This window comes from Pseudomonas sp. NyZ201, assembly GCF_049860765.1.
Taxonomy (GTDB): Bacteria; Pseudomonadota; Gammaproteobacteria; order Pseudomonadales; family Pseudomonadaceae; genus Aquipseudomonas; species Aquipseudomonas bharatica.
Genome location: NZ_CP187557.1, coordinates 2653874 through 2710351 on the forward strand (window position 1 = coordinate 2653874; position 56478 = coordinate 2710351).

The window sequence follows — 56478 nt, forward strand, 5'->3', positions numbered from 1 at the left end:
CGAGGTGCTGCAAGTAATGAAGGAACTGGCCGAGGAGGGCATGACCATGGTGGTGGTCACCCATGAAATGGGCTTCGCCAAGGAGGTTGCCGACCGCGTGGTGGTGCTCGACCAGGGCGAACTGATCGAACAGGGCCCGCCGGAACAGATCTTCAACCACCCGAGCCACCCGCGTACCCGGGCCTTTCTCAGCCGCGTGCTCTGAGTCTGTGGTCCACCCGTTCCTGAATATGAAGAGAGCCAAGCCATGTTGAAACTGTCTGCCCACGAATATCCCTATCCATCCCAGCGCCAGAGCGTATTCGCCCGGCGTGGGATGGTCGCCGCCTCCCAGCCGCTGGCCGCGCAGGCCGGGATCGAGATCATGCAAAAGGGCGGCAACGCCATCGATGCCGCCATTGCCACGGCGGCGGCGCTGACGGTGGTGGAGCCCACGGGGTGCGGCATTGGCGGGGATGCGTTCGCGCTGGTATGGGTCAAGGGGCAATTGCATGGGCTCAATGGCAACGGGCAGGCGCCGGCAGCGTTGTCGGTGGAGGCAGTCAAGTCTGCCGGGCACTCGGCAATGCCGCTATATGGCTGGACGCCAGTGACGGTACCCGGCTGTCCCTCGGCCTGGGCCGTACTGTCGGAACGCTTCGGCCGGCTGCCCTTCGCCGACCTGCTGCAACCGGCGATCAGCCTGGCGCGGGAGGGCTTTCCGGTCTCGCCGGTGGTGGCGCATCAGTGGGCGATTGCATTGAAGGAGTTCTCGCCGCATCGGGATGGGGTGCTGGAGGCCTGGTTCGATACGTTCCTGATTGATGGGCGGGCGCCCAGGGCGGGGGAGATGTTCTTCAACCCGGCGCAGGCCGAGACCTTGGCAGAGCTGGCCGCGACCCGGTGCGAGAGTTTCTATCGAGGCGCTATTGCCGAGCGGCTGGATGCGCACTCACGGGCTACTGGCGGGTACCTGCGGGCCCGTGATCTGGAAGGGTATCGGGCGCAATGGGTCGATCCGATCTCGATCAACTACCGCGGGGTGGACGTCTGGGAAATCCCGCCTAGCGGGCAAGGGCTGGTGGCCTTGATGGCACTGAAGATCCTCGAAGGCTTCGACTTCGACCACCGCGACAGCCAACTGACCTGGCACCGCCAGCTGGAAGCGATGAAGCTGGCCTACAGCGACGGGCTGCACTACATCACCGACCCCCAGCATATGCGGGTGGCGGTAGCGGACTTGCTCAGTGACCAATACGCGGCGCGGCGCCGGGCGCAGATCGGCGAACAGGCGCAACCGCCGCTGCATGGCGACCCGCTGGCCAGCGGCACGGTGTACCTGGCTGCGGCGGATGGCGAAGGAAATATGGTCTCGTTCATCCAGAGCAACTACCACGGCTTCGGCTCGGGGGTGGTGCTGCCGCACAGCGGCATCGCGCTGCAGAACCGAGGGCAGGAGTTCAGTCTTGATCCGTCGCATGCCAACTGTCTTATCCCGGGGAAAAAGACCTTCCACACGATCATCCCGGGGTTCCTGACCAGGAACGGGGAAGCGCTCGGACCGTTTGGCGTGATGGGTGGGTATATGCAGCCGCAAGGGCATGTGCAGATGGTGATGAATATGGTGGATTTCGGGCTGAATCCGCAGGCGGCACTGGATGCGCCGAGGTGGCAGTGGCTGGGGGGGATGAAGGTTGGGGTCGAGCAGGGGGCTTCGCGGGATTTGATCAACTCGCTGATCAGGCGGGGACATGAGGTGGTGGTGGTTAGTGATTCTACGGAGTATGGGCGGGGGCAGATTATTTTGCGGGATGGGGGGAGTGGGGTGTTGTGGGGTGGGGCGGAGCCGCGGGCGGATTCGGTGGTGGGGGGGTGGTGAATTTTTTGACGAGGTTGTATAGGGTTTGTCTATTTTATAAATCTATAGGTTAAGTTGATTGGCGCAGCTCTTGGCGAATTAAGCACGTTTGGGGTAAGTCCGGTACGATAACTTATCTGCGGCAAGGCTTGAGGCAGGCTTTTGATCAAGCTTGCCCCTGATCCATTCTTTTATCTCCGCAGGGGATGGTTACGGACTTTTGTATGAGGTGACTGAAGGTAGTTTATTGAATCGATAACCGTTATGTGGGTGTTACAAATATCTTGGCATAAAAGCATAAACCACTTCAGTAAGGCGTGCTCGGCTTCGTCTTCAGTGCTGTGATATAGACTGATTGCCTCTCTTGGGTCAGTTACCAGTCCAGTGTTTGAACGGTAGGAAATTATGCCTTTATTTAAGATGCATACGAGGTTTGGCCACTTTGGCCTTTCAAGTGCCTTGAGCGATTCCGCCAGGTTTTTAGTGACTGTTTCAAGGTTTGGACTGTCTAGGCAGAAAATGAAAGTCCATATAGCATCACAGTTGTTGTTCTGTGGAGAAAGTTTTGATTCAAGGCCAAAATGATAACCACTTCTTGCAGTGTTTGTTCCGTTGCCTGTCCTGTCGAGTTCGCGCACTATTTTTAGTTTCGCTATAGCGTCTTCAAGCTCGATTTTGCTCATGTGACTTTTTACTTCGCCTACTGCGACTACTGATTCGCACGGGTATAAATATTTATTTTTTAGTATCTTGAATCTTGGTGCTATAAAGCGATCATAGATGATGATGTCAGCTTGCCTTGACAGTTTTCCATGGATGTCTATTACAAATCCCGAATCAACTCCGAATCGCTGCGGTAAATATTCTCTTAGCAGCTCTTTGACGACTTCTTCGCGGCCGGATCCGCGTTCTCCATTATGGGGGATGCTAGACGCTAGCTCGTCATAATCTATTTTGATTTGCTTTGATAGGGCTGAGAATATGTCCTTGAGGTTAACGGTTTCCATGTGTTTGTCCAGATTTATATTATTGTGAAAAAGCTGAGTTTTTGGGGCTCTTCGTCATCTCTATTATTTTAACTACGAGTCGGCCAGACACTTATTCTGGGTTTAAGAATTGCGGAACGGATAAAAGACAGTTGGCATAGTCAGCGCGCCATCGTCGGGGTAGGGCCACGGCACGCGGCTGTCGAGGTAACGGACGACCTCCCAGTGCGGGAAAAGCTCTTGGATAGCAGGGGCGTCGCTCAGTTGGAGCGGGGTAAGCAGCAGGCGGGCTGTCTTGAGGACGGGCGTGCTTTCCATGACGCAGTTCCTTTACGAGGGCATGACTTGAGCAAACCGTAGTGTCGCAGTGCTGGAGCCATGATGTCGAGAGGCCATATGCTGCTGGTTTTCGCATCGGCGACATTCATTCTTCGACCGGATAGACAGTGACCAATCTTCTTTTCATTTGCAGCCGCAACCAGTGGCGCAGTCCCACCGCTGAGACCATGTGGCGTCGGCGGGCCTGTTTCAGTGCTCGTTCGGCGGGCACCGGTCCGAATGCTCGCAAGTCGGTTGGTCCCGCCGGTAGCCGCTGGGCCGACATCATCTTTGTGATGGAGCGAAAGCACCTGCAACGGTTGCAGGCGGAGTACGCGCGCTTGCTGGAGAACAAGCGGGTCCATGTGCTGGATATTCCGGATGAGTTTCGTTACATGGATCCTGAGTTGGTTCCATGCTGGAGGACACGGTGAGTTCATATCTTTGAGTGATAAAGCAGGAAAGGAGGAGGGGGAAACGGCTCGTGGTTGACGGACCGGTTTACTGCCTGCTTCGTAGGAGCTCTTCGGCGGGGACTCATAGGCGAGGATCGAATTTTCTTCTGATCCAACGCCCGGGAGTCCATTCCACTGGCAGAGCTAGGCAATGCAGGACAGCACACAGAAAGGCAAAGGCTGCAATGATCGGGTAGTTTTCGTGGAAGTCTTGTAAGCAACCATGGAAGAAAGCACACCCATATTCTGCGAGGTTCATATGGAATGCGGCAATGTACAGGTTGTATATGATGAGGACTATCGCGTATCGGGTCTTATAGCCGGCTCCTGAAAATCTCCGCCTCAGCCAGAATGCGACCGCCAAATCCAGTGAGCCTGCCGTAAGATACAATGCCGTTATCATGTTTCTAATGCTCCTCGATTCTGGTGGCGTTACAGGCTTCGTCTTATCCTGAAACGATACCTTGGCTCCCATTCAGTTGGGATCGCGAAGCAATGCAGAAATAGGCATGCCAGAGATACCCAGGCGATAATGGGGTAGCTTTCCTCCAAAGGCGGGAAGCATCTGAAAAACAGCATGCAATCCTTGAGTGCCAGCTCTACGTGGTAAAAAATACAGAAGGCGTTATAAAAAATCACCAGCATGGTTGACCATGTTGAGTAGTTTCTTCCTGAAAATATATGTCTCAGGCAATAGGCGAAGATAAGAACAGAAAGTGCACTGATTACAAATGTTGTCGTGATCATTTCTCAAACTCATCAATAACCTGCTTGGTAGTCCATGAGCTGATACCAAATTCAAGCAGCAGTGCGTGCTTGTTCATGAGTTTGTAGGCGCGGGTATAGTCGGGCCTGATTGTATGAAATAGTTTCCATGCCCCATCCTTCTTTACCAGTCTCGCAAGTCCATAAATTGAAAGCCCAACGTCCACTACGCCGTATGCAATATTTCCCTCTCTCGCACTGCCTCCCGCAGCGATGGCTGTACTTTGGTACGCATTTCGTAGCGGTCCGACAGTATCAGTTCGACGGCGAACAAGATTTGAAAGGTTTTCGTAGGCATTGTTTGCTCCATGAGCAATCATTGGTGCCCCTCCCAGGGCGCAAGCAGTCCCCGCCGTGATGTAGCAAATACCGACTCCCGTCGTCACCATTGATGCACCTGAGATCACGCCACCGACTTCCAGGCTTAATCTGCGAAGGGTCTTGTGTTCTGCCTCAACTTTTCGCAGTCCCTCTTCTGTTCTTATTCTTCCGTTTCTCACGTCTTCAAGAATCTGTCGTACGTAGTAGGCCATGTCTCGATTGAATCTCCCTCGCAGTAGACCATCCTTGATGTGTCGGGAACTGACAATGCAGGCGTATCTCGTCAAGTTGGTCGCGCTCTGGTGAAGCTCCCAGAATTCATTATTCAAGCGGTAGGGCGAAGGACGCGTGCTCATTCTTCCAGCCCCCAAAACGCATAGCCGCTCGTGCTCGCCGTGTGGTGAATCCAAGTGATGCTGTGATAGCGCAACATCACCTGTTCCATCGGCTCGGCATCGCTGTACAGAAGCACGTCGGGGATATCCAGATTGATGGCGACAATTCGGGCGCCTTTGATCGAGAGGGTGAAGTACTTTTGCTGGTTGCCCCCAAAGGTTCGATAGAGATCGATTTCGCAGAAAAGCTCTTCTCGATTAGCAAGAGCTTGGGCCAGCAGGGGCGTGGATTTGTCCAGAGGCTTGTGTATGACGAGGGGGTTGTGGACGGCTTCGGAGATGTTGCTGATGCTGGTCATCGAATGGTTCAACGACCGTATGAGAATCTGGTCGGTGTGACCGACCTGGCATTTGTTTCCGATTGACTCCTGGGTAGAGCAGCCGGCGGAGATCAGGCCCGACTTGGTGCCGGTGATGCTCATGTAGCTGTGACTGGACATGGTTGAACTCCTTGTAGGTTGGAGTTCGCAGCCTAGAAAGCTGAAACGGCAGCGTCTGTGAGACGTTTCCCAAAGAGTTGAGGGAAATTCAGCAAGTTTGCGGGTGGAGTGGAAAAGTAGCTGGGGCGGAGGCGACTGCGCGTGAGGTTGACGGACCGGTCCACAGAGAACACCCCGCGCGCCTGGATGCGCCCTTTCGCGCAGTTGCCATCAAGCAAGAATCTGTAGGGCCGCATGGGCGGCCCGTTAAGCGATGAACCTCTCAGCTTTCGATTTGCGGGCAGGCCACTCCTTGGCGCAACGCCTCGGTCAGTGCCTGACAGATTTCCAGTGATTGCCAGGTAGCCCATGCCTTGTCCGCCAATGGGCGGGAGAGCATTTCGCAGAGTTGGGCGTTGGATTCGAAGGCCGAGGTGATTGCAGCCGAGAGGTGGGCCAGTGCGTCTTCGATGTCGGCATCCGGGCATACGGCGAAGATGTGGGGATGGGCGCCGGCGCAGGTGCCGAAGTGGATGTTGGCGGTTTTACGGCGGGGTGGGGCGGGTGGGTCTGGAACGATCTTTTTCATTTGGGCGTCTCCTAGGCTATAGGGGCCGCCACTTGTATCGCTACCAAACGAATGGGTGGCGGCTGTACACAGGTTGGTAGACCGGTCCTAGGCATCCGGCGCGCACGAAGGCGCCCCATGCACAGCCACCATGACTCAACGCTACGACCATATGAATATGATCATTCGTCTTGAGTGGAGCGCTTGAATACTAGGAACCGGGCTACCAAACCCAATCGCCAAACCACAGCGACCGGCGAAGACTAGGCACGGCGTTCCAGGAGCGCAACGGCTGATAAGGCGGAAAAGTATGCTTGGGAAACTGCCTACATGAAAGTCGGAAGCGGGAGATGTTTTGTAGGAAGGAATGGCAGTTTTAGCTGGATATTTGAGATAGGGCTGTGAGGTGTGTCTTCACCGAGGGATGGAATCGGTCATGGATATTCAGCGGGGTGGCAACTCGGCAGGGGAAAAGCATGCTCTGGGAACCAGTGGCAGAAGATCGAAGCGAGGCGGAGCTGTTGCAGGCGGATGCTGATGGTTCTGTAGTGATTGTTGCGGGGGATTCACTGGCGCAATCGCTGGCAAGCTCTCATAGAACAAGACATAACTTTTTGATTTGCAGGGACCTTGTGGGAGCGGGTTCACCCGCGATTGCTATTGTGAATTCACTACCGCAATCGCGGGTGAACCCGCTCCCACAGGGTACGCGTCGTGCTTTGGAACTGTTCTCTGCGCGACAGCGCGGCCTGAAAGGTTGGGCGGACTCCCACAGGTGGCGTGTCGTGCTTGGGGTTGGTGGCTGGCAGAGGTCGCGGGGCTGTTGGGGAATATGAGGTTGCAGGTGGGCTGAGACACAGGGGTGTATGGTTTGGGACCGCTAACCGGTCCTTCGCGGGCAAGCCTCGCTCCTACCTTGATTTGCAGTGTGCTTATTTGAGGGTGAAGAGCTGGGAGATCAGTTGCAGGGCTTGCTGACCCTTGGCTTCGTACAGTTCGTGGAGAGGGCTCTGGTCTGTGAGCGTGTGCAGTCGGAAATTGTTGTAGAACGCCTGACCCAGCCGCTGCTGATCGAGGCTGCCCGAATGCCAGAGGCGCAGGAATTCCTCGTAAGCTGCTTGTTCGATTTCCATCAGTTCGGCTTTCTTCCCAGAATGATATTTCGGCAGTCCAGTGTCAGTTCGTCCAGATGGGGCGCCAGTGCCTTCGCGCCGAGCAAGTCTAGAGCGTGGGCTGCAGCGTCCCGCAGTGGCTGCCATTCCTCATGGATGAACATGTGCTGGTTTCCACAGTGAAAGGCGGCTTCGGACAGGTCGTTGCTTAGCTGCCAGACCTTTTCCAGCGCCGCTCGCACGTCCATCGGCAGGGCCTTGCCTGCGACCTCCAGCACCTCGTTGACCGGCAGCATCTTCTCCGACCAGGTCTCACAGGCCGGGCAGGAGGGGATCGAGTAGCGTTGCACCTCTGCCGTGGCTGCCAGGAAGTCGAGCGCCGGGATGGCCAGGCACACGGCAAGTATCCGCTTGTATTCGTCTTGCCCGTACCATTCCCAGAGTCTGTCGGGGAAGTCCATTGTCTACTCCGATTGTGATGAGGCACTTCAATTGGAGGGGATTATCCGGGGCTTGTGATGTTCTGGCGAGGGGGGGGGTTCAGCTGTGTTGCTGAGGGCCTCATCGCTGCATGGGTATCTACACATCTTTTCTGAGCAGTGGCGGTGGCGAGGTGCCTGTCAGAGAACCGCGTCATGGCCACCAGATGCATGCCGGTAGATCTTCAGCGCCCTCTAGATCGAGCGCCGCGTGGGCGGCGCTCGATCTCAAGGGCGCCAAAAAAGTCATGACAAGCACCTGTCAGCCCTGATGCGATCTACTGACAGGCCCTCTCACCTCAAAAGATATGTAGATACCCATGCTCATCGCTGGCAAGCCAGCTCCCACAGGGTCCGTGCCGTACTCGGGGCAGTTTTGCCACCAGCAGAAGCCCGCCGTGCTTACTCCCCACGCCGCAACAAGGTATGCGGCGCTACGCCGAAGGCCTTGCGGAACGCGTGGCTGAAATGGGAGAAGTCGGAGAACCCGAACTCCAGCGCGGCCTGGGAAACACTTCTTACCTGGCCGCGTTCGATCGCTGCGCGGCTGGCGTTGAGCCGTTCCTTCCAGATTTCGGCGACCGGGGATTTCTGGTGCCGGGCAAACGCCCGGGTCACCGTGCGCGTCGAGACGTGGTGGGCCACGGCAATCGATTCGATCGACAGTTCCGGTTCGGTCAGGTGCCGCTGGATGTAGTTCATGATCCGCCCGTAAAGGTCCAGCTCTTGGTGGGTGGTCTTGAGGTCCTGCAGCTCCAGGCTGAGCACCAGCAGGTCGATGATGGTGCTGGAGTAGCGCCGGGCGATGCTTTCGTTCTGCAGCAACGCGGCGGAACTGGCGGCCTGGCCGATCATCTGCCGCAGCGGGATCACCCCGGGGCGGGACTCGTCCAGCACCAGGGCGGTGAGGTCGGCGATGCCCGGCAAGCGCTGCGCCAGCAGCGGTCGGGGGATGCGGATCAGGTGGTTTTCGGTACCACCCAGGCTGAAGCGGAACGGTTGGGTTGCGTCGTAAAGAAACACACTGCCGGTCGTCAGGCTGGCCTTGCGCGTGTGTTGTTCGATTTCGCCGTAACCGTCGAGGGTGAAACCCAGCCAGATATCTTCGGCGGGGTCGCCGCGCAGGTGTTGCTCGGAACGCATCCAGTGGTGCAGTGGCGATGACAGGGTGGTGATGTCCAGGGGGCCAATTCCGTTGACCTGTAGCGCACCCTCGAAATTGCTCTGCGACGAGGGTTTGCTGTCTGCCGACAGGCAATGCCGGCAGACCACTTCCCGCCAGTAGTCGAAGCGACGGGCTGGCGAAACGGCGAGGGTGGAATAGTGATTGGTCTCAGCCATGATGGCGCTCACCTTGATGCTACTACTTGAGGAAACGAAGCACTGTTACCGAGGTTCCGACAGGCAATATCCACGCCAGCGCGATTCGCCGGCACGGGCCTTGGCCAACCCGGCCTGCGGCTTGAGTGCAGCGGCGGCGTCCATCGCAAAAGCACCTCTTGCGCCTGCCCATTCCGGGGCATAAAGCCTTTTTCTCCCTGTGCGTTGCACCATCGCGGTTCGTGTCCTGGCAGGTGTTTCAGCGCTGTCTTTACCAACCAAACGGTTGTCCTGACCAACAAAGCGACGCCGTTGTGGCGTGCCTAACGTTCACCTCACGGCATTTCCAGCAACCTGCGCCGATGAGGTGAGCCCATGCGAGTTCAACAACAACAGCGAATGGCCGACGAGTTCAGGTGGCTGCATATGCGCGACCTGGCGCCCGAAGAATTTTTGTCGTGGCTGATCGAGTGGGGAGCGTGCGCGTTGCGTGCCCGTGGTAATGCCGAGCGTGTGTCCGAAGCCAAAATAACAAGGAGCCTGTGATGGAGTCCGCAATCGACAAACACCTCAAGTGCCCGCGCACCTTGTCGCGCCGGGTGCCTGACGATTACCAGCCGCCGTTCCCGATGTGGGTCGGTCGCGCTGACGAGCAGTTGACCCAGGTGGTGATGGCCTATCTGGGTGTGCAGTACCAGGGCGATGGCCAGCGCGAGCGGGCCTTGCAGGCGCTGCGCGAGATCGTCGCCAGCTTCAGCCTGGCCGACGGCCCGCTGACCCACGACCTGACGCACCATGTCGATAGCAGCGGCTACGACAACCTGATGGTGGTGGGCTACTGGAAAGACGCCAGCGCGTATTGCCGCTGGATGCGTTCGGCCGAGGTGGATGGCTGGTGGAATTCGCCGCAACGCTTGCACGATGGCCTGGGTTACTACCGCGAGATCAGTGCGCCGCGGGCCGAGCAGTTCGAGACCTTGTATGCGTTCCAGAACGATCTGCCCGGGGTCGGGGCGGTGATGGACGGCATCAGCGGCGAGATCGAGGAGCACGGTTACTGGGGCTCGATGCGCGACCGCTTCCCGGTGTCGCAAACCGACTGGATGAACCCGGACGGCGAGCTGCGCGTGGTGTCCGGCGATCCGGCCAAGGGCGGGCGGGTGGTGGTGGTCGGCCACGACAATATCGCCTTGATTCGCTCGGGCCAGGACTGGGCGGCGGCTGAACAGGCCGAGCGCTCGCTGTACCTGGACGAGATCCTGCCGACCTTGCAGGACGGCATGGATTTCCTGCGCGATAACGGCCAGGCGCTGGGCTGCTACAGCAACCGCTTCGTGCGCAATATCGATGCGGACGGCAACCTGCTCGACAAGAGCTACAACATCGGCCACTGGCGCTCGGTGGAAAAACTCGAACGCTGGGCGGAATCCCACCCGACCCACCTGCGCATCTTCGTCACCTTCTTCCGCGTGGCCGCGGGGCTGCAGAAGTTGCGGCTCTACCACGAAGTGTCGGTGTCGGATGCGAGCAGCCAGGTGTTCGAATACATCAACTGCCACCCGCACACCGGCATGTTGCGCGACGCCCAAGCAAGCGCCAACTAACCAACGAACTCCACGTTTAGCCCTGCACCTGTCGTTGTTACGGCAGCGGGGCTCTTTTTGCCCGCGTTTTGCCAACAAGAAGGACTTGGTCCATGAAACAGCTCCGTTACCTGATGCTTGCGGCGGCCGCGCCGTGCCTGTCTGCGCAGGCAGTTGAAGTTTCGCCGGGGGATTACGAAGTGCTGCCGGCGGGTAAAACCATCGGTGTGGTCTATTACCAGCACTCCACTACCGACAGTGCCTACGCCCAGGGCCACAAGGTCAGCTCCGACTTCAACCTGACCTCCAATGTCGGCATCCTGCGTTTGCTGCATGTCTATAAATTGACCGACCGGCTGACCATCGAGCCGCAGTTCCTGCTGCCGTTCGGCCATGTTTCCAGCGGCGGTGACGCCTCGGCCCTGGGCAGCGCCAGCGGCATCGGCGACCTCATTCTCACCGCGCCGCTCAAGTACCGCCTCAACGAGGCCAACGACACGGTCGGCGCCACGGTCTACCTGGTCGCACCGACCGGCAACTACGACCGCAAGGACGCGCTGAACCTAGGCGAGAACCGCTGGAAAGTGGATCTTCAGGCCGCGTACATCAAGCACTTCGGAGAGAAGTGGGCGCTCGACCTGGTCGGCGATGCGATCTGGTATGGCGACAACGACGACTTCGGCGCCAACTCGGTACGCCGCGAACAGGAGACGTCCTACGCCGCGCAGCTGATGGGGCGTTACATCATCGACCCGGGTACGTCCCTGGCAGTCGGTCTTGGCCACACCTGGGGCGGGGAAAGCCGGGTAGACGGCACCTCCCAGGACGACCGCGGCAAAACCACCAACTTCCGCCTCACCGCCACCAAGTTCTTTACCGCCCAGGACCAGTTGCAGATGCAACTGGGGCGTGACCTCGCGGTAGAAAACGGCCCGAAGGAAAACTTCCGACTGAACCTCAGGTACGTCCGGGTCTTTTAACCGCCTGCACATTCCCAGCTGAAACGGAGCATTCGAACATGACTGAACAAAACGCTTCCACCGAGCAACAACCTTCGCTGTATACCCGCCTGGGTGGCTACGACGCCATTTACCAGTTCGCCGGCGCGGTATTGCGCAAGACCATGGCCCACCCGGCGATCGGCCATATCTGGGCGCATATGTCCGAGTCGACCTTCCAGAAGGAACACATCAACTTCGTCGATTTCCTCGCGCAACATTGGGGTGGCAGCGCCAAGTACCGCGGCCGGGACATGGTCACCGCACACCGCGGCATGGGGCTGACCGAGGTGCACTGGCAAGCCACGCTGGATTGCCTGGAGGCGTGCTACGACGACTACAACCTGGCGCCGGAGCTGCGCAAGGAGGTCAACGACTTCCTGGTCAAGTTCAAGCCCGCCGTGATCGGCAGCCCGTCCTACCGCGACGTGGTGCTGGCCAACCCGACGATGGACCCGGCCAAGGGCATGAAAAGCGTCGGCGTGGTCTGGCCCGCACGCGGCGATGCGGCCGGGCAGGCCGGGGTGCCCAAGCTGGAGCAGTAAGCCTGCGACCCGGCGCAACGCAGTCCTGCTCAACACAGCGACTGTCCTGCTCAACCAAGTGGGCTCGCCGCGCTGGCGCTAGGTTAGTACCAGGCCCAACCGCGGCGAGCCGCACGAACAGCTAATTGCCGGCCCCTGGCCCGGCACCGGAAAGGAAAAAGGACACCCCATGGCCATCACCCGCCCGACGCTCGAACAACTGCAGGCGCTCGCCAGCCGCCTGCACCTGCAACTGACGCCCGAGCAAGCCAGCGAATACCTGGCGCTCATGCAAGGCAGCCTCGATGCCTACGACCTGGTCGACGAACTGCCGGACTTCACGCCGCTGGTGCGCTACGAGCGCACGGCGGGTTATCGCCCCTCCAGCGTGGAGAACCCGCTGAACGCCTGGTACTACCGCACCGAGGTGATGGGCGCCAGCACCGGCAAACTGCTCGGCAGGACGGTCGCGCTCAAGGACAACATCTCGCTGGCGGGCGTGCCGATGATGAACGGCGCCTCGCCACTGGCCGGTTTCGTGCCGTCGTTCGACGCCACCGTGGTGACGCGTCTGCTCGACGCCGGGGTGACCATCCTCGGCAAGGCCACCTGCGAACACTATTGCCTGTCCGGCGCCAGCCACACCTCGGACCCTGCGCCCGTGCACAACCCGTTGCGCCACGGTTTCAGTACCGGCGGCTCGTCGTCGGGCAGCGCGGCGCTGGTCGCGGCGGGCGAGGTTGACCTGGCGGTGGGTGGCGACCAGGGCGGGTCGGCGCGTATTCCGGCGGCCTGGTGTGGCATCTACGGCATGAAGCCGACCTTCGGGTTGGTGCCCTATACCGGGGTGATGGCGATCGAGGCCACTTTCGACCATGTCGGCCCGATGACCCGCAGCGTGCGCGACAACGCGCTGATGCTCGAAGTGATGGCCGGTACCGACGGACTTGACCCGCGCCAGGGCGCGCCGGAGGTCGATAGCTACAGCGACTACCTTGGCCGCGGTGTCGGCGGGCTGCGTATCGGCATCCTCCAGGAAGGTTTCCAGCTCGCCAACCTGGATCCGCGGGTGGCCGAAACGGTACGCAGCGCCATCGCCCGGCTCGAGGCGTTGGGCGCGGTGGTCGAGGAGGTGTCGGTGCCCGAGCACACGCTGGCGGGCTCGTTGTGGAACCCGATCGGCTGCGAAGGCCTGACCATGCAGATGATGCACGGCAACGGCGCGGGCTTTAACTGGAAGGGCCTGTACGACGTCGGCCTGCTCGACAAACAGGCCGGCTGGCGGACCCAGGCCGACGCCCTGTCGCCTTCGCTCAAGCTGTGCATGCTGGTTGGCCAGTTCGGCCTGGAGCACTACCACGGCCGTTACTACGCCAAGGCCCAGAACCTCGCGCGCTTTGCCCGTGCTGGCTACGACAAGGCACTGCAGCGCTACGACCTGCTGGTGATGCCGACCGTGCCCATCGTCGCCCAGCCGCTGCCGGCGCCGGATTGCTCGATCACCGAGAACGTCTCGCGCGCACTGGAGATGCTCGGCAACACCGCCGCACAGGACATCACCGGCCACCCGGCCATGTCCATCCCCTGTGGCCTGGTCGACGGCCTGCCGGTCGGGCTGATGCTGGTCGGCAAGCACTACGCCGAAGGCACGATCTACCAGGCCGCGGCAGCCTTCGAAAACGCAGTGGACTGGCGCACGCTGTAGGCGCTGCGCCTCTGCAAACAACAACCAGAACAGCAATAACCACCAACAACCGTGTCGAACGAGAGGAGTAATCCCATGACGGCAACCTCAACCCCTGGCGAGCGCGCGCGGGCACTGTTTGCAGTGCTCAAGAACAAGGACCTCATCCCCGAGGGCTACATCGAACAGCTCACCGAACTCATGGAATATGGCTGGAGCCCGGAAAACGGCGCGCGCATCGTCGCCAGGGCCTGGGTCGACCCGCAGTTCCGCGAACTGCTGCTCAAGGACGGTACCGCCGCCTGCGCCCAGTTCGGTTTCACCGGCCCGCAGGGCGAATACATCGTCGCCCTGGAAGACACCCCGCAGGTCAAGAACGTGATCGTCTGCAGCCTGTGCTCTTGCACCAACTGGCCGGTGCTGGGCCTGCCGCCGGAGTGGTACAAGGGCTTCGAGTTCCGTGCGCGGCTGGTCCGGGAGGGGCGTACGGTACTGCGCGAGCTGGGCACCGAGTTGCCCGACGACGTGCTGGTGAAGGTCTGGGACACCAGCGCCGAAAGCCGTTACCTGGTGCTGCCGCAACGGCCCGCGGGCTCTGAGGACATGAGCGAAGAGCAGTTGCGGCAACTGGTCACCAAGGACGTGCTTATCGGTGTCGCCGTGCCCCGGGTTGGCTGAGCCGGTCCACCCACCTCATTCACCTTCGGAGTATTCAATATGGATGGCTTCCACGATCTCGGCGGTTTCCAGGGCTTTGGCAAAGTGCCCCATCGCATCAACAGCCTGAGCTACAAGCAGGTATTCAAGCAGGACTGGGAACACCTGGCCTACAGCCTGATGTTCATCGGCGCCGATCACATGAAGAAGTTCAGCGTCGACGAAATACGTCACGCGGTCGAACGCATCGATGTGCGCCAGCATGTCGGTACCGAGTACTACGAGCGTTATGTGATCGCCACCGCCACGTTGCTGGTCGAGACCGGCGTCATCACCCAGGCCGAACTGGATGAGGCGCTGGGCTCGCACTTCAAGCTGGCCAACCCCGCCCATGCGAAAGGGCGTGCGGCAATCACCGGGCGAGCGCCTTTCGAAGTGGGCGACCGGGTCATCGTGCGTGATGAATACGTGGCCGGGCATGTGCGCATGCCGGGGTATGTGCGCGGCAAGCAAGGCGTGGTGCTGCACCGGACCACCGAACAGTGGCCGTTCCCGGATGCGATCGGGCATGGCGACCAGAGCGCTGCGCACCAACCGACCTACCATGTCGAGTTTCGCGTGCGCGACCTGTGGGGCGATGCCGCAGACGATGGGCTGGTGGTGGTAGACCTGTTCGAAAGCTACCTGGACAAGGTCGAAGGTTCGGGAGCAGCGCGCCCATGAGCAATAGCGCCCAGGCGGGCCGACTGCCGGTGACGGTCCTTTCGGGCTTCCTCGGCGCAGGCAAGACGACCTTGCTCAACCATATCCTGCGCAACCGCCAGGGCCTGAAGGTGGCGGTTATCGTCAACGACATGAGCGAGGTCAACATCGATGCCTCCGAGGTGCAGCGCGAGGTTGCGCTGCACCGTGGCGAGGATGAATTGATCGAGATGAGCAACGGCTGTATCTGCTGCACCCTGCGTGCCGACCTGCTCGAGCAGATCAGCGCGTTGGCGCGCCAGCAGCGCTTCGATTACCTGTTGATCGAGTCCACCGGGATTTCCGAGCCGATGCCGGTCGCCGAGACCTTTGCCTTTCTCGACACCAACGGCTTCAGCCTTAGCGAGCTGGCGCGCCTGGATACCCTGGTGACGGTGGTCGATGCCAGCCAGTTCATGGCCTTGCTCGATTCAGCCGAAACCGTCGCCCGTGCCGATGCCACCGGTGACATCCCCAGGCGTCCGCTGGCCGACCTGCTGATCGAGCAGGTCGAGTACGCCAACGTGATCCTGGTCAACAAGTGCGACCTGGTCGATGAGGCCGGCTACCAGGTGCTGCGGGCGATTCTGGCCGGACTTAATCCGGGGGCGCAGATCCTGCCGATGGTCGACGGCAACGTAGCGCTGTCGAGCATCCTTGGCACCGGGCTGTTCGATCTGCCCCGCCTTGCTGCAGCGCCCGGGTGGATGAAGCAGATGGACGCGCACGACACACCGGCTGCCGAGTCGGACACCTATGGTGTGGTGTCGTGGGTGTATCGCGAGCGCGCCCCGTTCCATCCGCAACGCTTGCTCGCGTTTCTTGCCCGTCCCTGGCGCAACGGTCGGTTGCTGCGCAGCAAAGGCTATTTCTGGCTCGCCAGCCGCCATCGCGAAACCGCGCTGCTGGTGCACAGCGGCAAGCAATTCCAGTGGGACTACGTGGGGCATTGGTGGCGCTTCATCGAACCGTCGCAATGGCCGCAAGACCACTATCGCCTGCAGGGCATCACGGCCAAGTGGGACAGCATCGTCGGCGACTGCCGCCAGGAACTGGTGTTCATCGGCCAGGACCTGGACATCCAGGCGCTGCAACGCGAGCTCGACCACTGTCTGCTGAGCCCGGACGAAATCGCCAGCGGCCCGTCGGCCTGGCCAGCGCTGCCGGGGGCGGCCGACTTCGACAGCCAGGCCGTGTCGGTCCGGCAGGTGCAGGCATCGCCGGCTGATGCCGCCATGCAAGCGGAGGTGTCGCATGCTGTTGTTTAATCGCACCAGCCGCTGGGTTTTAGCCCCGCTGGCCGACCGCCTGGCTGAGCGCGATGCATTCGTGCAACCAACCTGCTGGCCTTGAATGCGGCGATCGAGGCTGCACGGGCAGGTGAGGCCGGGTAACGTTCTGCCGGCCTTTACGCCAACCTGTCCTGGTCCCAGAATCTCCCTCCCAGCCAATAGAAATCCCATTGCCATGCCTCCAGGCTTTCCCGCCTTGCCGTCACTCAACGCCCTGCGTATGTTCGAAGTGGTTGCGCGGCACCTGAATTTCCGCCTTGCCGCCGAGGAACTGGGCCTGACCCAGGCCGCCGTGGCCCAGCAGATCCGTGGCCTGGAGGCGAGCCTCGGGGTTCGCCTGTTCGAGCGCCTGCCCCGGGGCCTTGGCCTGACCGACGCCGGTCGTGGCTATAGCGCCAGCATCCGCAGCGCCCTGGCGATGATCGACGAGGCGACCCGCCTGCTGCGTCCGCAGTCCGAACAATTGACCATCAGCGTGACCCCGTCGTTTGCCTCCCGCTGGCTGATGCCGCGCTTGGGCGATTTCGCCGAGCGCTATCCGCAGATCGACCTGCGCCTGCTGGCCACCGATCGGCTGTCGCATTTCCACACCGAGGGCGTAGATATCGCCGTGCGCTACGGCCAGCCGCCCTTCGGTGGCGGCCTGAACACCGAGTTGCTGATGGAGCAACGGGTAGTGGCCGTGGCGAGTCCGGCGTTATTGGCGCAAAAGGGCACCCCGCAAACCTTCGAGGCGCTGCAGGGCTTTGTCGCATTGCATGACGCCCACCATTACTGGCCGCTGTTCGTCGCCGCGCTGTTCCCCGGCCATCCTTCGCCGAGCGCCAGAAACCTGCGCTTCAACCAGACGTCCCTGGCCATCGAGGCGGCCATCGGCGGGCAGGGCATCGCGCTGGCCAGCCATGCCTTCGTCAAGGAGGATATCGGCGCCGGCCGCCTGACCCAGGTGTTCACCCAGGAGCTGCGCCTGGACAAGGCGTTCTACCTGGTCTGGCCGCGCAAGACCCGGCAGTCGCCGCTGTTGCAGGTTGTCAAGGGGTGGCTGAAGGAACAGGCAGCCGATAGCTGAGCTACTGGCTTGGCATGCTCTTCCTGTCTCCCTGGTCCTTGAATCGGCTGCTAGGGTGTAGGGACTCGAAACATCAAGAGTCCGAACCCCAGGAGGCAACATGGCAGTCGAAAAAACAGCGATCATCACCGCCGCCGGCAGCGGCATGGGCGCAGCCACGGCGCGGCGGCTGGCGGCCGACGGGTACAAGGTCGGGATCCTCTCGTCGTCCGGCAAGGGCGAGGCGCTGGCCCGGGAACTGGGTGGGGTCGGGGTGACCGGCAGCAACCAGTCGGTGCCAGACCTGCAACGCCTGGTGGATGCGGTGATGGAGAAATGGGGCCGGGTCGATGTGCTGGTCAACAGCGCCGGCCATGGCCCGCGGGCGCCGATCCTCGAGATCAGCGACGAAGACTGGCACAAGGGCATGGACACCTACCTGCTCAACGTGATCCGCCCGACCCGGCTGGTAGCGCCGATCATGCAGCGCCAGCAGGGCGGGGTGGTGATCAATATTTCCACCGCCTGGGCGTTCGAACCGGTGGACCTGTTCCCGACCTCGGCGGTGTTTCGCGCCGGGCTCGCGGCCTTTACCAAGATCTTTGCCGATACCTATGCCGGCGATAACCTGCGCATGAACAACGTATTGCCCGGATGGATCGACAGCCTGCCGGCCACCGACCAGCGCCGCGACAGCGTGCCGCTCAAGCGCTATGGAACCAGCGAGGAGATCGCGGCGACCATTGCCTTCCTGGCCAGCGATGGCGCCGCTTACATCACCGGGCAGAACCTCAAGGTGGATGGTGGGGTGACCCGCAGTATCTGAGGGTGTTGCTGCTGGCCCTATCGCTGCATGGGTATCTACACATGGCTGCGAGGTGCCCGTCAGAGAACCGCGTTATGGCCACCAGGCGCATGCCGACAGATCTTCAGCGTTCTCCAAATCGAGCGCCGCCCGCGCGGCGCTCGATCTCAAGGGCGCTGGAAAAGTCATGACGAGCACCTGTCAGCCCTGATCCGATCTACTGACGAGCCTTCTCACCTCAAAAAATGTGTAGATACCTATGCCTATCGCTGGCAAGCAGCAACCCGTTTTTTCCAACTCCCACAGAGCCACCGTCTAGCGAACACACGGCCCTCCATCGTTTTTGCTAAGCTCGCCGCCTGCAATCATTAGCGCTGGAAGACCCCGTGGCACGAAAATCCAGAAGAGAACTGGCCAGCGCCGAACAAGGCGCGATCCCGGTCACCGTGATCGATGTAGCCCGGGTCGCGGGCGTGTCGCCAATCACTGTTTCGCGAGCCCTGCACCGCCCCGAACGGGTCAGCGAAGCCACCCGCGAACGGGTGCTGGAAGTGGTCCGCGAGATGGGCTACGTGCCGAATTTGCTGGCCGGCAGCCTGGCCAGCAGCAAGAGCCGCCTGGTGGCGATCCTCCTGCCAACCCTGGCCAATTCGATCTTCGCTACCTTGGTCCAGTCCGTCATGGAGCGCCTGACCGAGGCGGGCTATCACTCGCTGCTCGGCCCGACCGGCTATTCGCCTGAAAAGGAAGAGGCGCTGCTGGAGGCGATCCTTGGGCGCCGTCCGGATGCCATCGTGCTGACCGGCACCTTGCATACCGATGGCAGCCGGGCGCGCCTGGCTTCGGCGGGGATCCCGGTGGTCGAGGCTTGGGATCTTGGCGAGCACGCCCTGGATATGCAGGTCGGTTTCTCCCATGAAGAGGTAGGACAACTGGTTGCCGAGCATTTCCATGGCAAGGGCTACCAGCGTTTCTCCGTGATCACGGTGGATGATCCCCGTGGCATCCGCCGCTGCGAAGGGCTGACCCGGCGCCTGGCCCAGCTCGGCATCGAGGATGTGCCGGTCGAAGTGCTGCCGCTGCCCTCTACCTGGTCGGTCGGCAGGGAAGGGCTGCGTCGCCTGCTGCAGCGCGATCCACGCCCGCAACTGGTGTTCTGCAGCTCCGACAGCGTGGCCCTCGGCGCTCTTGCGGAGGCCGCCGCACAAGGGCTGCGGGTTCCCGAAGAGATCGCCGTGCTCGGCTTCGGCGACACCGTCGACAGCCAGCATGCGCACCCGGCGCTGTCCACCATCAGTGTCAATTCCGCCGTCATGGGCCGCACGGTCGCCGAGGCGCTGTTGCGCCGTCTGGCCGGTGGCAAGGCAGTCGAACGGCACGATACAGGGTTCCATCTCGTCGAACGCGCCAGCACCTGAACTCCCCCTTGCCCGACAAAAAGTCCTTGCGGCTACTTGAATGATAACGTTATCCAATCCATGATGGTCGTTAGGTTGTACGATGACATGCGTCCCCGCTGGATCATCCGCAGGCCCGTTCAATTCCGCCTAGAACAAAAGCACAAGGAAACCTCGATGAATGCACTGAGCCAAGCCACCCAAGCCACCCAAGCCACACCGCTGATCACCGAATTGCAGGTGGTGCCGGTGGCCGGCCACGACAGCATGCTGCTCAACCTCAGCGGCGCCCATGGCCCGTACTTCACCCGCAATGTGCTGATTCTCAAGGACAACGCCGGGCGTACCGGTGTCGGCGAGGTGCCGGGCGGCGAGGCGATTCGCAAGACCCTCGAAGACGCCCGCGACCTGCTGGTCGGCCAGTCCATCGGCAACTACCAGGGCCTGCTGAACAAGGTGCGCCATGCCTTTGCCGAGCGAGATTCGGGTGGGCGGGGCCTGCAGACCTTCGACCTGCGCATCACCGTGCACGCCGTTACCGCACTGGAGTCGGCCTTGCTCGACCTGCTTGGCCAGCACCTTGAAGTGCCGGTAGCGGCGTTGTTGGGGGAAGGGCAGCAGCGCGATGCCGTCGAGATGCTCGGCTACCTGTTCTATGTCGGCGACCGCCAGCGCACCGACCTGCCGTACCGCAGCGAAGACGATGCCGATGACGCCTGGTTCCGCGTGCGCAACGAAGAAGCCCTGACCCCGGAGCGGGTGGTACGCCTGGCCGAGGCCGCTTACCAGCGCTATGGCTTCAAGGACTTCAAGCTCAAGGGCGGCGTGCTGCGCGGTGGCGAGGAGATCGAAGCGGTAACGGCCCTGGCCGAGCGCTTCCCTGACGCACGCATCACCCTTGACCCGAATGGTGCCTGGTCGCTGAAGGAAGCCATCGCCCTGTGCCGCGACCAGCATCATGTGCTGGCCTATGCCGAAGACCCTTGTGGTGCCGAGAACGGCTATAGCGGTCGCGAGGTGATGGCCGAGTTCCGCCGCGCCACGGGGCTGCGCACTGCCACCAACATGATCGCCACCGACTGGCGGCAAATGGGTCATGCGATCCAGTTGCAGTCGGTCGACATCCCCCTGGCCGACCCGCATTTCTGGACCATGCAGGGTTCGGTGCGGGTGGCGCAGATGTGCAATGACTGGGGGCTGACCTGGGGCTCGCACTCCAACAACCACTTCGATATCTCGCTGGCGATGTTCACCCATGTCGCGGCGGCGGCGCCGGGCAACGTCACGGCCATCGATACCCACTGGATCTGGCAGGACGGCCAGCGCCTGACCCGCGAGCCGCTGAAGATCGAGGGTGGCCTGGTGCAGGTGCCGAAGAAGCCGGGGCTGGGGATCGAGCTGGACTGGGATGCCTTGATGCAGGCCCATGAGACCTACCGCAATATGGGCCTGGGCGCCCGGGACGACGCGGTGGCGATGCAGTACCTGGTGTCGGGATGGACCTTCGATAACAAGCGGCCTTGCCTGGTGCGCTGAGTACCTTCGAGCGCTTGACACCTACCCTGTGGGAGCTGGCTTGCCAGCGATTTGGCCCGACCTGGCAACCTCTTTGCCTTTGCCGGCCTCATCGCTGGCAAGCCAGCTCCCACAGGTGCTGCACAATGCTCAGGATCTGCGCTGACCTTGTAGGAGCTTGCCACAGGGCACCCTTGGTGCCGCTCAGTCCGGCTCAGGATGTTCGCTGGACACCGAGTTGTTGGCATCCACATCGGGCATCGCTTCCTCGAGCGATGCCTTTTCGGCCTCGGCCTCGGATTGCACATCCGGGGCCTGGTCCTCGTCGGGTCGATTTTCGTCTGCCATGTGCACCTCTTATTCCTGATCGATCAGGCTATCGGTCCTTGCCGTGCCATTGTCCCGCTCCAGTTGTGCATCCTGGTCCGAGCCGGGATTGCCAGGGGGCGGGTTCCAGTCTTCCGGGCGTTCGTCGTTTCCCTGCCTGGGCTCGGAGGGGCTTTGCTCGAGCCCGGAGCCATGCCCGTGGTTTTCCGGCGCTTCGCCGGGGCCGGGGTAGGGCGCATCCGGGCCGTTATGGTCGATTGGCATGCGTGTTCTCCTGTTCCAGGCGCGGACATCGCGCCCCTACGGTTGGGAGGGCCAGGGACGGGTGGAAGTGTCCGTGGTTCGACGAATGACATTCACCAGGCGCAGCGAAATTTTATGTCGTGGGGAATTTATCCTGGCGTACAACAGTCTTTCCCTGCGTAATGGCAATCGGATATCGTTTCCGTGCAAAGTTTCCGTGCAAAGTTCGACACGTCGCCGCGAGGTCAGGCATGAATTCAGAACCCACCGCGTCCGATGCCGGCGACGCCCGCGAGCGCCTGCAACTGGCCCTGGACGCCGGCGCCATCACCGGCAGTTGGGTTTGGGACATCCCCAACAACAGCGTTACCGCCGACCAGCGTTTTTCCCGGGCGTTCGGCCTGCCCCTGGACAAGTGCAGGGCCGGGATGCCGATCGAGGAAGCCTTCACCTCGATCCATCCGCAGGATGTCGAGCGGGTCGCCGCCGATATCCAGCGCACCATGCAACAGGGCGGGGCGTTCCGCTGCGAGTACCGGGTTCGCCAGGAAGACGGCTGCTACCGCTGGATCGAAGCCAGCGGGCACTGTGAACTGGACAGCCAGGGCCAGGCCGTGCGCTTCCCCGGGGTGCTGATCGATATCGAGTCGCGGCGGGCGGCGGAAGCCGAGCGGGACCGGGTTTCGGCGCTGCTGCGCACCTTTGCCGCCGCGGTGCCCGGGGTCGTCTACGCCAAGGACCTGGACGGGCGGATGCTGGTGGCCAACCACGGCACCACCGAACTGATCGGCAAGCCTCCGTCGTTCTATATCGGCAAGACCGACCTGGAGTTCCTCGAAGACAAGGACCAGGCCCGGCAGGTCATGGAAACCGACCGGCGCATCATGCAGGGCGGCAAGGCCGAGCAGATCGAGGAACGTGTCGATATGGCCGACGGCACCGCCGCCATCTGGCTATCGATGAAGGCGCCATTGCGCGACGACACGGGGGCGGTGATCGGGCTGATCGGCTCTTCCATCGACGTCACGGCCAAGAAGGCTGCCGAACAGGCCCTGCTGGATCTTAACCGGACCCTGGAAACCCGGATCAGCGAAGCCGTCGCCGAAAACGAGGCGGCCCAGGCAGCCTTGCGCCAGGCGCAGAAGATGGAGGCCGTCGGCCAGCTCACCGGTGGCATCGCCCACGACTTCAATAACCTGCTGGCGGGCATCACCGGCAGCCTTGACCTGATCAAGCTGCGCCTGAGCCAGGGGCGCACCGCCGACCTGGAGCGTTATGTCGCGGTGGCCCAGGGCGCGGCACAACGGGCGGCGGCCTTGACCCATCGCTTGCTGGCCTTTTCCCGGCAGCAGACGCTGCAGCCGGTGCCGACCGATATCAACGCCCTGGTCGGCGGCATGGAGGAACTGATCCAGCGCACCGTCGGCCCGACCATCGAGGTCTCGGTGCAGCTCGAGTCGGCGCTCAAGACCTGCCTGGTCGATCCGGCCCAGGTCGAGAATGCCCTGCTGAACCTGTGCATCAATGCCCGCGATGCCCTGCGCGGAGGGGGCGACCTGCGCATCCGCACCTTCGACCAGCGCGGTGGCGAACAGGACCTGCCGCCTGGTGACTACCTGACCATCGCCGTCGAGGACAACGGTTGCGGGATGAGCCCGGAAGTCCTGGCCAAGGTCTTCGAACCCTTCTTTACCACCAAGGCGGTTGGTGCCGGCTCCGGGCTGGGGCTGCCGATGATCTATGGCTTCGCCCGGCAGTCCGGCGGTCAGGTGCGGATCGAGTCCGAGGAGGGCGGCGGAACGCGGGTGTTCCTGTCGTTGCCGGCCCGGGCGTTGCCGGTCGCCACGCCGGCCATGGCCGGGGCCGGTGAAGAGATCCCCGGTGCAGCCCGCGGAGCCACGGTACTGGTGGTGGAAGATGAAGCCTCGGTGCGTGCCTTCGTCAGCGAAACCCTCGCCGGGCAGGGCTATGCGGTGATCGAGGCAGCGGACAGCAAGGCCGGGCTGCGCCTGCTGCGTTCGGATATCTGCATCGATGCGCTGGTGACCGACATCGGCCTGCCTGGCGGCATGGACGGGCATCGCATGGTAGTCGAGAGCCGCGCGGCCAGGCCCGGGCTGCCGGTGCTGTTCATGACCGGCTATGCCCGGCCGGAGGTGCTGGAGAACTCGCCACTGGAGCCGGCAGGGCTGGTACTGACCAAGCCGTTCGCGCTGGAGGCGTTGCTCAGGGGTGTGGAAGCGCTGCTCAAGCGCTGAGGGGCATCAGCATTGATAGCTGATTGATATTGGTCGGTCGCCACCTAATATTCACATTACTGTCATAAAGTTTCGGCAAAGTGCCTCGGCCATCACACGGAGCACTTTCTAGATGAAACGCCTGATGAAGTCCGCTGCACTCGCCGTTTCGGTTTCCCTGTTCGCCACCACGGCTTTCGCCGAAAACATCCGCCTGACCGGTTCCGGTGCCAGTTTCCCTGCACCGATCTACCTGACCTGGTTCAAGGATTTCAGCAAGAACACCGCTGGCGTAACGGTTGACTACCAATCCAAGGGCAGTGGTGCCGGTGTGCAGGACTTCCTGAACAAGACCGTCGATTTCGCCGCCAGTGACTCGGCCATGAAAGACGAGGAAATCGCCAAGGTCGGCGAGGGCGTGCAACTGCTGCCGATGACCGCCGGTGAGATCGTCCTGGCCTACAACCTGCCGGGCAACCCGAAGGGCCTGAAGCTGCCACGCGATGTCTATTCCGACATCTTCCTGGGCAAGATCACCCAGTGGAACGATCCGAAGATCGTCGCCGCCAACCCTGACCTGAAGCTGCCGGCCACCCCGATCACCGTGGTCGTGCGCGCTGACTCCAGCGGTACCACCGCCGTGTTCACCAAGCACCTGTCGGCCATCAACCCTGCGTTCAAGGAAGCGCTGGGCGAGGGCAACACGGTGAACTGGCCGGCGACCGACAAGTTCATCAAGTCGCCGAAGAACGACGGCATCACCGCCACCGTGCGCCAGACCCCGGGCGCCATCGGCTACATCGAGTACGGCTTCGCCAAGCTGGCCAAGGTCGATTTCGCCGCGCTGCAGAACAAGGCCGGCCAGTACGTGGTGCCTAACGCCGAAAGCGGTGCCGAAGCGCTGGCCGCAGTGAAAATGCCGGAAAACCTGGTGGCCTGGCTGCCGGATCCGGACGGTGCCAAGTCCTACCCGATCACGTCCTACACCTGGATGATCTTCCGCAAGGACAACGGTAACCCGGCCAAGGCCAAGGCCATGCGCGACATGATCGAGTACAGCCTCACCGAAGGCCAGAAAATCGCCGACTCCATGGGCTACATCCCGCTGCCGCCATCGGTTGTCGAGCAGGTACGCAAAGCGTCCGCCAACATCCAGTAAGACTGCCAGCACGCTCCCGGCGCCTGTTGCCCCGGGAGCGTTTGCCCTTGTACCGGAAGCAATCGATGAACACCCCATTTGACATACCGGATAACCCCGACTCCGCCTGCCGGCCACCCTCGGCGAAGGACTTCCTGGTCGATCGCATCTTCCGCGGCCTGGCCCGCATCGGTGTGGCGCTGATCCTGGCGCTGGTGCTCGCGCTGATCTTCGAGATCGGGCGCAAGGCGCTGCCAGGTATGGAGAAGCACGGCCTGGATGTGCTGTTCGGCACGGTCTGGGACGTCAACCAAGGCAAATACGGAATTCTGCCAGCCATTTGGGGCACGCTGTACAGCGCCTTTATCGCACTGCTTATCGCCGGCTTCTTCGGCGTCAGCATGGCGATCTTCCTGACCCAGGATTTCCTCCCGGCGAAACTCGCCGCCGTATTCCGCACCATCGTCGAATTGCTCGCCGCCATCCCCAGCGTGGTCTACGGCCTGTGGGGCATCTATGTGGTGATTCCGGCGATCCGCCCGCTGACCGCCTGGCTGAACAGCGAGCTGGGCTGGATTCCGTTCTTCGGTACCTCCCTGAGCGGCCCCGGCCTGCTGCCGGCGGCGCTGGTGCTGGCGATCATGATCCTGCCGACCGTTGCCGCTGTTTCCCAGGACGCCCTGGCCAGCGTGCCGATGAAAACCAAGCAGGCCGCCTATGGCCTGGGCACCACCCACTGGGAAGCGATCCTCAAGGTCATGGTTCCTTCTGCCGCCACCGGCATCTTCGGCTCCCTGGTACTCGGCCTGGGCCGGGCACTGGGTGAAACCATGGCCCTGGCCATGCTGGTGGGCAATGCCAACACCCTCTCGGTGTCGCTGTTCGCCCCGGCCAACACGCTGGCCGCCTTGCTCGCCCTGAACTTCCCGGAGGCCGGCCCGAACGAGGTCGAGGTGCTGATGTATGCAGCACTGGTGCTGATGTTCATCACCCTGCTGGTGAACGTGCTTGGATCGCTGCTCATGCTCTACGCCCAGCGGGGGAACAAATAATGACCGACCTGTCGCAACCGGTAACCGCGCTGCCGAGCCTGCAGCGCCGCTTCGAAGGCCGCGCCCTGCGCAGCCTGGTCCTGACCAGCCTGGCGTGGATCATCGCGATCGTGGCCAGCGTGCCGCTGATTTCCGTGCTGTACATGCTGATCACCAAGGGCGGTGCGCGCCTGAGCCTGGAGGTCTTCACCGAACTGCCCCCCACCGGCTTCGAGATGGGCGGGGGCTTCGGCAACGCCATGGCCGGCACCTTCGTCATGGTCGGCATCGCCGCGGCCATCGCCGTGCCGGTCGGCATCCTGGCGGCGGTGTTCCTCGCCGAACTGGGCCCTGACAGCAAGCTGGCCAACGCCGCGCGCTTCGCCGCGAAGATGCTCACCGGCCTGCCGTCGATCCTGGCGGGCGTATTCGCCTACGCCCTGGTGGTGATGACCACCGGCACCTATTCGGCACCGGCCGGTGGCGTGGCCCTGGCCGTGCTCATGCTGCCGATCGTCGTGCTGACCGCCGAGGAAGCCATGAAGATGGTGCCCAAGATCATGAAGGACGCCGCCTACGGCATGGGCTGCACCCGCGCCCAGGTGATCATGAAGATCATCCTGCCGACCGGCCTGCCCGCGATCCTCACCGGGGTGATGCTGGCGGTGGCCCGTGCCGCTGGCGAAACCGCGCCGCTGCTGTTCACCGCGCTGTTCAGCAACTACTGGATCTACCACGAAGGCAGCCTGGCGGTGATGAACCCCACGGCCTCGCTGGCGGTACTGATCTACAACTTCTCCGGCATGCCGTTCGACAACCAGCTCGAACTCGCATGGGCGGCCTCGCTGGTCCTGGTGATCATCGTGCTGCTGGTCAATATCGTCAGCCGTATCTTCGGCAAGCCCAAGTATTAAGAAAGGGAGCATCCGAACTTGAACGTATCCGCCGCGCAACAGGCCGCTCCCGTGGCCAGCCAGGCTCCAGTGGTCATGGACTGCAAGCTGGACAAGATCTTCTACGGCAACTTCATGGCGGTCCGCGACAGCCACGTGCCGATCGAGAAGAACAAGATCACCGGCTTCATCGGTCCTTCCGGCTGCGGCAAGAGTACCGTACTGCGCAGCCTGAACCGCATGAACGACCTGGTGAAGGGCTTCCGCTTCGAAGGCCATGTGCACTTCCTCGGCCAGGACGTCTATGGCAAGGGCGTCGATCCGGTGGTGGTGCGCCGCTACATCGGCATGGTGTTCCAGCAGCCGAACCCGTTCTCCATGAGCATCTTCGACAACGTTGCCTTCGGCCTGCGCCTGAACCGCTACAAGGGCGACATCGGTGACCGCGTCAAGCACGCCCTGCAAGGCGCGGCGCTGTGGGATGAAGTCAAGGACAAGCTCAAGGTCAGCGGCCTGTCCCTCTCCGGCGGCCAGCAGCAGCGCCTGTGCATTGCCCGGGCCATCGCCACCGAGCCGGAAGTGCTGTTGCTCGACGAGCCCTGCTCGGCACTCGACCCGATCGCCACCCGCCGTGTCGAGGAGCTGATGGTCGAGCTGAAGAAGGACTACACCATCGCCCTGGTGACCCACAACATGCAGCAGGCGATTCGCGTGGCCGACACCACGGCGTTCTTCTCGGTGGACATTTCCCAAGGCAGCCGTACCGGTTACCTGGTGGAAATGGGCCCGACCACGCAGATCTTCCAGAACCCGCGCGAACAACTGACGGACGACTACATCAGCGGCAAGTTCAGCTGAGTCGCACCGTTCTCCACCGGCGACCTGCCATCGCAGCCCCAAGGGGCTGCGATGGCAGGTCGCTTTATCGTCTTTCCAGTCCTTGGCGGAACTGTCCATGGGTGTCACGCACCGTCTCAACCTGTCAGCCGTAGAGCAGGCCCTGCGCGAAGTGCAAGGCCATTTTGCGGAGCTCAGCCGGCACTTCGTCGAGCCGCGCGACCCGTTCACCGACGAGGTCCTGGAAAATGTGCTTGAAGGCTATGCGCTGATTGATGACTATGTTGCCCGGGGCGTCGACCTGTTCGAGTTGCGTCAGCTCAACCTGATGCTCGAGATCAATGCCACCGTGTTGTGCGGCAGCGATCCTGTACGCCGTCGGGAGTTTGCCCAGCACCTCGCGGCCACCGAGGAGCACTTCTTCAACAACGTCGAAGGCGGCATCAAGGACCTCTACAACTGGTACTGTGCCTACCGCAGCGACTCGGTGTGGAAACGGGCGGCCGGGGTGTACGTACGGATCCTCAGCAAGCCGCAGCTGTTCATCGAGGGCAACAACCGCACCGGCTCGCTGATCGTCAGCTACCTGTTGATGCGCGCCGGGCTGCCGCCGTTCGTGTTGTCGCTGGATAACGCCGAGGGCTACTTCAACCCGTCGTCGGTCATCCGTAACTCTGCCAAGCACGGCGTCAAGGCGTTGTACGAGCTGCCCAAGATCAAGAAGAAGTACGCGGCTTTCCTGGAGTCCAGGGCGCCGGCCCCGGGGAAATTCTTTCTGAGTGCACCGCGCATGCCGATTTATCAGGAGAACCAATGATGGCCAGGTACCGAATGCTCGAACGAACGCAGGCCAGTGGCAAAAGGGCATGGCAGGCCATCGGCCACGCCCTGGACCGCCCGCGCATCCGCGTCTCGTTCGACATCGACGATACGCTGGCCTGCCTGCCGCATCACAGTCCTGCCGAAGACAGCCGACTGCCTGACTTCATCCACCGCTGGCTGGGCGAACCCCTGCGCAGCGGCACCCGCTCGCTGATCCGCGACCTGCGCCGCCAAGGTTGCAGCATCTGGATCTACACCTCTTCCGGGCGTACTCCTTCCTATATCCGTCGCTGGCTGATGCTGTATGGCATCCGCGTCGATGGCGTGGTCAACAGCGACCGGCATCACCATGTGGTGACTGCACGCGGCTTCGAGAAGATGCCGTCGAAATTCCCGCCGGCCTTCGATATCGACCTGCATGTGGACGACTCCGAAGGCGTGCGGATCGAGGGCGACGATCACGGTTTCCGTGTGGTGGTGGTCTGCCCGAAGGACAAGGCCTGGACGCAGAAGGTGCTGCAGGCGGCGGTCGAGGTGCAGGCGAAGCTTGTGCCACCGCGGGTGGCAAGGCCGGTGGTGGCTGCTCGTCGTGCAGAGGCCGTGACGTCCTGACGGGGCAGCCTCCGGCCTTGTCTTCAGATCGACAATGCCAGCAACGCCGCCGCCAACGCCGGCGGCATCACCAGCAACCCCAGGCGCAGGAAGCGCCAGGCGCTGACATGTTCGCCCTCGCGGCGGATCGCCACCAGCCATAGCAAGGTTGCCAACGAGCCGGTGATCGACAGGTTCGGCCCCAGGTCCACGCCGATCAGCAGGGCAGCGGTGGTCTGCTGCGGCAGCGCGACCAGCGAGCCCATGGAGCCAGCGATCAGTCCGGTCGGCAGGTTGTTCATCAGGTTGCTGGCGATGGCCACGCCCACGCCGCCCAGCCAGCTGGCCCGGGTTGGCGATTCCGCCGCCAGGCTGGCCAGGCCCTGGGCAAGGCGCGCGATCAGGCCGGTCTGGGCGACGGCTTCGACCAGTACGAACAAACCCGCCACCAGCGGCAGCACGCCCCACGCCACATGGCGCAGTACCGGCATCGGGCTGCGCCGTTGGCGCAGGTGGATCAGCACGGTGGTCGCCACGCCGGCGCAGAAGGTCGGCAGGCCCAGCGCCCGGTCCAGTGCCGAGGCGCCCAGCAGCAGGGCGGCGGTGAAGGCGATGCCCAGGGCACACAGGCGGGCACCGGCAGACAGCGGCTGGGACTCCACGCTCAGGGCCAGCGGTTGACGGATCTGCCGGCGCTGGGTCAGGCGCAACACCAGGTAGGTCAGGACGATCGCGGCCAGCGACGGCAGGCTGAATTGCCTCAGCCAGTCCAGCAGCGGCGGCATCTGGCTGCCGAAGACCACCAGGTTGGCCGGGTTGGAAATGGGCAGCACGAAACTGGCGGCATTGGCGATGAACGCGCAGATGAACAGGTAGGGCAGGGGTTCGGCCCGGGCGGCCTTGCACGCGGCATAGACCGCCGGGGTCAGCACCACTGCGGTAGCGTCATTGGACAGGAACACGGTGACCAGCGTGCCCACCAGGAACACCAGGTCGAACAGCCGTTGTCCCGAACCCTTGGCGTGTTGCACGGCATAGCGCGCCAGCCAGTCGAACAGGCCCTCCTGGCGGGCCAGTTCGGCCAGCACCATCATGCCGATCAGGAACAGGTAAACGTCGCCGCCTTCGGCGACGGCCGCCAGGGCACGCTGCGGTGTGATCAGGCCCAGGCCGGCCAGCAGCAGTGCGCCGCCCATGGCCCAGACATATTCCGGGATCCGCCATGGACGCAGGATGACGCCGCAGGTGGCGAGGGCGGCTATCGCCCAGATGATCGAAGCATTTTCACTAAAGGACATGGGGCGTTCAGGTTCCGGCAGGAGAAGGCAGGGACGATGGCGAGGTGCGCGGGTGGGTTTCGGGCAGTGCCAGCAATACCAGCATGAAGGCGGCCCCGGCAATCGCGGCCAGGGTCAGGAAGGCTGCATCGTAGCCGGCAGCCTGCACCACCAGCCCGGCGATGCCGGGGCTCAGCGCGGCGCCCAGTCCGAACACGGCGCTCAGTGCTCCGAGGCTGACGTTGAAGCGCCCGGTGCCTTCGGTCAGGTCCTTGACCACGATCGGGAACAGCGCACCGAAGATACCGGCGCCTATGCCGTCGAGCAGTTGCACGCCCACCAGCCAGAACGGGTTATCGGACACCACGTACAACGCGCCGCGCAGCGGCAGGATGAGAAAGCCGGCCAGCAGGAACGGCTTGCGGCCCCAGTGCTCGGCCTTGGCCCCGACCAGCAGCGCCATCGGTACCATGACCAGTTGCGCCGCGACGATGCACGCAGAGGTAAGCGGCGTGGCAAGGTTCAGGTCGATCTGCGACAGCTTCTGGCTCACCAGCGGCAGCATCGCCGCATTGGCCAGGTGGAACAGCGCGCAGCACACCGCGAACAGCAGCAAGGTGCGGTTGTGCAGCAGCAGCTTGAAGCCGGCAGGCTGGTCGACAGCGCCGGGGCCATGGACCAGTCCGCGCGCCAGTTGGTGATCGATGGCCGCCGCCGGTACACGTGCCGTGGCCAGCACGCTGGCCACGGTCATGACCGCCATCAGGTAGAACACCACCACCGGGCCGAACAGGTAGGCCAGGCCGCCCGCCAGCAGTGCCGAGCAGGCGTTGCCGGCATGGTTGAAGGTTTCGTTGCGGCCGACCCGGGCGGTGAAGGCCTTGGGCCCGCTGATGCCCAGCGAGATCGCGGCGATCGCCGGGGCGAACACCGAGCCGGCCAGGGCGCTGACCGTCTGGGTCAGGGCCACGGCGCCGAACGACGAGAGCAACGGCAGCAGCAGGCAACTGCCGGTCACCAGCACGGCGGCAATCACCACCACCGCGCGCTTGGCCGGGGTGCGGTCGATCAGCGCCCCGGCCGGGGTCTGCGCCAGCAGCGCGGCAATGCCGGCCAGGCTCATCACCAGGCCGATGCTCGCCGGTTGCCAGTGGTGCACCGCCAGCAGGTAGATGGCCAGGTATGGTCCCAGGCCGTCGCGCACGTCGGCGAGGAAGAAGTTCAGCCAGTCCAGGGCACGCTGGTGTGACGCGGGGGGCCTTGAGTGTTGCAAGGATGAAGTCTCGAAAAAGCCATGGGGAGCGCGATCGGCCGTTGCCGACCGCGCCGGTTTCAGCCGATATGCAGGCGGTTGCGGCCCGCTTCCTTGGCGACGTACAGCGCCTGGTCGGCACGTGCGATCAGCGCCTGGCCGTTGTCCAGGTCATTGCCGTTGATACAGGCGACGCCGATGCTCACGGTCACCTGAGCAAAGGGACTGTCGTGGTGGGCGATAGGTTCCTGGCCCAGGGCGTCGAGCATGGCCCGGGCCACACTGGCGGCACCGGCAGCATCGGTATCGGGCAGGATTGCCGCCAGTTCCTCACCACCATAGCGTGCCAGCAGGTCGGGCGGGCGACGCACGCAGGCCGCCAGCCGCCTGGCCACCTCCTGCAGGCAGCCGTCGCCGGCCAGGTGGCCGTGGCTGTCGTTGTAGCGCTTGAAGTGATCGATATCCACCATCAGCAGGGCCAGCGGGTTGCCACTGCGCCTGGCCCTGCCGATTTCCCGGGCCAGGGCGTCGTCGAAGCAACGCCGATTGGCCAGCCCGGTCAGCGCATCGTGCATCGCCAGGCGCGCGAGTTGTTGGTTGCTTTCCAGCAGTTGCTGCTGGGCCACCAGCAATTCGGCTTCCGCCTGGCTGCGACGGCACATGGTGCCTATCAGCATCCAGCCGATACCACCGGTCAGGAGCAGCAGCCCGCAGACCACCAGCGCCGACCACTGCGCCTCCAGCCTCCAGGCCGCCAGTGCCTCGCTCTTGCCCAGCGCCACGGTGGTGACCAGGGGCAGGGTGTCGCTCTTGCGAAACGCATACAGGCGCTCGACACCATCCAGGCTGGAGGTGAACGATGCGGTGCCCACCGACTTGTCGACCAGGTATTTGACATAGATCGGTGAACTGGAAAAGTTGCGGCCCATGTCCTGCTCGCGGAACGGGTAGCGCACCAGCAGCGCACCGTCGGTATAGGACAGCCCGATGGCACCGTCATGGCCGAGATCGATCTGGCCGAACAGGCGCAGGAAATTCTCCACGCCCAGGGTCACGGCAACCACGCCTGCGAATTGTCCTTGCGCGTCGTCGAAGCGGCGGCTGATGGTGATCACCCATTCCTGGTTCGAGCGACTGCGGATGGGCAGGCCGATGAAGGGCTCGCGGGAAGGGTCGTCGCGGTGATGGATGAAGTACGCCCGGTCACTGCTGTTGGCACCGACCGGGATCGGCCGGTTGGACGACATCAGCCAGCGCCCGTCCTTGTCGTACACGGTGATGCCGCTCATTTGCGGCATCAGTGGCTGCTGGCGGCTGACCAGTTGGCTGAGCCGCTCGATCTGCCGCGGCCCGCTGCCTTCGGTTTCCAGGCGCTCCACCAGCCCGAGCAGGATCATCGAGCTTTGCCGCACGATGCCTTCGGAGTAGGTGGAGAGGGCCTGGGAGAGGTTAAGGCCGTGGATGTTGATTTCTTCGAGGGCGCGTTCACGGGAAGCCATCACCTTCCACAGTGCCAACGAAGCGAGCGAGCAACCGATGATCGACAGCAGCAGAACAACGAGGTGAATATCACGTTTCACGGTGGTACCTGGTGGAAATCCGAATTCCGACGCTTGCGATCAATCGCTGAAGGCCATAGCACATCGCCATTCCTGGCGTTGTGCAATGATATAGGGAGTCACCTTGAAGTACAGTAAATACGCTGCTTTCACTCGGGTATCGCGATGTTCGGCAGGCTGACGATCAACTGGCCTGGTGGGGCAGGGGTTTCAGGCCGCTGTCTTCGATAGCGGCGTCGGCCTCGGGTGACGCCAGGTAGTCGAGCAGCGCCTGGGCCTCGGCATGATGCTGGGTCTTGCTGACGATGGCGCCCGAGTAAAGGGTCATCTTCTGGGCTTGCTCCGGGATCAGGCCAACGATGTCTATACCCTCGACCGGCTTGAGCTCGCTCAGCTGTTGAAAGCCGACCTGGGCCTGGCCGCGGGCAACCACTGCGCCAACCGGTTCGGCAGGAATCATGTGGGCCTTGGCCTGGAACCCGGCGCCCAGTTGCATGCGCGGGAACAGCGTGCGTGACAGGTACACACCGCTCGCGCTGTCGGAATAGGCCACCGAACTGCTTTGCAGCAGCACCGAGCGCAGGCCTTGCATGGTGCTGATATCCGGCTTCGGCGCGCCTTTGCGCACGGCCATGGCAATGAAGGATTTGCCCAGATCGACGCGGCTGGCCTGTTCCGCCTGGCCGTGGGCGATCAGGTCGTCGAGTGCCGAGCCGACCATCAGCACCACGTCGGCCGACTCGCCCCGGGCCAATCGATTGGGCACCGCCTGTGGAGTCTCGCCCATCGAAGGTGCGGCCAGGACGTTGAGCCTGACGCCGAATTTCTTCTCGTAGGCCGGTGCCGCCTCCCGAATGGCTCCCATGATCCCGCCGGAACTGAGCACGGTCAGGGTGTGTTCATCGGCCTGCGCGGCGTCGGCCGCCGAGCAGGCGAGCGTGGTCATCAACAGGGCGGTGCAGGACAGCATTCGAAGCATTGGAACAGTCTCCACGAACTCAAGGCCGGCCACTGTAAGGGAGCACGCGGTGTGGCGGGATTAAGCGCGGGTTAAGAATGTTTCATATTGCGGATCAAGGCCGGCCGCCTGCTCCTTCACCGCGCCGGTTTGGCGCCAGCTCCCACAGAGCAAAACATAACTCTTTGATTTGCACGGACCTTGTGGGAGCGGGTTTACCCGCGATTGCTGTGGTGAAGTCACTGTAGCAATCGCGGGTGAACCCGCTCCCACAGTGACGCGTGAACCATACGTCAGCGGGCTTATGCCGGCGAGTTGGCGGAAATGCTGGCAAGCGACCTCTGACCCAGCCAATAACGGTATGGCTGGCATCCGAATCTGGTATTTCATCCCGCATTGCACGGCTGATTAGCATCGTCGATGTCTTCCTGTCGACGAGAACAATAACGTGAATCTTGGAACGATCATTACCCGAAGCAGCCGCTACTGGCCTGAGCAGGTTGCCGTGGCGGACAGCCGCACGCGCCTGACCTACGCCCAGCTGGAGCGCCGCGCCAACCGCCTGGCTTCGGCACTGGGCACGCTGGGTGTAGCGGCCGGCGAGCATGTGGCGATCCTCGCCGCCAACCGTGTGGAGCTGGTGGAAGCGGAAGTGGCGCTGTACAAGGCGGCGATGGTCAAGGTGCCGATCAATGCGCGGCTGTCGCTGGATGAAGTGGTGCGGGTGCTGGAAGATTCCTGCAGCGTTGCGCTGATCACCGATGCCGGCTTTGCCCAGGCATTGGCAACACGGCGCGCCGAGTTGCCGCTGCTGCGCCAGGTGATCGTGCTGGAGGGCGAGGGGGGCGATGTGGGTTATGCCGCGTTGCTCCAACGCGGCAGCGAAGCACCCCTTGGCCTGGACCCGGCCGACGATGCGCTGGCGGTGCTGCACTACACCTCCGGCAGTTCGGGTGTGCTCAAGGCCGCCATGCTGTCCTTCGGCAACCGCAAGGCGCTGGTGCGCAAGAGCATCGCCAGCCCCACGCGGCGCTCCGGGCCGGGCGACGTCATGGCCCATGTCGGGCCCATCACCCATGCCAGCGGCATGCAGATCATGCCGCTGCTGGCGGTCGGGGCCTGCAACCTGTTGCTCGACCGCTACGACGACCGCCTTCTGCTCGAGACCATCGAGCGCGAGCGGGTAACCCGGCTGTTCCTGGTGCCGGCGATGATCAACCGCCTGGTGAACTACCCCAACGTCGAGCGTTTCGACCTGTCCAGCCTGAAGCTGGTCATGTATGGCGCCGCGCCCATGGCACCGGCGCTGGTGAAGAAAGCCATCGAACTGTTCGGGCCGATCCTCGCGCAAGGTTACGGCGCCGGTGAAACCTGCTCGCTGGTCACGGTGCTGACCGAACAGGACCACCTGGTGGAAGACGGCGACTACCGGCGCCTGGCCTCTTGCGGTCGGTGCTATTTCGAGACCGACCTGCGGGTGGTCAACGAGGCGTTCGAGGACGTCGCACCCGGCGAGGTCGGCGAGATCGTGGTCAAGGGTCCCGATGTCATGCAGGGCTACTGGCGTGCGCCGGCGCTCACTGCCGAGGTCATGCGCGACGGTTACTACCTCACCGGCGACCTGGCGACGGTCGATGCCCAGGGTTATGTGTTCATCGTCGATCGCAAGAAGGAAATGATCATTTCCGGTGGCTTCAACGTGTACCCCAGCGAAGTGGAACAGGTGATCTACGCCTTCCCCGAGGTGTTCGAGGTGGCGGTGGTCGGCGTGCCCGATGCGCAGTGGGGCGAAGCGGTGCGTGCGGTGGTGGTGCTCAAGCCCGGCGCGCAACTGGACGCTGCCGAACTGATCGAGCGCTGCGGCCGGGCGCTGGCCGGTTTCAAGAAACCGCGTAGCGTCGACTTTGTCAGCGAACTGCCGAAAAACCCCAACGGCAAGGTGGTGCGCCGCCTGGTCCGGGACACCTACTGGCAACACAGCGAACGTCGTATCTGACCAGGGAGCATCACCATGTATCAACCAAGTGCAAAGGCTGCGCAGATCATCGAAGCGATCGAGGGTTTCGTCCGCGACCAGGTTCTTCCGCTGGAGCAGGAAGCCCGGCTGGACTGGGCGCGTCCGCATCCGCAGGCAGTGCTGCGGCAGGTATGGAAACGCTCCAGCGAGCAAGGCCTGTACACCGTCATGCTTCCCGAAAGCATGGGTGGGGCCGGTCTGAACGTGGCCGACCTGTGCGCGGTGAAGGAGGCCACCGTGCTCACCGGTTCCATGCTTGCGCCCCATGTGTTGGGGGAGCTTTCGGGGCCGCCACGGGTCGGTCACCTGTTCAAGGTTGCCAGCCCCTACCAGGTCGAGACGTTCTTGAAACCGGTATGCCGCGCCGAAAAAGCCGTGTGCTTCGCCCTGACCGAAGCCGAGGCCGGCTCGGATGCGACGGCCATTCGTACCCAGGCACGCCGCGACGGTGACCACTATGTACTCAGCGGCAGCAAGCGCTACATCTCCGGTGCCACCTACGCCGACCTCGCCGTGCTGCTGGCGGTGACCGGCCCGGGGCAGGGCGCCCAGGGCATTTCGGCGTTCTTCGTCGACCTCTCCGCCCCGGGTGTGCGCATCGAGAGTGATTATTCGGTGATGTCCGGGGGCGGCGCCCATGGTGACATCGTGCTCGACCAGGTGCGGGTGCCGGCGGCCAACCTGATCGGCGATGAAGGGCAGGGCTTCAAGCTGGCCATGGGGCGCATCACCCTCAACCGCCTGCTGCATTGCCCGACCCTGCTGGGGCTGGCCGGCCTGGCCCTGAACCTGTCCATCGAGCATGCCCGCAGCCGCAAGCAGTTCGGCCAGCCGATCGCCATGTTCCAGGCGGTCAACCACATGATCGCCGACATGGCCACCGAGCTGCACGCCGCGCGCAGCATGGTCTACGCCACCGCCCAGGTGAACGACGCCGGCGGCGATATCCGCACCCAGGCGCCAATGTGCAAGCTGTTCGTCTCCGAGGCCGCCTTCCGCATTGCCGACAAGGCAGTGCAGGTGCACGGCGGGGCCGGGTTGATGCAGGGCCATCCGGTGGAGTGGATTTTCCGCGCCACGCGGATGATGCGTATCCTCACCGGCACCAGCGAAATCCAGCGCAACACCATCGCCAAAGGCGTCTTGATGCCTGCCTGACCGACGGGTCGCCCTCGATGGCGACCCCTTGGCAACACCCTGACAACAATAACAAGAGTACTCGCCATGACTGCGGATTCTTCATTGCCCAACCCCCGTACTGCCTGGCTGGTAGCGGTGCTGCTGGCCCTGCTGATGCTGGTCAACTTTCTCGACAAGGTGGTGATCGGCCTGGTGGCGGTGCCCATGAGCGCCGAGCTGGGGCTGACGGCCACCGAGTTCGGCCTGATCGGCGGTGCCTTGCATTGGTTCTTCGCGATCTCCGCCGTGGTCGGCGGCTTCATGGCCAACCGCCGCCCGACCCGCACCCTGTTGCTGGGCATGGGATTGTTCTGGGCGCTGATCCAGTTGCCGATGCTGTTCGCCACCTCGCTGTGGGCCATCGTCGCCTGCCGGGTGCTGCTGGGCATCGGCGAGGGGCCGGCATCACCGGTCGCCACCCATGCCTTGTACAAGTGGTTTCCCAATGACCGGCGCAACCTTCCGGTTGCCCTGCTGCATGCCGGCAGCGCCATGGGACTGCTGGTGGCCGGCGCGATGATCCCCTGGGTCAGCCTGCACTACGGCTGGCGCACCAATTTCATCATCCTGGCGCTGATCGGCCTGGCCTGGTGCCTGCTGTGGTGGCGGCTGGGCCAGGAGGGCACCCTGGAGCGCCTGCGTGCCAGCCAGCTCAAGACCGATGAGCCCGCCATTCCCTATCGCCGGCTGCTGGGCGACCCCAGCGTGCTGGGCAACTACCTGTGTCACTTCGCCGCCAACTGGTCGCTGGCCCTGACCCTGACCTGGGTGCCCAGTTACCTGCAGACAGGCCTGGGCATCGATCCACTGCAGACCGGGCGCATCTTCGTCATGTTCGTGGTCGTGACCACGCCGCTGAGCTTGCTGCTGGCCTGGTTGTCCCAGCGCCTGATGCGCCTCGGCCTGCCTTCGCGGGTTGCACGGGGCGTGTTCGTTTCAGTGTGCCTGGTCCTCGGCGGGCTGTTGTCGGCGTCGCTGATCCTGCCCGGGCTGAGCACCGCGGTGCGGGTCGCCGCGCTGACCTTCAGCGGCGGCCTCGCGCTGGTCATGTATTCGGTGGGGCCGGCGATGCTCGCCGAGTTCACCCCGGCGGCCCAGCGCGGTGGCATCCTCGCCATGGGCAATGGCATCGCCTCGCTGGCCGGCCTGGCGGCACCGGTGGTCACCGGTGTGCTGGTACAGGGCGCCGGTGCCGAGCACCCGGCGGGCTATGCCCAGGGGTTCCTGGTCTGCGGCGCGGTGCTGGTGGTGGCCGGCCTGGTCGGCCTGGCCACGCTCAACCCGCAGCGCACCTTGCAGCGCCTGCGCGAGTCGGCTGGCGCAGGCCGGCCGGCGCGGGCTCAGACGGCCAACTGAACACCCAGCACGGACTCGAGCGGTTCGGCCTCCTTGCCGATCAGTTCGCCGCGCCAGCGCCCGCTGTTGACCAGGTCGACCAGCACGCTGCGCACCAGGTCGCGCAGGCAACCGGCGGCGAACGACAGGGGTTTGTGCTGCGAGTGCGCCAGGGCGATGGTGCGACTGATGCGCGGCTCGACGATGCGTCGTGCCGCCGTGGGTTCGAGCAGTTCGCTTAGCGGCGGCCAGTTGCTGATGGTCGCCGCCAGGCCGGCGCGCACCAGGCTGGCGATGCCGGGCGCCGATTGCTGTTCATAGGCGGCGGCCAGGGGCACACCGGCCTCCATGGCGGCCTGCTCGACGCGCCGACGCAGATGCAGCGCCCTCGGTGGCAGCACCAGCCGGGTGGCGGCGGCTTCGGCCAGGGTGATGGTGTCCGGCGCGCCGGGCGCCGAGGCACCGACCCAATACAGTGACTCGATGAAGATCGGGTCGGCCTCGACGTTCTCGAGTTCTTCGGCATTGGGCACCACGCCGAAATCCACCTTGCCCAGCTCGATGGCCTGGCCGCCTTCGCGGCTGAGGCCATCCCACACCGTCAGGGTCACGCCGGGGAAGCGTTGCTCGGCACGCCTGACGATTTCCGGCAGCAGCAGGTCGGCCGCGGTGGCTGGAATGGAGATGGCCACATGGCCCTTGGGATCGCCGCGGCTGGATTTCAGCTCGTCCTTCACCGAGTCGAGTTTCTGCACCACCTGGCGCGCGACTTCGTAAAGCTGGCGCCCGGCGTCGGTCAGGGCGATGCCATCGTGCTGGCGGTCGAGCAGTTGCATTTCCAGTTCGCTTTCCAGCAGGCCGATCTGCCTGCTCAGCGCAGGCTGGGCGATATAGGCGCGGCGCGAGGCCGACGAGAAGCTGCCTGCTTCGACGATGGCGATCAGGTAACGGAGCTGTTTCAGGGTCATCGGAGCGGTTCCAAGGCTATGCCGAACTGATATGGCACGTATCCGAACACGTTATTTGTGGGGTTCGAAGCGCGGCTCCTAGTATCACCCCGAAAGGGCGGGCCAAGGCAACCCTGACCGGGACAACACAACGACAAGAGGCAATCCCGATGAAACCTGTCACGCTGCTGCGCAGCTTTCTGTTGGTCTGCGCCAGCTTGCTGGCCCTGCACCTTGGTGCGACGCCGCTGCCGCCCGGCCTGACCCCGGTAGGGGCCGAACGGGCAGCCAGCGACGACGGCCGCATTCCGGCCTGGAGCGGTGGCCTGGAGGCTGCGCAGGTGCCGCTGGCGGCCAACGGTACGCCGCTGGATCCCTACGCCGATGAACAGCCGCTGTACGTGATCAGCGCCGGCAACTACCGGCATTACCGGGAACAGCTCACGGCGGGGCAGGTGGCCTTGATCCAGCGCTATCCCGAGTCGTTTCGCCTGCCGGTGTATCCGTCGCACCGCAGTGTGGCGGTGCCGCCCCAGGTCGCCGAGTGGGCCCGGCACAATGCTGCCAGTGCCCGCCTGGTCAATGATGGCAACGGTGTGCAGGGCTTCATCGGAGCGGTGGCATTCCCCACGCCAGGCAACGGCCTGCAAGTGCTGTGGAACCACCTCACGCGGCCACGCAACGGCAGCTATGTCCTGGCCTCGGACAGCATCACCCCAAGGGGCGACGGGCGCTTTTCCACGATCAGCCTGCAACAGGCGTTCGCCCGACCCGACGCCCTGGATGATGGCCAGGCCGATGCTGTGCTGTATTACCTGAGTTACCGCCTGACCGCGCCGTCGCGCCAGGCGGGCGACGCCGTGGTGCTGCATGAAACCCTCGACCAGGTGGCGCAGCCAAGGCTGTCGTGGCTGTACAGCAGCAGCCAGCGGCGGGTGCGGCGGATCCCGGCACTGGTCTACGACGACATCACCCCGGGTACTGCCAGCCTGCGCACCGCCGACAGTCGCGACATGTTCAATGGCGCCCCCGACCTGTACCAGTGGACCCTGGTGGGCAAGAAAGAACTGCACGTGCCCTACAACAGCTACCGCCTGGCCTCGCCGCTGCTCGGCTACGCCGCGCTGATCGGCACGGGACACGTCAATCCGCAGCCCACCCGCTATGAGTTGCATCGGGTGTGGGAGGTGGTGGGGACCCTCAAGCCTGGAGCGAAGCACATCTATGCCAGCCGCCGCTATTACCTCGACGAGGACAGCTGGGCCATCGTCGAGGCGGATTTCTTCGATCACCAGGGACGCCTGTGGCGCACGGCGCAGGCCCACAGCTACTACCACGTCACAGGGCAAACACTGGTCAATGCCATGGAAGCGATCTACGACCTGCGCAGCGGTCGCTACCAGCTGTCGGGCCTTACCAACGAGCAGTCCAGGCCCTACGCCTTCGATGTGCGCACCAGCGCTTCCCATTTTTCGCCCGGCGCATTGCGCAGCCAGGGGCTGCGCTGACACAGGACTACCGATGGCTTCCGAACACCGTGACAGCGCCTGGGCGCGCTGGTTGCTGGGGCAGGGCAAGGCGCCCGATCCGCGCTTCACCCTGGCCAATGAACGCACCTTTCTTGCCTGGATCCGTACTGCCCTGGCCTTGCTCGGGGGCGCTATCGCTATCGAGACCTTCGCCGCCCATGCCTGGCCCACGGCCGGGCGCGTGGCGATGGAGCTGGTGTTGCTGCTGGCGAGCCTGATGGTCAGCCTGGGCGCCGGCTGGCGCTGGCTGATGGTGGAGCGCGCGTTGCGCCGCCAGGCCCCGCTGCCCCTGCCGCGCCTGGTCCCGTTGCTGAGCATCGCATGCGCGCTCGCCGGGGTGGCGGTGGTCGCGGTGTCGTGGGGCCGTTGGCATGCCTGAAGATTCCGCCGACACCGGGTTGCAGGCCGAGCGCACGGTGCTGGCCTGGCGGCGCACGCAGGTATCCTTGTGGCTGGTGGCCTGCCTGGCCTGGCGCGGCGAGTTGCTGCTGGTCGCCGGCATGGCGGCGTTGCTGGCGCTGCTCGGCCGGGCGCGGGAGCGCCAGGTGTACCGCCGAGGCCTGGGCATGCTGCGCCGCGAGCAAGGGCTTCCCGCGGTCTACAGCGTGCCGCTGTGCGCCCTGGGCATGGCGCTGCTGGTGCTGGGGGCAGGGTTGCGCCGCTCGCTGTAGAGCGGCGCGGTTGCCGGTTCAGGGGGTGACGATGTTGAAGCGCCCGTCCGCTTCGTCCAGCCCCGCCATGAACTGCATGAACTTCATGCGCTCGCCAGTGATCTCGATCCCGCCGCCGCTCGCTTCCTTGAGAAAACCGGTCTGCTTCAGTGCGATGCGGTCCAGGGTGGCCTTGCTCATGTGCACCTCGACATCCGCCCGGGCGTGCCGGCTATGGTCGCGGTGGGTGAGCACGCCGTTGCGCAGGGTCAGGGCATGGTCTTCGTTCAGATCGGTGAAGCGCCAGTTGATGGTCAGGTCCTGCGCGGCGGCCTTGGCCGCGTCCACCCGCACGCCAAGGTAATCGAAGAACAGCGACGGCGTCAGCGCGCGCACCAGGTCGTCGGCGCTGCCGCCCCGGCTGGTGGCTGGCGCCAGGCCGTTGCGCAGTTCCTGTGCGCCGGTCAGGTACGCGTTGCGCCAGGTGGCGTTCTCGCTTTGATAGCCCATTTGCTCCAGTGCATCGGCCTGCAGTTCGCGGGCCGCGGTATTGTCCGGTTGCGCGAACACCAGGTGGCGGGTCAGCTCGGCGACCCAGCGATAGTCTCCTTTCTCAAAGGCTTCCCGGCCCAGGGCCAGCACCCGTTCGGCGCCGCCCAGGGCCTTGACGTAACGTTCCCCGGCCGCGCTCGGCGGCAACGGGTCGAGGGTCGCTGGGTTGCCATCGTAGAAGCCCATGTAGCGTTGATACACCGCCCGCACGTTGTGGCTGAGCGAGCCGTAGTAATCACGGCTATACCATTTGCCGGCCAGCCGCGGCGGCAGGCTGGTCAGTTCGGCGGCGATCTCGGTGGGGCCCAGGCCGCGGTTGATCAGGCGCAGGGTCTGGCTGTCGATGAACGCGTACATGTCGCGCTGGTCGGCCAGGTAGTCGCGGATGGCGGCACCGCCCCAGGTCGGCCAGTGATGCTGGGCGAATACCACATCGGCCTGGTCGCCATAGCGCAGCAGCGACTGGTCCAGGTAATGCGCCCAGACCTTGGCATCGCGCACCTGGGCACCGCGCAGGATCAGGATGTTGTGTTGCACATGGGAGGCGTTTTCGGCCATGCACAGGGCCTTGAAACCGGGGAACCACAGGTTCATCTCGGCAGGCGCCTCGGTGCCTGGGGTCAGCTGGAACTCGATATCGACACCGTCGATGGTCAGGTTCTCGATGGGTTGCTCGATCAGCCGCGTGGGGGCGATCAGGCTGACGGTGGCATTGGCCGGCACGCCTTTGCCCAGGCCGGCATCCACCTGGCCGCGGGGGCCGCGGGGCAGCGGCGCACCATACATGTACTGGGCCCGGCGCTTCATGGCTGGCCCGGCCAGCACGTTCTCGCTGACCGCATGCTCGAAGAAGCCCTGGGGGGCGATCACTTGCACCTTGCCGGCCTTGACGTCGGCCTCGTCGATCACCCCGCGCACCCCGCCGAAATGATCCACGTGCGGGTGCGTATAGATCACCGCCACCACCGGCCGCTGCGGGCGATGACGGAAGTACATGGCCAGCCCGGCCCGGGCGGTTTCCACCGAGAGCAGCGGGTCCATGACGATCAGGCCATGCTTGCCTTCGATCAGGGTCATGTTGGCCAGGTCCAGGCCGCGCACCTGGTAGATGCCGTCGGTGACCTTGAACAGCCCGGCGATGGTATTGAGCTGGGCGATACGCCACAGGCTCGGGTTGACCGTGGCCGGGGCCTCGCCCGCGAGGAAGGCATAACGCTGCAGATCCCACACGGGTTTGCCGTCGGCATTGAGCACCGCCTGGTCCACCGCTTCGACCAGGCCGCGATGGGCATTGTCGAAGTCGCTGCGGTCGGCGAAGGGCAGGCGCTGCAACCATTGCTGGTTGCTTTGGCGAGTGAGGTCGGTGGCGTCCTTGGCCGGCACATCGGCCAGCACCGCGAAGGGCAAGGCCAAGGCCAGCAGGCAGGGCAGTGAGCGTAGGCGCATGGGGGTGATCCTTGTTGTTCTGGGGGCGAACACTCTAAGGACAGAGTTCCTCGCCGAACCAATACCACTCTTGCATGGCGGCCCATGCCGCAATGCGATGGCTCAGGCGGGCCTGGCCCCGATCTCCATGATGCGTTCCACCAGCCAGGCCAGGGCCGGATCGTGCTGGCGATGGGCAAGGTGCACCAGCTCCAGCTGGAAGGGCTCCAGGGCGAACGGCAGGTCGAACAGTTGCAGCGGCAGCAGCCGGGCGAAATGCACGGCCAGGGCAGTGGGCAGCACCACGCACAGGTCGGAGCTGGCGGCCAGGTGCGCTGCCTGCAGGTAGTTGGGCGTGGTGTAGACGATGCGCCGGGCCAGGCCCTGTTCCGCCAGCCATTGATCGACCATGCCACGGGTCTGGCCGCCGTGCACCCATAGGTGGCGCAGGCCGAGGAAGGTTTGCAAATCGAGCGCACCCTCGACGTCCGGGTGGCCCTGGCGCAGCGCCACGCGCAAGGTCTCGCTGCGCCAGTGGCGCCGTTCATAGCGCGCCGGCAATTCATCGAAGCGCCCCAGCACCAGGTCGAGTTCGCCACGGTCGAGCGCTTCGGCGGGAAGGCTGGGCATCAGGTGCTGCACGTCCACGCGCAGATGCGGCGCCTGGGTCTGCAGGGTCACCAGCAAGCGCGGCATGCACAGCTGTTCGGCAAAATCGGTGAGGGCGATGCGCAATTGCCGGTGGCTGAGCTGCGGATCGAAGCTGTCAGCGCCACCGAGGGTTTGCTCTATCTGCTGCAGCGCTGCGCGGATCGGGCCTTCCAGGGCCAGGGCGCGCGGCGTGGGGCGCATGCTCCGGCCCACCCGTACCAGCAGCGGATCGCCGAGCAGGTCGCGCAGGCGTGCCAGGGCGTTGCTCACGGTCGGCTGGGTCAGGGCCAGGCGCTCGGCAGCACGGGACACGTTCTGTTCGCGCAACAGCATGTCCAGCACGCGCAGCAGGTTGAGATCGAAGTTGGAAATATTCATGTGAAAAATACATGGAATGGAAAATTAGAATTTCAAAAATAGTAGGCGCCTGACTAGGGTGGGGGCAATGCCCTTAACAACAACAATCAGGAGCCTTATCCGTGAGTACTCCCTTCAACGTACGGCAGGCGGCGGTGATCGGCGCCGGCACCATGGGCCGCGGCATCGTTATCAGCCTGGCCCGCGCAGGCCTTCCGGTGCTGTGGCTGGATAACGACCCCAGCGCCACCGAAGCCGGCCTGGCGATGCTCGCGCAGACCTGGGCGCAGCAGGTGGCCAAGGGCCGCATCGACCAGGCCGAGGCCGATGCTTGTCTGGCGCGGGTACGCGCGGCTGGCGCCTATGCCGATCTGGCCGACGTCGACCTGGTGATCGAAGCGGTGTACGAGAACCTGGTGCTCAAGCAGGACATCTTCCGCACCCTGGATCGCACGCTCAACGCCCAGGCCATTCTTGCCAGCAACACCTCGGCCCTGGACATCGACGCCATCGCTGCCGTCACCGGTCGGCCCGAACAGGTGCTGGGGCTGCATTTCTTCAGCCCCGCCCATGTGATGAAGCTGCTGGAAGTGGTGCGCGGTGCACGCACCTCGCCCGCCGTCATCGACGCCGCCCGGGCCCTCGGGCAGCGCATCGGCAAGGAAGTGGTAGTGGCCGGCAACTGTCCGGGGTTCATCGGCAACCGCATGCTGGCCACCTATGTCGCCGAAGCGCGCAAGCTGTTGCTCGAAGGCGCCACGCCCCGCCAGGTGGACGAGGCGCTCCAGGCATTCGGCATGGCCATGGGGCCGTTCCGCATGTACGACGTCGTCGGCATCGACCTGGAATGGCGTGCCCGCCAACTGGCCGGCACAGGCATGGAGGCGCCCCTGGTGCAGGTCGACAACGCCCTGTGCGCGCAGGGGCGCTTCGGGCAGAAAAGCGGCCAGGGCTACTACCGTTACGCACCCGGCAGCCGCGAAGCCGAGCATGATCCCGAGGTCGATGCCCTGGTGCTCAAGGTGGCCCAGGGCCTCGGCGTGCACCGGCGTGCGATCGACGACGAGGAAATCCGCGAGCGCTGCCTGCTGGCGCTGGTCAACGAAGGGGCGAAGATACTCGAGGCGTCGGTGGCCGATTGCAGTGCCGACATCGATCGGGTGTACCTGCATGGCTATGGTTTCCCGGCGGCGCTCGGCGGGCCGATGCAGTGGGCTGACCAACAAGGCTTGAGCCTGCTGCTGGCGCGACTGGAACGCTTGCAGGGCCTGTTCGGCGAGCACTGGCGCCCGGCCGGGCTGCTGATGCGCCTGGTGGCCGAGGGCAAACAGCTGGCCGACGTCCGCGAGGGCCGCGCATGAACTACCGTGCCCCTTTGCGTGACATGCAGTTCGTCCTGCATGAAGTGTTCGACGCCAGCACCCACTGTGCCCGCCTGGGCAATGAGCTGGACCGTGAAACCCTCGATGGCATCCTCGAACAAGGCGCGCGCTTTGCCGGCGAGGTCGTTGCGCCGCTGAACCGCCAGGGCGATGAGCAAGGCTGCCGCTTGGAGCACGGCACGGTGCGCACCCCCGACGGCTTCCGCGATGCCTATCGACACTATGTAACGCAGGGCTGGGCCGGCATGACCGGGCCGCTGGAATACGGCGGCCAGGGCCTGCCGCAAATGGTCGCGGCCTGCTTCCATGAAATGCTGATGGGCGCCTCGTTGTCGTTCCGGATCTATTCCGGCCTGACCGAGGGCGCGGTGCTGGCGCTGCACCGGCACGGCAGCGCCGCGCTCAAGCGCGATTACCTGGGGCGCCTGGTCAGCGGCGAGTGGGCCGGCACCATGTGCCTGACCGAGCCGCAGGCCGGTACCGACCTCGCGCTGCTGCGCACCCGCGCCGAACCCCAGGGCGATGGCAGCTACCGCATCAGCGGCAGCAAGATCTTCATCAGCGGCGGCGACCAGGACCTGACCGATAACATCGTCCATCTGGTACTGGCCCGCCTGCCGGATGCGCCGGCCGGCGTGCGTGGCATCAGCCTGTTCCTGGTGCCCAAGTTCGAAAGCACCGAGGGTGGCGGCCTGGGTGCGCGCAACGCCGTCGAATGCGGCGCGCTCGAACACAAGATGGGCATCAAGGGGGCGGCGACCTGCGTGCTGAACTTCGATGGGGCCCGTGGCTGGCTGGTGGGCGAGGCCAACCAGGGCCTGGCCTGCATGTTCACCATGATGAACGACGCGCGCTTCCAGGTGGGGCTGCAGGGGCTGGGCATCGCCGAGGCAGCGTTCCAGGGCGGGCTCGCCTACGCCCGCGAGCGCCTGCAGTGCCGCAGCCTGGCCGGGCCGGCAGCACCCGATCGCAATGCCGACCCGATCATCGTCCACCCTGATGTGCGGCGCATGCTGTTGACCCAGAAGACCCTCAGCGAGGGCTGCCGCATGCTGGCGGCCTTTGCGGCGCAGGCGCTGGACCTGGAACACGGCGCCGCGCAGCCTGAAGTGCAGGCGGCTGCCGGGCGCCGGGCGGCCTTGCTGATCCCCATCGTCAAGGCCTTCCTCACCGATGTCGGCCAGGAGGTCGCCAGCCTCGGCGTGCAACTGTATGGCGGGCACGGCTACATCCGCGAATGGGGCATGGAGCAGTTGATGCGCGACAGCCGGATCACCCAGTTGTACGAAGGCACCAACGGCATCCAGGCGCTCGACCTGGTGCGGCGCAAGGTACTCGGCGACGGTGGCGAACAATTGAGGTTGTTGATCGATGAGTTGCTCGAATGGGCTCATGGCTGCCGCACCGAGTCGCTTGCCGGCATGGCCCGGGCCGTCACCGAGCGCCTTGAGGAGTGGCGCAACCTGAGCGCGGAGGTGCTCGACGCCTGCCGCTGCGACCCGCAGGAAATCGGCGCGGTGTCGGTGGATTTTCTCGCCTGCTCGGGCTACGTGCTGCTCGCCTCGCTGTGGCTGCGGGCCGCCGAAACGGCCGCCACGGCACTGGCGGCAGGCAGTGAAGAGAGCGCCTTCTACCAGGCCAAGCTGCACGCCGCCGACTTCTACTGGCGGCGCCTGCTGCCGCGCGCCGCTGCCCACGGCGAGGCCTTGCGCGGCGGCGCCCGGAGCCTGATGAGCCTGGATGAGGCGCACTTCGCCTTCTGACCCTTACGGCGGTTCACCTACAAGAACAAGAGGAACCCGAACATGCAGCCTTTCAGCTTCAGCACCACCGCCCATCTGCTGTGCGAGCCCGGCGCCGCCGGGCGCCTGGCGCAGCTGTGCCAGCAGCGCGACGTGCGCCGCGTACTGATCGTGACCGACCCGGGAATCGTCAGCCTGGGCATGCTCGATGATCTGTTGCCGGGGTTCACCCAGGCGCGCCTGAGCGTGGCGATCTTCAGCGAGGTCAACGCCGACCCCGGCCATGCCTGCGTGCTGGCCGCCGTGGCCCGTGCCCGGCATATCGGCGCGGAACTGATCGTCGGTTTCGGCGGTGGCAGCTCCATGGATGTGGCCAAGCTGGTGGCGCTGCTGGCCCATCCCGACTGCGACCAGACCCTGGACGGGGTGTACGGGATCAATCAGGCCAAGGGCCAGCGCCTGCCGCTGATCCAGGTACCGACCACGGCCGGGACCGGTTCGGAGGTGACGCCCATCGCCGTGATCACCACCGGCGAGGCAGCCAAGATGGCGGTGATTTCACCGCTGTTGCTGCCCGACCTGGCCCTGCTCGACGCCGAGCGTACGCTGGGCCTGCCCCCGGCCAGCACCGCTGCGACGGGGATCGACGCCATGGTCCATGCCATCGAAGCCACCACCAGCCAGTTCAAACGCAATCCGCTGTCCAGCCTGCTGGCCCGTGAAGCCCTGGCGCTGTTGGCGGGCAACATCCATCAGGCGGTGCACAACGGTGGCAACCTGGAGGCGCGCCAGGCCATGTTGCTGGGCGCCTGCCTGGCCGGCCAGGCGTTCGCCAATGCCCCGGTGGCGGCGGTGCATGCGCTGGCGTATCCGTTGGGCGCGCGTTATCACGTGCCCCATGGCCTGGCCAACGCACTGATGCTGCCCCATGTGCTGCGCTTCAACCGCCGCGAGGCATTCGCCGATTACGCTGCGCTGGCCCCGGCATTGCTGGGCGAGCGCTTGGTGCCCGGCGACCCGCACGAGCTGTGCAACCAGTTCATCGACGAGCTGGAACAACTGGTACCCCCGCTGCGGGCTGCCCAGCCGGCTGCGTGATGTCGGCGTGCCGCGACACAGCCTGGCGCTGCTGGCCGAGGATGCGCTGCAACAGCAACGCTTGCTGGTCAACAACCCGCGCAAGGTGGCCCTCGCCGATGCCCTGGCGCTCTACCAGGCGGCGTTCTGAACATGGCCAGGGAACGCCCGCTGCGCGGCGCCTACCGTTTTTTCCAGCCGATCACCACGCGCTGGCACGACAACGACCTGTATGGGCATGTGAACAACGTCGTTTATTACGGCTTTTTCGACACGGCCGTGAACACCTGGCTGATCGAGCAGGCTGGCCTGGATATCCATCGCGACCCGGTGGTGGCCTACGTGGCCGGGTCTGCCTGCGACTATTTCGCTGCCGTGGCCTTTCCGCAGCGTATCGAGGTCGGCATCGCCGTCGAGCGTCTGGGCCATAGCTCGGTGCAGTACGCCCTGGCCGTGTTCGCCGAGGGCGCAGTGCAAGCCTGCGCGGCCGGCCGGTTCACCCATGTTTTCGTCGATCGGCGCGACAACCGCCCGGTCGCCATTCCCGACCGGCTGCGCAGCGCCTACGAGCGCCTGTTGCCGGCGTGACTGTCCAAGGAGAAGCGTTCCATGCAAGACGCCGTCATCGTATCCACCGCGCGTACGCCAATTGCCAAGGCCTGGCGCGGCGCCTTCAACGACCTCACCACGCCGAGCATGAGTGCCATTGCCATCCGCGCTGCGGTCGAGCGCGCGGGCATCGAACCTGCGGAAATCGAGGACCTGGTGCTGGGCACCGCCATGCAAAGCGGTACCGCCGCGATCAACCCGGCGCGCCTGTCCGCCCTGGCGGCCGGCCTGCCGCTGTCGGTGGCAGGGCAGACCATCGACCGGCAGTGCGCCTCGGGCTTGATGGCCATCGCCATCGGCGCCCAGCAGATCCGCGGGGAGGGCATGCAGGTGGTGGTCGGCGCTGGCCAGGAGCAGATCAGCCTGGTGCAACAGGCGCACATGCAGGCCGCCAACGCTGCCCAGGACGCCACGGTCCGGCGCCTGTGCGAGCACGCCTATATGCCCATGCTGCAAACCGCCGAGCATGTTGCCAGGCGTTACGGCATCGATCGCCAGGCACAGGACCGTTACGCCTTGTTGTCGCAGCAACGCACGGCCGCCGCGCAGGCCGCCGGGCTGTTCGCCGACGAGATCGTGCCGGTCACGGCGCAGCGCAAGGTCGTCGACAAGGCCAGCGGCCTTGAAAGTCGCGAAAGCGTGCATCTGGCCCGGGACGAGGGCAACCGACCGCAGACCCGCCTGGAAGATCTCGAGGCACTGCAACCGGTGATAGAAGGCGGATGCGTGACCGCCGGCAACGCCAGCCAGTTATCCGACGGTGCCAGTGCCTGCGTGCTGATGAGTGGCGCCCGGGCGGCCCGCGCAGGGTGCCAGCCGCTGGGACTCTACCGGGGCATGGCGGTCGTCGGCCTGGCGCCGGAGGAAATGGGCATCGGCCCGGTGCTGGCGATACCGCGCCTGCTGGCGCGGCATGGGCTGCAGGTCGAGGACATCGGCCTGTGGGAGATCAACGAAGCCTTCGCCTGCCAGGTGCTGTATTGCGCACAACACCTGGGTATCGATCCGGCCCGCCTCAACGTCAATGGCGGGGCCATCGCGATCGGGCACCCCTACGGCATGAGCGGAGCACGCATGGTCGGGCATGCCTTGCTCGAAGGCCGCCGGCGCAAGGTGCGCTATGTGGTAGTGAGCATGTGCGTCGGCGGCGGCATGGGCGCTGCCGCGTTGTTCGAGGTGCTTTGAGCGCAGCTTTGAGCCTATGCCGAGCCATAACGAATCGGCATGGCATTGATCCGAAGACGCTATTTGTGAGCGCCGTTGCACCTCCCTGATACTCCTCCTCACCGACACCGCCGGCCTGGGCGGCCGGCGCGTCCGCGCTGAACCCATCATTTTCCTCTCTAATAAAACAATAAGAGGTCAAGTGTGAGCGCAATCCTTGTTTTCTGCCGGCGCCGTGCGCCGCTGGCGGCCCTGTGCTGCCTGCTTGCTACCCCGGCCACCGGGGCGCAATTCGAATTCGCTACTCTGCAGGGGCACTTCGATTCGGCGCTCTCCATGGGCGCCGCCGTCAGCACCGCCAACCCCGACAAACAGCAGTTGCAGGCTGCTAATGGCAATGACGGGCGGCGCAACTACCGCGCCGGCGACGTGTTCTCCGTCATTTTCAAAGGCACCCATGACCTGGAACTGAGCCGGGACAACCTCGGTGTATTCCTGCGCGGCACCTATTGGTACGACACCGCGCAACGTGACCACAGCCAGCGGGCAGTGGACATCGACGACCGCAATCGCCAGGTCTCGGCGAAAACCGCGGGCGCGGAACTGCTCGATGCCTTCGCCTATGGCCTCTACGACATCCATGGTGAGCCCGGCTCGCTGCGCCTGGGCAGGCAGGTGGTCAACTGGGGGGAGAGCCTGTTCATCCAGGGCGGGCTGAACGTGATCAACCCGTTCAACCAGGCTGCACTGCGCCGCCCCGGTGCCGAGGTGAAAGACGCCCTGGTCCCCGTCAACCTGGTGTACGTTACCCAGAACCTTAACCAGGCGCTATCGCTGGACGCCTTCTACCAGCTTGACTGGGACCAGTCCCGGCTGGACAACTGCGCCACCTTCTTCTCCGGCAACGACTTCATGCCCGAGGGTTGTCAGGGCCTGGATGTCGGCGGGCAGATGGTGACCAATCCGCTGGTTTCGCAGGCGCTGGCAGCCTTCGGCGTGACGTTGACGGAGGAGGGCGTGCGCGTGCCCCGCGGCAGCGACGAGAGTGCTCGCGACGGCGGCCAATGGGGACTGTCGCTGCACTGGTACGTCGAGCACCTGGACACCGAACTTGGCCTGTTCGCCGCCAACTACCACAGCCGTACCCCCTACCTGGGCACGGTCAGCAGCCGTTACTACGCCAACGGCGGTTTTGCCGGTGAGCTCTGCGCCAATGTCGGTGTGGCGTTGGCCAACTGCGGCGCGTTCCTGGCCTCGGGTAACGGGCAGACCCTGGTCGGCGCACTGCGCATGGGCACCGCGCAATACCGGGCGCAATACCCCGAGGATATCCGCCTGTACGGCCTGACCTTTGCCACTACCCTGCGCAGTGGCGTCGCCGTGCAAGGGGAACTCAGCTACCGGCCGAATGTGCCGGTCCAGCTCAATGGCAACGACGTGTTGCAATCCTTGCTCAATGCCCCCGGGCGCAGCCCGCTGAACGCCGACGGCCTGCGCCCGCCGACCGACACTACGGCGTTCGACGGTTACCGGCGCAAGGAGGTGACCCAGGCCCAGGTTTCGGCGGTGCAGGCGCTCGGCCAGGTCATGGGTGCCAACCAACTGGTGCTGATGGGCGAAGTGGGGGCCACCTGGGTCGGCGGGCTGGAGGGGCGTTTCGGGCCGCGCTACGGCCGCTCCGGCGCCTACGGCAATGGCGAACTGGCCGACAACGACCAGTGCCTGGCGATCTCGAAAAGCCCTGGCGATTGCAACGGCGAAGGCTTTGTCACGCCGTTTTCCTGGGGCTATCGGCTGCGCGCTACCTGGAGCTACCCGGGCCTGGTGCCGGGCCTGGATATCCGCCCCAGCCTCGCCTGGGCCCACGACGTGAAAGGCTACGCCCCTGCCGACAGCTCGGCGTTCAACGAAGGTTCGCGCTCGATCAGCCTGGGTATCGACGTCTCGTTGGCCGGTCAGTACTGGGCGAGCCTTGTCTATACCGATTACCTCGACGGCGATTATGGCGTCCGCGGTGACCGTGATTATGTCGCGTTCAGCGTGGGGGCCAATTTCTAGTGCAACTCAGCAGCGCAGGTTCAAGGGTGGGCGCGATCTTGTGGGAGCTGGCTTGCCAGCGATGGGCATGGGGATCTGCACATCTTCTCTGAATCGCAGTGGCTGCGAGGTGCCCGTCAGAGAACCGCGTTATGGCCACCAGGCGCATGCCGGGAGATCTTCAGCGTTCTCCAGATCGAGCGCCGCCCGCGCGGCGCTCGATCTCAAGGGCGGTGAAGATCTTCCGGCGTGCGCCTAGTGGCCACCAGATGCCCCGCGCTCCAGCCACCGCCTAATGCACGAAAGACGGCGATGGCAGCCCGTGCCGACGCCGCTTGCGCCTGAGCCCGCGCGTCAGATGCTCGCAGCAGCGTCTGGTCGGCATTGAGCACTTCGATCAGGCTGGCAGTACCGTTCTGGTAGGCGATGAATGCTGACCGCCTGGCGCTGTCCAGCGAGGTTTCACCAGCGGCCAGCGTTGCTGCCTGGGCTTCCCGGTTGACCAGTGCCGAGAACGCGTTCTCGACGTCTTCACCGGCTCGCAGCACCGATTGTGCATAGGCTGCGAGCGCTTGCGCCCGCTGTCCCTTGGCCTGGTCGATCTCGGCATTTATCCGGCCGAAGTCGAACAGCCTCCAGCGCAGTCCCAGCAGCCCCGCCGACTGGCTGGCGCCGCCGCCGAACAGATGGCCGCCGGAGGTGGTGGCGCTGCCGATCAGCGCACCCAGGGAAAACCTGGGGTAGTACTCGCTGACTGCAACGCCGATCCGCGCATTGGCGGCCTTGAGCCGCCGTTCGGCCGCGATGAGGTCGGGGCGTCGGCGCAGCAGATCGGCCGGCGAGCCGATGTCCGAAACCTGAGGCGCGCGTGGAATCGCCCCGGCCGCAGACAGCGCCTCGCGATGCGTACCCGCCGGCGTGCCGAGTATCACATCGAGCGCATTCATGGCAGCATCCAGCCTGGACTGCAGCACCGGTACGCTTGCCCGAACCTGCGACAGCTCGCCCTCGGTCTGATGGATCTGGTACTCGGCGGCGAGGCCTCTGCTGTGCAGCAGGCGAACCTTGGCCAGCAAGTCCTCCTGGGTCTTGACCTGCCGCTCGGCGATGTCGAGGCGGGCCTGCAAGCCGCGAATGGTGGTGTAGATGTCCGCAGTTTGTGCGGCGATGGCCAGTCGGGTGGCGCTCACGCCAGCCTCGGACGCCTGGTACTCGGCCCGGGCTGCCTCCCGGTCACGGCGCAGGCCGCCGAACACATCCAGCTCCCAGCTCGCTTCGAGGTTGGCCTCATAGCTATTACCATAGCGGTCGTAGCCCGGTGTTGAATCGAGCACCCTGCCCAGTGGGGTTTCCACCGACTGGTAGGCGCGTGCGGCTTGCCCCTGGACAGTGCCGGAGGGCAGCAGCGCGGCGTTGGCTGCGCCGAGGTCGGCACGAGCCTGGGAAAGGCGGGCCTGAGCCTGTGCTATATCAAGGCTTTGCTCCAATGCCTGGGCGACCAGGCTGCTTAGCAAGGGGTCGCCAAAACCGTCCCACCATCGAGCAAAATCGGCGTGTCCAGTCGCTGAGCGTTGCTCGACGGCGGACTGGCCGAGATACCTGCCGGGCAGGGGAGGATCCGCTGGCTGATAGTCCGGACCGACCGCGCAACCTGCAACCACGCTGGTGCTCACCACGAGAGCAAGAATACGGAAGGGAGGCATGGCGTTACTCTCAAGCGAGATATAAGGTGTGACCATATTATATATTGGTCACTTGCTGTCAATCGGCTCACCGAGGAGCTAAGCTGCAGGAATGAATGAAAACATGAGTACACCCTCCACGCGTGGCCCCCAGGACCATGATGTCCGCGACCAGGTCATCGAGGCGGCCACCCGGCATTTCGGGCATTACGGTTACGAGAAGACCACCGTCTCCGACCTGGCCAAGGCGATCGGCTTTTCCAAGGCCTACATCTACAAGTTCTTCGACTCCAAGCAGGCTATTGGCGAGGTGATCTGCTCGAACCGGCTGGCCATGATCATGGAAATCGTCAACGCCGCGATCGACCAGGCACCGACGGCTTCCGAGAAGCTGAGGCGTCTATTCCGCTCTATTTCCGAGGCCGGCAGCGATCTGTTCTTCCATGACCGCAAGCTCTATGACATCGCGGCGGTTGCTTCCCGTGATCAATGGCCGTCGGTGCAGGCACACGAGCTGCGTATCCGCGCGATCATCCAGCAGATCCTGGTCGATGGCCGCGAGGCGGGTGAATTCGAGCGCAAGACACCGCTGGACGAGGCTGCCAACGCGATCTTCCTGATCCTGCGCCCCTACGTGAACGCCGCTCAATTGCAGTACAACCTCGACACCGTTTCGGAGGCTGCGGCGCATTTGCCGGCACTGATATTGCGCAGCCTGGCGCCATAGGTTTCGTTAGTGACTATTGACAATATTGGTCACTAGAAAAAGAATGGGGTTCTTGCATAGTCCATGAGCCCGGAACCCCATGCGCCTCAAGCCAGCAGCTTTCGCCGTTTGCGTACTGCCTTTCGTCCTGGTGGCGTGCGGCGACCCCTCCGTCAGCAAAGACGCCCGTACGAAGCCGCCCGTGGTCAGGACGGCGGCGGTCGAGCGAGCAGTCGATGCTCCCCGTTCGTTCACCGGCGTGGTTGTCGCACGGACCCAGAGCGATCTGGGTTTTCGCGTTTCGGGCAAGGTGCTCGAGCGCCTGGTCGACACCGGGGAGACGGTCAGGCGCGGCCAGCCGCTGATGCGCCTCGATCCTGTCGACCTGCAACTGCAGGCGCGCGCGCAGCAGGAGGCCGTGGCGGCCGCCCGGGCGAGAGCCAGCCAGACGGCCGATGACGAGGCCCGTTATCGCGGTCTGGTTGCGGAAGGTGCCGTATCGGCATCGACCTACGATCGGATCAAGGCCGCCGCCGACGCGGCGAAGGCCCAGCTCAGCGCGGCGCAAGCCCAGGCGGATGTGGCGCGTAATGCCACCGGCTACGCGGTACTGTTGGCCGATGCCGACGGCGTGGTGATGGACACCCTGGCCGAGCCCGGCCAGGTGGTCAGTGCCGGGCAACCGGTGGTGCAATTGGCACGCGCCGGGCAGCGCGAAGCCGTCGTGCACCTTCCCGAAACCTTGCGCCCGGTGCCGGGCTCCACTGCCCAGGCGATCCTGTATGGCAACAGCGGCCCCGCGGTTACCGCCAGGCTGCGTTTGCTCTCCGAGGCCGCTGACGGCACCACCCGCACGTTCGAAGCCAGGTATGTGCTCGACGGTGCGCTGGCGAACGCGCCGCTCGGTTCGACCATTACCCTGAACATCGCCAAGGAAAAAACCGTAGACCAGGTACTGCGAGTGCCCATCGCCGCGCTTTACGATCCGGGTAGCGGCACCGGCGTCTGGGTGATCGCCGGAGAGCCGGCGAAGGTCTCCTGGCGGCCTGTGCG

At 64.2% G+C, this 56478-nt stretch carries 51 protein-coding genes and 3 pseudogenes (2 of these 54 only partly in view); 36 read left to right on the forward strand and 18 right to left on the reverse strand.

What is annotated here, in order from left to right; translation table 11 throughout:
- Both ACPFMA_RS11755 and ACPFMA_RS11760 read left to right on the forward strand, forming a co-directional pair.
- On the forward strand, positions 1 to 205 hold the end of the coding sequence (locus tag ACPFMA_RS11755) for an amino acid ABC transporter ATP-binding protein (protein WP_009400315.1). 575 nt of this gene lie to the left of the window's left edge; the window shows 205 of its 780 coding nt (coding positions 576-780); its start codon lies beyond the left edge, outside the window; its stop codon occupies positions 203 to 205.
- A 42-nt stretch (positions 206 to 247) separates the two neighbouring features.
- Positions 248 to 1858, forward strand: coding sequence for a gamma-glutamyltransferase family protein (locus ACPFMA_RS11760; RefSeq protein WP_425930246.1), 1611 nt, complete (start codon positions 248 to 250; stop codon positions 1856 to 1858).
- A gap of 170 nt (positions 1859 to 2028) precedes the next feature.
- Here the strand turns inward: ACPFMA_RS11760 and ACPFMA_RS11765 are convergent, their stop codons facing one another.
- Both ACPFMA_RS11765 and ACPFMA_RS11770 read right to left on the reverse strand, forming a co-directional pair.
- Positions 2029 to 2844, reverse strand: a complete 816-nt coding sequence (locus ACPFMA_RS11765; protein ID WP_425930247.1) for a DUF6602 domain-containing protein — start codon at positions 2842 to 2844, stop codon at positions 2029 to 2031.
- 138 nt (positions 2845 to 2982) lie between these two features.
- Positions 2983 to 3141 (reverse strand): annotated as a pseudogene (locus ACPFMA_RS11770) (GNAT family N-acetyltransferase); the annotation flags it as partial.
- Between the two features lie 128 nt (positions 3142 to 3269).
- On the opposite strand from ACPFMA_RS11770, the pseudogene ACPFMA_RS11775 reads away from it, so the two are divergent.
- A pseudogene (locus ACPFMA_RS11775) lies at positions 3270 to 3589 on the forward strand (low molecular weight protein tyrosine phosphatase family protein).
- Positions 3590 to 4339: 750 nt separating this feature from the next.
- Here ACPFMA_RS11775 and ACPFMA_RS11780 read toward each other — a convergent pair.
- From ACPFMA_RS11780 to ACPFMA_RS11805, 6 genes are all read right to left on the reverse strand, one after another.
- On the reverse strand, positions 4340 to 4894 hold the full coding sequence (locus ACPFMA_RS11780) for a DUF4225 domain-containing protein (protein WP_425930248.1): 555 nt from the start codon (positions 4892 to 4894) through the stop codon (positions 4340 to 4342).
- A 140-nt stretch (positions 4895 to 5034) separates the two neighbouring features.
- Positions 5035 to 5517 carry an Hcp family type VI secretion system effector gene (locus ACPFMA_RS11785; protein ID WP_425930249.1) on the reverse strand — a complete coding sequence of 161 codons (483 nt, stop codon included), beginning with the start codon at positions 5515 to 5517 and terminating at the stop codon, positions 5035 to 5037.
- Between the two features lie 262 nt (positions 5518 to 5779).
- Positions 5780 to 6085, reverse strand: a complete 306-nt coding sequence (locus ACPFMA_RS11790) for a hypothetical protein (protein ID WP_425930250.1) — start codon at positions 6083 to 6085, stop codon at positions 5780 to 5782.
- A 911-nt stretch (positions 6086 to 6996) separates the two neighbouring features.
- On the reverse strand, positions 6997 to 7197 hold the full coding sequence (locus tag ACPFMA_RS11795; protein WP_425930251.1) for a hypothetical protein: 201 nt from the start codon (positions 7195 to 7197) through the stop codon (positions 6997 to 6999).
- Positions 7197 to 7637 carry a hypothetical protein gene (locus tag ACPFMA_RS11800; protein WP_009400309.1) on the reverse strand — a complete coding sequence of 147 codons (441 nt, stop codon included), beginning with the start codon at positions 7635 to 7637 and terminating at the stop codon, positions 7197 to 7199. Before ACPFMA_RS11800 ends, ACPFMA_RS11795 begins: the two co-directional genes overlap by 1 nt.
- A 420-nt stretch (positions 7638 to 8057) precedes the next feature.
- A complete protein-coding gene (locus ACPFMA_RS11805; RefSeq protein ID WP_425930252.1) occupies positions 8058 to 8996 on the reverse strand; it encodes a helix-turn-helix domain-containing protein in 939 nt (312 codons plus the stop codon).
- A gap of 354 nt (positions 8997 to 9350) precedes the next feature.
- Here ACPFMA_RS11805 and ACPFMA_RS11810 point away from each other — a divergent pair, with 354 nt between their 5' ends.
- The 12 genes from ACPFMA_RS11810 to gudD all read left to right on the forward strand — a co-directional run bounded on the left by ACPFMA_RS11810 (position 9351) and on the right by gudD (position 21240).
- Positions 9351 to 9521, forward strand: coding sequence for a hypothetical protein (locus ACPFMA_RS11810; protein ID WP_420056667.1), 171 nt, complete (start codon positions 9351 to 9353; stop codon positions 9519 to 9521).
- On the forward strand, positions 9521 to 10579 hold the full coding sequence (locus ACPFMA_RS11815) for a phenylacetaldoxime dehydratase family protein (protein WP_425930253.1): 1059 nt from the start codon (positions 9521 to 9523) through the stop codon (positions 10577 to 10579). The genes ACPFMA_RS11810 and ACPFMA_RS11815 overlap by 1 nt, the downstream gene beginning before the upstream one ends.
- A 92-nt stretch (positions 10580 to 10671) precedes the next feature.
- Complete coding sequence (locus ACPFMA_RS11820) at positions 10672 to 11538, forward strand: transporter (RefSeq protein ID WP_425930254.1); 867 nt, start codon at positions 10672 to 10674, stop codon at positions 11536 to 11538.
- A 38-nt stretch (positions 11539 to 11576) separates the two neighbouring features.
- On the forward strand, positions 11577 to 12101 hold the full coding sequence (locus ACPFMA_RS11825) for a group I truncated hemoglobin (protein WP_420056664.1): 525 nt from the start codon (positions 11577 to 11579) through the stop codon (positions 12099 to 12101).
- Positions 12102 to 12270: 169 nt separating this feature from the next.
- Entirely contained in the window at positions 12271 to 13785 is a 1515-nt protein-coding gene (locus ACPFMA_RS11830; RefSeq protein ID WP_425930255.1) for an amidase, read from the forward strand.
- A gap of 75 nt (positions 13786 to 13860) precedes the next feature.
- Entirely contained in the window at positions 13861 to 14442 is a 582-nt protein-coding gene (gene nthA / locus ACPFMA_RS11835; protein ID WP_425930256.1) for a nitrile hydratase subunit alpha, read from the forward strand.
- A gap of 39 nt (positions 14443 to 14481) precedes the next feature.
- A complete protein-coding gene (nthB, locus tag ACPFMA_RS11840) occupies positions 14482 to 15144 on the forward strand; it encodes a nitrile hydratase subunit beta (RefSeq protein WP_425930257.1) in 663 nt (220 codons plus the stop codon).
- Entirely contained in the window at positions 15141 to 16430 is a 1290-nt protein-coding gene (locus tag ACPFMA_RS11845) for a GTP-binding protein (RefSeq protein ID WP_425930258.1), read from the forward strand. Before nthB ends, ACPFMA_RS11845 begins: the two co-directional genes overlap by 4 nt.
- A 199-nt stretch (positions 16431 to 16629) precedes the next feature.
- Positions 16630 to 17523 carry a LysR substrate-binding domain-containing protein gene (locus tag ACPFMA_RS11850; protein ID WP_425930259.1) on the forward strand — a complete coding sequence of 298 codons (894 nt, stop codon included), beginning with the start codon at positions 16630 to 16632 and terminating at the stop codon, positions 17521 to 17523.
- Positions 17524 to 17623: 100 nt separating this feature from the next.
- Positions 17624 to 18328, forward strand: a complete 705-nt coding sequence (locus tag ACPFMA_RS11855) for an SDR family oxidoreductase (protein WP_064304333.1) — start codon at positions 17624 to 17626, stop codon at positions 18326 to 18328.
- 365 nt (positions 18329 to 18693) lie between these two features.
- Entirely contained in the window at positions 18694 to 19725 is a 1032-nt protein-coding gene (locus ACPFMA_RS11860; RefSeq protein WP_420056658.1) for a LacI family DNA-binding transcriptional regulator, read from the forward strand.
- A gap of 156 nt (positions 19726 to 19881) precedes the next feature.
- Entirely contained in the window at positions 19882 to 21240 is a 1359-nt protein-coding gene (gene gudD / locus ACPFMA_RS11865; RefSeq protein ID WP_425930260.1) for a glucarate dehydratase, read from the forward strand.
- 183 nt (positions 21241 to 21423) lie between these two features.
- Here gudD and ACPFMA_RS11870 read toward each other — a convergent pair whose 3' ends face one another.
- Both ACPFMA_RS11870 and ACPFMA_RS11875 read right to left on the reverse strand, forming a co-directional pair.
- Positions 21424 to 21567: a hypothetical protein gene (locus ACPFMA_RS11870; RefSeq protein ID WP_420056657.1), complete on the reverse strand. Its 144-nt coding sequence runs from the start codon at positions 21565 to 21567 to the stop codon at positions 21424 to 21426.
- A 9-nt stretch (positions 21568 to 21576) separates the two neighbouring features.
- A complete protein-coding gene (locus ACPFMA_RS11875) occupies positions 21577 to 21810 on the reverse strand; it encodes a hypothetical protein (protein ID WP_420056656.1) in 234 nt (77 codons plus the stop codon).
- A gap of 230 nt (positions 21811 to 22040) precedes the next feature.
- On the opposite strand from ACPFMA_RS11875, the gene ACPFMA_RS11880 reads away from it, so the two are divergent.
- The 7 genes from ACPFMA_RS11880 (at position 22041) to ACPFMA_RS11910 (ending at position 29359) form a co-directional block, all read left to right on the forward strand.
- Entirely contained in the window at positions 22041 to 24047 is a 2007-nt protein-coding gene (locus tag ACPFMA_RS11880; protein ID WP_425930261.1) for a PAS domain-containing protein, read from the forward strand.
- Positions 24048 to 24159: 112 nt separating this feature from the next.
- Entirely contained in the window at positions 24160 to 25185 is a 1026-nt protein-coding gene (gene pstS, locus ACPFMA_RS11885) for a phosphate ABC transporter substrate-binding protein PstS (RefSeq protein ID WP_009400296.1), read from the forward strand.
- A 65-nt stretch (positions 25186 to 25250) separates the two neighbouring features.
- Positions 25251 to 26216, forward strand: coding sequence for a phosphate ABC transporter permease subunit PstC (gene pstC, locus ACPFMA_RS11890; protein ID WP_009400295.1), 966 nt, complete (start codon positions 25251 to 25253; stop codon positions 26214 to 26216).
- Complete coding sequence (gene pstA / locus ACPFMA_RS11895; protein WP_009400294.1) at positions 26216 to 27109, forward strand: phosphate ABC transporter permease PstA; 894 nt, start codon at positions 26216 to 26218, stop codon at positions 27107 to 27109. The genes pstC and pstA overlap by 1 nt, the downstream gene beginning before the upstream one ends.
- Positions 27110 to 27184: 75 nt before the next feature.
- Positions 27185 to 27946 carry a phosphate ABC transporter ATP-binding protein PstB gene (gene pstB / locus ACPFMA_RS11900; RefSeq protein ID WP_051032704.1) on the forward strand — a complete coding sequence of 254 codons (762 nt, stop codon included), beginning with the start codon at positions 27185 to 27187 and terminating at the stop codon, positions 27944 to 27946.
- A gap of 97 nt (positions 27947 to 28043) precedes the next feature.
- Positions 28044 to 28742, forward strand: coding sequence for a hypothetical protein (locus ACPFMA_RS11905; RefSeq protein WP_009400292.1), 699 nt, complete (start codon positions 28044 to 28046; stop codon positions 28740 to 28742).
- Positions 28742 to 29359 carry a hypothetical protein gene (locus ACPFMA_RS11910; RefSeq protein ID WP_420056654.1) on the forward strand — a complete coding sequence of 206 codons (618 nt, stop codon included), beginning with the start codon at positions 28742 to 28744 and terminating at the stop codon, positions 29357 to 29359. Before ACPFMA_RS11905 ends, ACPFMA_RS11910 begins: the two co-directional genes overlap by 1 nt.
- Positions 29360 to 29382: 23 nt before the next feature.
- Here ACPFMA_RS11910 and ACPFMA_RS11915 read toward each other — a convergent pair whose 3' ends face one another.
- From ACPFMA_RS11915 to ACPFMA_RS11930, 4 genes are all read right to left on the reverse strand, one after another.
- Positions 29383 to 30636 carry an arsenic transporter gene (locus ACPFMA_RS11915; RefSeq protein ID WP_420056653.1) on the reverse strand — a complete coding sequence of 418 codons (1254 nt, stop codon included), beginning with the start codon at positions 30634 to 30636 and terminating at the stop codon, positions 29383 to 29385.
- Between the two features lie 7 nt (positions 30637 to 30643).
- Positions 30644 to 31888, reverse strand: coding sequence for an MFS transporter (locus tag ACPFMA_RS11920; RefSeq protein ID WP_425930262.1), 1245 nt, complete (start codon positions 31886 to 31888; stop codon positions 30644 to 30646).
- Positions 31889 to 31947: 59 nt separating this feature from the next.
- Positions 31948 to 33447 carry a sensor domain-containing diguanylate cyclase gene (locus ACPFMA_RS11925; protein WP_425930263.1) on the reverse strand — a complete coding sequence of 500 codons (1500 nt, stop codon included), beginning with the start codon at positions 33445 to 33447 and terminating at the stop codon, positions 31948 to 31950.
- Positions 33448 to 33610: 163 nt separating this feature from the next.
- Positions 33611 to 34405 (reverse strand): substrate-binding domain-containing protein, encoded by a 795-nt coding sequence (locus ACPFMA_RS11930; protein ID WP_420056650.1) that lies wholly within the window; start codon positions 34403 to 34405, stop codon positions 33611 to 33613.
- A gap of 427 nt (positions 34406 to 34832) precedes the next feature.
- Here ACPFMA_RS11930 and ACPFMA_RS11935 point away from each other — a divergent pair, with 427 nt between their 5' ends.
- The 3 genes from ACPFMA_RS11935 (at position 34833) to ACPFMA_RS11945 (ending at position 38936) form a co-directional block, all read left to right on the forward strand.
- Positions 34833 to 36380, forward strand: a complete 1548-nt coding sequence (locus ACPFMA_RS11935) for an AMP-binding protein (protein ID WP_425930264.1) — start codon at positions 34833 to 34835, stop codon at positions 36378 to 36380.
- 15 nt (positions 36381 to 36395) lie between these two features.
- Entirely contained in the window at positions 36396 to 37559 is a 1164-nt protein-coding gene (locus ACPFMA_RS11940) for an acyl-CoA dehydrogenase family protein (RefSeq protein ID WP_425930265.1), read from the forward strand.
- Between the two features lie 66 nt (positions 37560 to 37625).
- The gene (locus ACPFMA_RS11945; protein ID WP_425930266.1) at positions 37626 to 38936 is read left to right on the forward strand and encodes an MFS transporter; all 1311 of its coding nucleotides are present in this window, start codon (positions 37626 to 37628) and stop codon (positions 38934 to 38936) included.
- Here the strand turns inward: ACPFMA_RS11945 and ACPFMA_RS11950 are convergent.
- On the reverse strand, positions 38921 to 39883 hold the full coding sequence (locus ACPFMA_RS11950) for a LysR family transcriptional regulator (protein WP_009402838.1): 963 nt from the start codon (positions 39881 to 39883) through the stop codon (positions 38921 to 38923). The two genes, ACPFMA_RS11945 and ACPFMA_RS11950, sit on opposite strands and share 16 nt — an antisense overlap.
- 149 nt (positions 39884 to 40032) lie before the next feature.
- Here ACPFMA_RS11950 and ACPFMA_RS11955 point away from each other — a divergent pair, with 149 nt between their 5' ends.
- Genes ACPFMA_RS11955 through ACPFMA_RS11965 form a run of 3 tightly spaced genes read left to right on the forward strand, consistent with a single transcriptional unit; the run spans position 40033 to position 42062 of the window.
- Positions 40033 to 41370 carry a DUF1329 domain-containing protein gene (locus ACPFMA_RS11955; protein WP_425930267.1) on the forward strand — a complete coding sequence of 446 codons (1338 nt, stop codon included), beginning with the start codon at positions 40033 to 40035 and terminating at the stop codon, positions 41368 to 41370.
- 13 nt (positions 41371 to 41383) lie between these two features.
- Positions 41384 to 41770, forward strand: coding sequence for a YidH family protein (locus tag ACPFMA_RS11960; protein WP_009402840.1), 387 nt, complete (start codon positions 41384 to 41386; stop codon positions 41768 to 41770).
- A complete protein-coding gene (locus ACPFMA_RS11965) occupies positions 41763 to 42062 on the forward strand; it encodes a DUF202 domain-containing protein (protein WP_425930268.1) in 300 nt (99 codons plus the stop codon). Before ACPFMA_RS11960 ends, ACPFMA_RS11965 begins: the two co-directional genes overlap by 8 nt.
- 18 nt (positions 42063 to 42080) lie before the next feature.
- On the opposite strand, the gene ACPFMA_RS11970 is transcribed toward ACPFMA_RS11965, so the two are convergent.
- Positions 42081 to 44039, reverse strand: coding sequence for an alkyl/aryl-sulfatase (locus ACPFMA_RS11970; protein ID WP_425930269.1), 1959 nt, complete (start codon positions 44037 to 44039; stop codon positions 42081 to 42083).
- 102 nt (positions 44040 to 44141) lie between these two features.
- Complete coding sequence (locus ACPFMA_RS11975) at positions 44142 to 45047, reverse strand: LysR family transcriptional regulator (protein WP_064304351.1); 906 nt, start codon at positions 45045 to 45047, stop codon at positions 44142 to 44144.
- Between the two features lie 101 nt (positions 45048 to 45148).
- Between ACPFMA_RS11975 and ACPFMA_RS11980 the strand changes: the two genes are divergently transcribed.
- The 6 genes and pseudogenes from ACPFMA_RS11980 to ACPFMA_RS12005 all read left to right on the forward strand — a co-directional run bounded on the left by ACPFMA_RS11980 (position 45149) and on the right by ACPFMA_RS12005 (position 53058).
- On the forward strand, positions 45149 to 46387 hold the full coding sequence (locus ACPFMA_RS11980) for a 3-hydroxyacyl-CoA dehydrogenase NAD-binding domain-containing protein (RefSeq protein WP_425930270.1): 1239 nt from the start codon (positions 45149 to 45151) through the stop codon (positions 46385 to 46387).
- Positions 46384 to 48171, forward strand: coding sequence for an acyl-CoA dehydrogenase C-terminal domain-containing protein (locus ACPFMA_RS11985; RefSeq protein ID WP_425930271.1), 1788 nt, complete (start codon positions 46384 to 46386; stop codon positions 48169 to 48171). The genes ACPFMA_RS11980 and ACPFMA_RS11985 overlap by 4 nt, the downstream gene beginning before the upstream one ends.
- Positions 48172 to 48213: 42 nt before the next feature.
- Positions 48214 to 49378 (forward strand): annotated as a pseudogene (locus ACPFMA_RS11990) (iron-containing alcohol dehydrogenase).
- Positions 49379 to 49380: 2 nt separating this feature from the next.
- Entirely contained in the window at positions 49381 to 49815 is a 435-nt protein-coding gene (locus ACPFMA_RS11995) for an acyl-CoA thioesterase (RefSeq protein WP_420056640.1), read from the forward strand.
- Positions 49816 to 49836: 21 nt separating this feature from the next.
- Positions 49837 to 51021 (forward strand): acetyl-CoA C-acyltransferase, encoded by a 1185-nt coding sequence (locus ACPFMA_RS12000; protein WP_420056639.1) that lies wholly within the window; start codon positions 49837 to 49839, stop codon positions 51019 to 51021.
- Positions 51022 to 51204: 183 nt separating this feature from the next.
- On the forward strand, positions 51205 to 53058 hold the full coding sequence (locus ACPFMA_RS12005) for a DUF1302 domain-containing protein (protein ID WP_425930272.1): 1854 nt from the start codon (positions 51205 to 51207) through the stop codon (positions 53056 to 53058).
- A gap of 203 nt (positions 53059 to 53261) precedes the next feature.
- Here ACPFMA_RS12005 and ACPFMA_RS12010 read toward each other — a convergent pair whose 3' ends face one another.
- On the reverse strand, positions 53262 to 54740 hold the full coding sequence (locus ACPFMA_RS12010; RefSeq protein WP_425930273.1) for an efflux transporter outer membrane subunit: 1479 nt from the start codon (positions 54738 to 54740) through the stop codon (positions 53262 to 53264).
- 91 nt (positions 54741 to 54831) lie between these two features.
- Here ACPFMA_RS12010 and ACPFMA_RS12015 point away from each other — a divergent pair, with 91 nt between their 5' ends.
- Positions 54832 to 55446 carry a TetR/AcrR family transcriptional regulator gene (locus ACPFMA_RS12015; RefSeq protein WP_064301453.1) on the forward strand — a complete coding sequence of 205 codons (615 nt, stop codon included), beginning with the start codon at positions 54832 to 54834 and terminating at the stop codon, positions 55444 to 55446.
- A gap of 79 nt (positions 55447 to 55525) precedes the next feature.
- Positions 55526 to 56478: the 5' portion of an efflux RND transporter periplasmic adaptor subunit gene (locus tag ACPFMA_RS12020; RefSeq protein WP_425930274.1), read on the forward strand. The gene runs 154 nt beyond the window's last position; only the first 953 of its 1107 coding nucleotides appear in the window; the start codon lies at positions 55526 to 55528; its stop codon lies off the right edge, out of view.

Bases quoted from the DNA above. Each gene is read 5' to 3' on its own strand.
- ACPFMA_RS11855 (WP_064304333.1), top strand. From the start codon at position 17,624: ATGGCAGTCGAAAAAACAGCGATCATCACCGCCGCCGGCAGCGGCATG.
- ACPFMA_RS11850 (WP_425930259.1), top strand. From the start codon at position 16,630: ATGCCTCCAGGCTTTCCCGCCTTGCCGTCACTCAACGCCCTGCGTATG.
- ACPFMA_RS11785 (WP_425930249.1), bottom strand. From the start codon at position 5,517: ATGTCCAGTCACAGCTACATGAGCATCACCGGCACCAAGTCGGGCCTG.
- ACPFMA_RS11910 (WP_420056654.1), top strand. From the start codon at position 28,742: ATGGCCAGGTACCGAATGCTCGAACGAACGCAGGCCAGTGGCAAAAGG.
- ACPFMA_RS11930 (WP_420056650.1), bottom strand. From the start codon at position 34,405: ATGCTTCGAATGCTGTCCTGCACCGCCCTGTTGATGACCACGCTCGCC.
- ACPFMA_RS12000 (WP_420056639.1), top strand. From the start codon at position 49,837: ATGCAAGACGCCGTCATCGTATCCACCGCGCGTACGCCAATTGCCAAG.
- ACPFMA_RS11820 (WP_425930254.1), top strand. From the start codon at position 10,672: ATGAAACAGCTCCGTTACCTGATGCTTGCGGCGGCCGCGCCGTGCCTG.
- ACPFMA_RS11970 (WP_425930269.1), bottom strand. From the start codon at position 44,039: ATGCGCCTACGCTCACTGCCCTGCCTGCTGGCCTTGGCCTTGCCCTTC.
- ACPFMA_RS11985 (WP_425930271.1), top strand. From the start codon at position 46,384: ATGAACTACCGTGCCCCTTTGCGTGACATGCAGTTCGTCCTGCATGAA.
- pstS (WP_009400296.1), top strand. From the start codon at position 24,160: ATGAAACGCCTGATGAAGTCCGCTGCACTCGCCGTTTCGGTTTCCCTG.
- pstA (WP_009400294.1), top strand. From the start codon at position 26,216: ATGACCGACCTGTCGCAACCGGTAACCGCGCTGCCGAGCCTGCAGCGC.
- ACPFMA_RS11800 (WP_009400309.1), bottom strand. From the start codon at position 7,637: ATGGACTTCCCCGACAGACTCTGGGAATGGTACGGGCAAGACGAATAC.
- ACPFMA_RS11940 (WP_425930265.1), top strand. From the start codon at position 36,396: ATGTATCAACCAAGTGCAAAGGCTGCGCAGATCATCGAAGCGATCGAG.
- ACPFMA_RS11825 (WP_420056664.1), top strand. From the start codon at position 11,577: ATGACTGAACAAAACGCTTCCACCGAGCAACAACCTTCGCTGTATACC.
- ACPFMA_RS11905 (WP_009400292.1), top strand. From the start codon at position 28,044: ATGGGTGTCACGCACCGTCTCAACCTGTCAGCCGTAGAGCAGGCCCTG.
- ACPFMA_RS12010 (WP_425930273.1), bottom strand. From the start codon at position 54,740: ATGCCTCCCTTCCGTATTCTTGCTCTCGTGGTGAGCACCAGCGTGGTT.
- ACPFMA_RS11760 (WP_425930246.1), top strand. From the start codon at position 248: ATGTTGAAACTGTCTGCCCACGAATATCCCTATCCATCCCAGCGCCAG.
- ACPFMA_RS11975 (WP_064304351.1), bottom strand. From the start codon at position 45,047: ATGAATATTTCCAACTTCGATCTCAACCTGCTGCGCGTGCTGGACATG.
- pstC (WP_009400295.1), top strand. From the start codon at position 25,251: ATGAACACCCCATTTGACATACCGGATAACCCCGACTCCGCCTGCCGG.
- ACPFMA_RS11880 (WP_425930261.1), top strand. From the start codon at position 22,041: ATGAATTCAGAACCCACCGCGTCCGATGCCGGCGACGCCCGCGAGCGC.
- ACPFMA_RS11815 (WP_425930253.1), top strand. From the start codon at position 9,521: ATGGAGTCCGCAATCGACAAACACCTCAAGTGCCCGCGCACCTTGTCG.
- nthA (WP_425930256.1), top strand. From the start codon at position 13,861: ATGACGGCAACCTCAACCCCTGGCGAGCGCGCGCGGGCACTGTTTGCA.
- ACPFMA_RS11830 (WP_425930255.1), top strand. From the start codon at position 12,271: ATGGCCATCACCCGCCCGACGCTCGAACAACTGCAGGCGCTCGCCAGC.
- ACPFMA_RS11995 (WP_420056640.1), top strand. From the start codon at position 49,381: ATGGCCAGGGAACGCCCGCTGCGCGGCGCCTACCGTTTTTTCCAGCCG.
- ACPFMA_RS11845 (WP_425930258.1), top strand. From the start codon at position 15,141: ATGAGCAATAGCGCCCAGGCGGGCCGACTGCCGGTGACGGTCCTTTCG.
- ACPFMA_RS11780 (WP_425930248.1), bottom strand. From the start codon at position 4,894: ATGGCCTACTACGTACGACAGATTCTTGAAGACGTGAGAAACGGAAGA.
- ACPFMA_RS11950 (WP_009402838.1), bottom strand. From the start codon at position 39,883: ATGACCCTGAAACAGCTCCGTTACCTGATCGCCATCGTCGAAGCAGGC.
- ACPFMA_RS11870 (WP_420056657.1), bottom strand. From the start codon at position 21,567: ATGGCAGACGAAAATCGACCCGACGAGGACCAGGCCCCGGATGTGCAA.
- gudD (WP_425930260.1), top strand. From the start codon at position 19,882: ATGAATGCACTGAGCCAAGCCACCCAAGCCACCCAAGCCACACCGCTG.
- ACPFMA_RS11965 (WP_425930268.1), top strand. From the start codon at position 41,763: ATGCCTGAAGATTCCGCCGACACCGGGTTGCAGGCCGAGCGCACGGTG.
- ACPFMA_RS11810 (WP_420056667.1), top strand. From the start codon at position 9,351: ATGCGAGTTCAACAACAACAGCGAATGGCCGACGAGTTCAGGTGGCTG.
- ACPFMA_RS11805 (WP_425930252.1), bottom strand. From the start codon at position 8,996: ATGGCTGAGACCAATCACTATTCCACCCTCGCCGTTTCGCCAGCCCGT.
- pstB (WP_051032704.1), top strand. From the start codon at position 27,185: ATGGACTGCAAGCTGGACAAGATCTTCTACGGCAACTTCATGGCGGTC.
- ACPFMA_RS11765 (WP_425930247.1), bottom strand. From the start codon at position 2,844: ATGGAAACCGTTAACCTCAAGGACATATTCTCAGCCCTATCAAAGCAA.
- nthB (WP_425930257.1), top strand. From the start codon at position 14,482: ATGGATGGCTTCCACGATCTCGGCGGTTTCCAGGGCTTTGGCAAAGTG.
- ACPFMA_RS11875 (WP_420056656.1), bottom strand. From the start codon at position 21,810: ATGCCAATCGACCATAACGGCCCGGATGCGCCCTACCCCGGCCCCGGC.
- ACPFMA_RS11795 (WP_425930251.1), bottom strand. From the start codon at position 7,197: ATGGAAATCGAACAAGCAGCTTACGAGGAATTCCTGCGCCTCTGGCAT.
- ACPFMA_RS11945 (WP_425930266.1), top strand. From the start codon at position 37,626: ATGACTGCGGATTCTTCATTGCCCAACCCCCGTACTGCCTGGCTGGTA.
- ACPFMA_RS11790 (WP_425930250.1), bottom strand. From the start codon at position 6,085: ATGAAAAAGATCGTTCCAGACCCACCCGCCCCACCCCGCCGTAAAACC.
- ACPFMA_RS11915 (WP_420056653.1), bottom strand. From the start codon at position 30,636: ATGTCCTTTAGTGAAAATGCTTCGATCATCTGGGCGATAGCCGCCCTC.
- ACPFMA_RS12015 (WP_064301453.1), top strand. From the start codon at position 54,832: ATGAATGAAAACATGAGTACACCCTCCACGCGTGGCCCCCAGGACCAT.
- ACPFMA_RS11960 (WP_009402840.1), top strand. From the start codon at position 41,384: ATGGCTTCCGAACACCGTGACAGCGCCTGGGCGCGCTGGTTGCTGGGG.
- ACPFMA_RS11955 (WP_425930267.1), top strand. From the start codon at position 40,033: ATGAAACCTGTCACGCTGCTGCGCAGCTTTCTGTTGGTCTGCGCCAGC.